Annotated in this window: 37 protein-coding genes (2 of these 37 cut by a window edge); 17 read left to right on the top strand and 20 right to left on the bottom strand. The window is 72.7% G+C overall.

What is annotated here, in order from left to right:
- Nucleotides 1–208, bottom strand: the 5' portion of a protein-coding gene (locus WMF39_RS20285) for a hypothetical protein (protein WP_437747134.1). Its footprint begins 527 nt before the window's first position; 208 of the gene's 735 nt are visible here — the first part of the coding sequence; it begins with the start codon at nucleotides 206–208; its stop codon lies beyond the left edge, outside the window.
- 356 nt (nucleotides 209–564) lie between these two features.
- Here WMF39_RS20285 and WMF39_RS20280 point away from each other — a divergent pair, with 356 nt between their 5' ends.
- From WMF39_RS20280 to WMF39_RS20270, 3 genes are all read left to right on the top strand, one after another.
- Nucleotides 565–2,058, top strand: coding sequence for a hypothetical protein (locus WMF39_RS20280; RefSeq protein ID WP_437747133.1), 1,494 nt, complete (start codon nucleotides 565–567; stop codon nucleotides 2,056–2,058).
- A 224-nt stretch (nucleotides 2,059–2,282) separates the two neighbouring features.
- On the top strand, nucleotides 2,283–6,197 hold the full coding sequence (locus WMF39_RS20275; protein ID WP_437747132.1) for a serine/threonine-protein kinase: 3,915 nt from the start codon (nucleotides 2,283–2,285) through the stop codon (nucleotides 6,195–6,197).
- Nucleotides 6,198–6,401: 204 nt separating this feature from the next.
- On the top strand, nucleotides 6,402–8,156 hold the full coding sequence (locus WMF39_RS20270) for a hypothetical protein (RefSeq protein WP_437747131.1): 1,755 nt from the start codon (nucleotides 6,402–6,404) through the stop codon (nucleotides 8,154–8,156).
- Between the two features lie 248 nt (nucleotides 8,157–8,404).
- Here the strand turns inward: WMF39_RS20270 and WMF39_RS20265 are convergent, their stop codons facing one another.
- From WMF39_RS20265 to WMF39_RS20225, 9 genes are all read right to left on the bottom strand, one after another.
- A complete protein-coding gene (locus WMF39_RS20265; protein WP_437747130.1) occupies nucleotides 8,405–12,160 on the bottom strand; it encodes a TIR domain-containing protein in 3,756 nt (1,251 codons plus the stop codon).
- Nucleotides 12,161–12,389: 229 nt separating this feature from the next.
- Nucleotides 12,390–14,057, bottom strand: coding sequence for a hypothetical protein (locus tag WMF39_RS20260; protein WP_437747129.1), 1,668 nt, complete (start codon nucleotides 14,055–14,057; stop codon nucleotides 12,390–12,392).
- A gap of 304 nt (nucleotides 14,058–14,361) precedes the next feature.
- Nucleotides 14,362–17,610 carry a TIR domain-containing protein gene (locus WMF39_RS20255; RefSeq protein WP_437747128.1) on the bottom strand — a complete coding sequence of 1,083 codons (3,249 nt, stop codon included), beginning with the start codon at nucleotides 17,608–17,610 and terminating at the stop codon, nucleotides 14,362–14,364.
- 95 nt (nucleotides 17,611–17,705) lie between these two features.
- Nucleotides 17,706–18,185, bottom strand: coding sequence for a DoxX family protein (locus tag WMF39_RS20250; protein WP_437747127.1), 480 nt, complete (start codon nucleotides 18,183–18,185; stop codon nucleotides 17,706–17,708).
- 24 nt (nucleotides 18,186–18,209) lie between these two features.
- Entirely contained in the window at nucleotides 18,210–19,004 is a 795-nt protein-coding gene (locus WMF39_RS20245) for a helix-turn-helix domain-containing protein (RefSeq protein ID WP_437747126.1), read from the bottom strand.
- Between the two features lie 108 nt (nucleotides 19,005–19,112).
- Entirely contained in the window at nucleotides 19,113–20,006 is an 894-nt protein-coding gene (locus WMF39_RS20240; RefSeq protein ID WP_437747125.1) for a hypothetical protein, read from the bottom strand.
- A 156-nt stretch (nucleotides 20,007–20,162) separates the two neighbouring features.
- Nucleotides 20,163–20,963, bottom strand: a complete 801-nt coding sequence (gene istB / locus WMF39_RS20235; RefSeq protein ID WP_437740573.1) for an IS21-like element helper ATPase IstB — start codon at nucleotides 20,961–20,963, stop codon at nucleotides 20,163–20,165.
- A complete protein-coding gene (gene istA, locus WMF39_RS20230) occupies nucleotides 20,950–22,449 on the bottom strand; it encodes an IS21 family transposase (protein ID WP_437740574.1) in 1,500 nt (499 codons plus the stop codon). The genes istB and istA overlap by 14 nt, the downstream gene beginning before the upstream one ends.
- Nucleotides 22,446–22,817: a hypothetical protein gene (locus WMF39_RS20225; RefSeq protein ID WP_437307435.1), complete on the bottom strand. Its 372-nt coding sequence runs from the start codon at nucleotides 22,815–22,817 to the stop codon at nucleotides 22,446–22,448. Before WMF39_RS20225 ends, istA begins: the two co-directional genes overlap by 4 nt.
- 737 nt (nucleotides 22,818–23,554) lie before the next feature.
- Between WMF39_RS20225 and WMF39_RS20220 the strand changes: the two genes are divergently transcribed.
- Nucleotides 23,555–24,181, top strand: coding sequence for a recombinase family protein (locus WMF39_RS20220; RefSeq protein ID WP_437747124.1), 627 nt, complete (start codon nucleotides 23,555–23,557; stop codon nucleotides 24,179–24,181).
- Nucleotides 24,182–24,212: 31 nt separating this feature from the next.
- Here WMF39_RS20220 and WMF39_RS20215 read toward each other — a convergent pair whose 3' ends face one another.
- The 3 genes from WMF39_RS20215 to WMF39_RS20205 form a co-directional block, all read right to left on the bottom strand.
- Entirely contained in the window at nucleotides 24,213–29,381 is a 5,169-nt protein-coding gene (locus WMF39_RS20215) for a pentapeptide repeat-containing protein (RefSeq protein ID WP_437747123.1), read from the bottom strand.
- Between the two features lie 161 nt (nucleotides 29,382–29,542).
- Nucleotides 29,543–30,136 carry a hypothetical protein gene (locus tag WMF39_RS20210; protein WP_437747122.1) on the bottom strand — a complete coding sequence of 198 codons (594 nt, stop codon included), beginning with the start codon at nucleotides 30,134–30,136 and terminating at the stop codon, nucleotides 29,543–29,545.
- Nucleotides 30,133–31,386: an AAA family ATPase gene (locus WMF39_RS20205; RefSeq protein WP_437747121.1), complete on the bottom strand. Its 1,254-nt coding sequence runs from the start codon at nucleotides 31,384–31,386 to the stop codon at nucleotides 30,133–30,135. The genes WMF39_RS20210 and WMF39_RS20205 overlap by 4 nt, the downstream gene beginning before the upstream one ends.
- Before the next feature lie 309 nt (nucleotides 31,387–31,695).
- On the opposite strand from WMF39_RS20205, the gene WMF39_RS20200 reads away from it, so the two are divergent.
- Nucleotides 31,696–34,401: a dynamin family protein gene (locus WMF39_RS20200; protein WP_437747120.1), complete on the top strand. Its 2,706-nt coding sequence runs from the start codon at nucleotides 31,696–31,698 to the stop codon at nucleotides 34,399–34,401.
- Nucleotides 34,402–34,412: 11 nt separating this feature from the next.
- Here WMF39_RS20200 and WMF39_RS20195 read toward each other — a convergent pair whose 3' ends face one another.
- The 3 genes from WMF39_RS20195 to WMF39_RS20185 form a co-directional block, all read right to left on the bottom strand.
- Complete coding sequence (locus WMF39_RS20195; RefSeq protein WP_437747119.1) at nucleotides 34,413–35,969, bottom strand: protein kinase domain-containing protein; 1,557 nt, start codon at nucleotides 35,967–35,969, stop codon at nucleotides 34,413–34,415.
- Between the two features lie 53 nt (nucleotides 35,970–36,022).
- Complete coding sequence (locus tag WMF39_RS20190) at nucleotides 36,023–37,612, bottom strand: 3,4-dehydroadipyl-CoA semialdehyde dehydrogenase (RefSeq protein WP_437747118.1); 1,590 nt, start codon at nucleotides 37,610–37,612, stop codon at nucleotides 36,023–36,025.
- Between the two features lie 116 nt (nucleotides 37,613–37,728).
- The gene (locus WMF39_RS20185) at nucleotides 37,729–39,195 is read right to left on the bottom strand and encodes a TolC family protein (protein ID WP_437747117.1); all 1,467 of its coding nucleotides are present in this window, start codon (nucleotides 39,193–39,195) and stop codon (nucleotides 37,729–37,731) included.
- A 162-nt stretch (nucleotides 39,196–39,357) separates the two neighbouring features.
- Between WMF39_RS20185 and WMF39_RS20180 the strand changes: the two genes are divergently transcribed.
- Complete coding sequence (locus WMF39_RS20180) at nucleotides 39,358–40,404, top strand: hypothetical protein (protein ID WP_437747116.1); 1,047 nt, start codon at nucleotides 39,358–39,360, stop codon at nucleotides 40,402–40,404.
- Nucleotides 40,405–40,452: 48 nt separating this feature from the next.
- Here the strand turns inward: WMF39_RS20180 and WMF39_RS20175 are convergent, their stop codons facing one another.
- Nucleotides 40,453–41,940 (bottom strand): hypothetical protein, encoded by a 1,488-nt coding sequence (locus tag WMF39_RS20175; RefSeq protein ID WP_437747115.1) that lies wholly within the window; start codon nucleotides 41,938–41,940, stop codon nucleotides 40,453–40,455.
- A 140-nt stretch (nucleotides 41,941–42,080) separates the two neighbouring features.
- On the opposite strand from WMF39_RS20175, the gene WMF39_RS20170 reads away from it, so the two are divergent.
- The 8 genes from WMF39_RS20170 (at nucleotide 42,081) to WMF39_RS20135 (ending at nucleotide 50,188) form a co-directional block, all read left to right on the top strand.
- Nucleotides 42,081–42,620, top strand: coding sequence for a hypothetical protein (locus WMF39_RS20170; RefSeq protein ID WP_437747114.1), 540 nt, complete (start codon nucleotides 42,081–42,083; stop codon nucleotides 42,618–42,620).
- Nucleotides 42,621–42,659: 39 nt separating this feature from the next.
- Entirely contained in the window at nucleotides 42,660–45,089 is a 2,430-nt protein-coding gene (locus WMF39_RS20165) for a DEAD/DEAH box helicase (RefSeq protein ID WP_437747113.1), read from the top strand.
- A 224-nt stretch (nucleotides 45,090–45,313) separates the two neighbouring features.
- Nucleotides 45,314–46,003, top strand: coding sequence for a hypothetical protein (locus tag WMF39_RS20160; protein ID WP_437747112.1), 690 nt, complete (start codon nucleotides 45,314–45,316; stop codon nucleotides 46,001–46,003).
- 593 nt (nucleotides 46,004–46,596) lie between these two features.
- Nucleotides 46,597–47,946 (top strand): STAS domain-containing protein, encoded by a 1,350-nt coding sequence (locus tag WMF39_RS20155; protein WP_437747111.1) that lies wholly within the window; start codon nucleotides 46,597–46,599, stop codon nucleotides 47,944–47,946.
- Nucleotides 47,947–47,969: 23 nt separating this feature from the next.
- On the top strand, nucleotides 47,970–48,365 hold the full coding sequence (locus WMF39_RS20150) for an STAS domain-containing protein (protein WP_157906757.1): 396 nt from the start codon (nucleotides 47,970–47,972) through the stop codon (nucleotides 48,363–48,365).
- Entirely contained in the window at nucleotides 48,346–49,131 is a 786-nt protein-coding gene (locus WMF39_RS20145) for an anti-sigma regulatory factor (protein ID WP_437747110.1), read from the top strand. The genes WMF39_RS20150 and WMF39_RS20145 overlap by 20 nt, the downstream gene beginning before the upstream one ends.
- On the top strand, nucleotides 49,128–49,712 hold the full coding sequence (locus tag WMF39_RS20140) for a SpoIIE family protein phosphatase (protein ID WP_437747109.1): 585 nt from the start codon (nucleotides 49,128–49,130) through the stop codon (nucleotides 49,710–49,712). The genes WMF39_RS20145 and WMF39_RS20140 overlap by 4 nt, the downstream gene beginning before the upstream one ends.
- A complete protein-coding gene (locus tag WMF39_RS20135; protein WP_437747108.1) occupies nucleotides 49,709–50,188 on the top strand; it encodes an ATP-binding protein in 480 nt (159 codons plus the stop codon). The genes WMF39_RS20140 and WMF39_RS20135 overlap by 4 nt, the downstream gene beginning before the upstream one ends.
- 58 nt (nucleotides 50,189–50,246) lie before the next feature.
- Here the strand turns inward: WMF39_RS20135 and WMF39_RS20130 are convergent, their stop codons facing one another.
- Nucleotides 50,247–51,272 carry a tetratricopeptide repeat protein gene (locus WMF39_RS20130; protein ID WP_437747107.1) on the bottom strand — a complete coding sequence of 342 codons (1,026 nt, stop codon included), beginning with the start codon at nucleotides 51,270–51,272 and terminating at the stop codon, nucleotides 50,247–50,249.
- A gap of 302 nt (nucleotides 51,273–51,574) precedes the next feature.
- Nucleotides 51,575–53,500, bottom strand: coding sequence for a L,D-transpeptidase (locus WMF39_RS20125; RefSeq protein ID WP_437747106.1), 1,926 nt, complete (start codon nucleotides 53,498–53,500; stop codon nucleotides 51,575–51,577).
- A 284-nt stretch (nucleotides 53,501–53,784) separates the two neighbouring features.
- Between WMF39_RS20125 and WMF39_RS20120 the strand changes: the two genes are divergently transcribed.
- The 3 genes from WMF39_RS20120 (at nucleotide 53,785) to WMF39_RS20110 (ending at nucleotide 56,865) form a co-directional block, all read left to right on the top strand.
- Entirely contained in the window at nucleotides 53,785–55,149 is a 1,365-nt protein-coding gene (locus tag WMF39_RS20120; protein ID WP_437747105.1) for a hypothetical protein, read from the top strand.
- Between the two features lie 142 nt (nucleotides 55,150–55,291).
- Nucleotides 55,292–56,563 (top strand): hypothetical protein, encoded by a 1,272-nt coding sequence (locus WMF39_RS20115; protein ID WP_437747104.1) that lies wholly within the window; start codon nucleotides 55,292–55,294, stop codon nucleotides 56,561–56,563.
- Between the two features lie 53 nt (nucleotides 56,564–56,616).
- Nucleotides 56,617–56,865, top strand: a complete 249-nt coding sequence (locus WMF39_RS20110) for a hypothetical protein (protein WP_437747103.1) — start codon at nucleotides 56,617–56,619, stop codon at nucleotides 56,863–56,865.
- Between the two features lie 17 nt (nucleotides 56,866–56,882).
- On the opposite strand, the gene WMF39_RS20105 is transcribed toward WMF39_RS20110, so the two are convergent.
- On the bottom strand, nucleotides 56,883–57,671 hold the 3' end of the coding sequence (locus WMF39_RS20105) for a hypothetical protein (protein WP_437747102.1). 927 nt of this gene lie beyond the right edge of the window; only the last 789 of its 1,716 coding nucleotides appear in the window; the start codon falls outside the window, past its right edge; it ends in the stop codon at nucleotides 56,883–56,885.

The raw sequence follows: 57,671 nt of genomic DNA, 5'->3' as shown, positions 1-57,671 counted from the left end.
CGAGCGCGTACGACGTCATGCCGAGGGGCAAGAGGCTCACGAGCGCCGCCGGGTGGAAGTTCAGGCAATCGCTGCAACAGACAGGCACCGTCGGCACGAGCGCCTGCGCCGGATCGATGCAGACCTGGACTTCCGATTCGCTGCGATAGCAGCCGGTAAAACACGAATGCCGCTCGACGGCGGCCAGGAGCGCGGCGGGAAGTGCCATGCGGGGAACTATACCGTCCACGAGGGCGCATGGCTGCCACGAGGCGCAGCGGCGCCGCCGTTGTCCGAGGCGTGCGCGCCGCGGCGAGCCCAGGTGTTCGCGACGTTCGCGCGCACGTGCCCGCGTGGTCGCGTCTCGCATCTCACCTGCTCGCACGATTGCGAGCAGACGAGCGCAATTGCGTCCTTCGTGCGCCTGTCACAGGATCGCTGCGTGCTGATCACCGTACACCCTGAGCGCTTGCTCTGCTGCCGGTGCGTCCTCGATGGAGAACGCGCGGAGCGGCGCGTGCTCCGGTGCAGCGCGGGCGTCAGCGCCTCGTGTCCATCGGAGTGCCGCGCGGACGCACGGACGGCGTGACGGGGCGAGAGCGTTCGCTGCTCGTTGCGCTCGCCGGCGCGCTCTCGGCGCTGCTCCCGGCGCTCGCGCTCTCGGGGTTCACGGTCGACGACGCCCTGATCACGGCGCGTTATGCGCACCACCTCGCCCGGGGACTGGGCTACCGCTTCAACGCGGCCGGGCCGGTGACCGACGGCGTGACGCCGCTCGGGTGGGCGTTCGTGCTGGCGCCGTTCGCGGCCGGCGGGCCGCTCGCCGCGCTCGCGGCCGCGAAGGCGCTCGGCGCCCTCGCGTGGACGCTCGCCGCCGGCGTCCTGGCGCTCGCGATCGATCGGGCGTCCGCTCGTCCCATCCGGTTCGCGGCGCTCGCGCTCGTGCCGGCGTCGGCGCCGCTCGCCGCCTGGAGCGTGGCGGGCATGGAGACGGGCGTCGTCGCGGCGCTCGGGGCGCTCGCCGTCGCGTTACCGGCGCTCGGCGGCGCCCTCGGCGGCGCGGCCTGCGCCGGGGCCGCGGCGGCGCTCCGGCCGGAGCTCCTGCCGTTCGCGCTCGTCGTCGCGCTCTCGGCCCAGGCGGCTCCGCGCCGCGACGCCGCAGCGGACGCGCCGCCGCGGCCCGCGTGGGCGCGAGCGCTCGCCGCGCTCGCGCTCGCGGGCCTCCCCTTCGTCGCCGTGGCCTTCGCGCGCCTCTCGATCTTCGGGCGGGCCGCGCCGCTCGCCGCGCTGGCGAAGTCGCCGGACGCGGCGCTCGGGGCCCGGTACGCGCTCGCGTGTCTCCTCCTGACCGGGCCTGCGGCGCTGATCGCGCCGGCCGCGTGGCGCGCGCTCCCCGCGTGGCCGCGCGGGCTGCTCGCGGCGGTCGCGGTGCACTTCCTCGCGGTCGCGGCGGCGGGCGGCGACTGGATGCCGCTGTCGCGGCTCGTCGTCCCGGCGCTGCCCGCCGTGGTGCTCGCGGCGGCCCACGTCGCCTCGGTGGCCGACGCGCGCGCCACGGCGCTCCGGCTCGCGCTCGCGCTCGCGGGGGAGCTCTTCGTGATGGTCCGGGTCGGGCCGACCGCCGCGCGGGTGGGCAGCGACCGGCTGCGCGTCGTCGAGGAGCTCCGCGGCGCGCTCGCCGGGGCGGAGGTCGTCGCGGCGCTCGACATCGGCTGGCTCGGGGCGGCGACGGGCGCGACCCTCGTCGATCTCGCGGGGGTCACGGATCCGGCGATCGCGGCGCTGCCCGGCGGGCACACAACGAAGCGGATCCCCGGGGCGCTGCTCGACGCGCGCCGGGTGGACGCGCTGGTGCTGCTGCTCGCCGAGGGCGAGGCGCCCGCGTCGCCGTGGCCCGCGTCGCGGTTCGCGCGCGGGGTGGAGCAGCGCGTCGCGCGCCTGCCCGGCGCTGGCGACGCGTTCGCTCCCGTGGCGGTGAGCGGCGTCCCGCACCTCCGCTATGTCGTGCTGCGGCGGCGCGCAGACGACGCGGACGCAGGCAAAGCGCCCCGTGACGCGGGCGCGCAGCGCGACAGGTAGGTGAGCCGGCGAGGCGCGCCGGTGCGCCAGCGTGTGCGCCGCGCCGACGCGAGCGCCTGCGCCGCGACATGCGTCCCTGGGAGGTGGCTCGGCCAGGGGATCGGCCGCGGTGAGCCGGCGCGCACGCCGCGCGGCGTCGAGCGAAGTGACAGTGGACGGACGGCGCGCGCCGCTGGCACGCTGTGCGATAGCGGCAGAGCGCCCGCCAGGAGCGCGTCAGCTCGATGCAGGCAGGAGAGGTCGTCGACGACCGGTTCGAGATCGAGGAGCACGCCGCCTCGGGCGCGACGGCGCGCGTGTACCGCGCGCGCGACCTCCGGTCCGGCGAGCTCGTCGCCCTCAAGCTCCTCCAGACAGCCGCGACCGCGTCGCTGAGCGCCCTCGCGCGCGAGCATCTCGCCCTCGCGACGCTCGCGATCCCCGGCGTCGCCCGTTACGTCGCGCACGGAGCGACGGGCGGGGGCCGGCTCTACCTCGCGATGGAGTGGCTCGATGGCGAGACCCTCTCGGAGCGGCTCGATCGCGGCCCGCTCACGCTCGCCGAGGGCCTCACGCTCGCCGCGCGCATCGCCGAGACGCTCGCCGCCGTCCACCAGCTGGGGTTCGTGCACTGCGACGTGAAGCCGGGCAACCTCATCCTCGAGGGCGGCGATCTCCAGCGCGTCCGGCTCATCGACTTCGGCGTCGCGCGCTTCTCCGGGGATGATGAGGAGGAGTTCCCGACGCTCGGCGACATCCGCGGCACGCCCCAGTACATGGCCCCGGAGCAGGCCCGCGGCGAGCCGCAGATCGACGCGCGCGCCGACGTGTTCGCGCTCGGCAGCGTGCTCTTCGAGTGCCTCACCGGGCGCGCCGCGTTCGGCGGCAGCGACCCGCTCTCGGTCCTCATGAAGGTCCTCCTCGAGGAGCCGCCGCGGCTCAGGGAGCTCCGCGACGACGTCCCGGCCTGGCTCGATCGGCTCGTCGCGCGGATGCTGTCGAAGGCGCGGGAGTCCCGGCCGCGCGACGCGGGCGTCGTCGCGGCGGCGCTCGCCTCGGAGGCGCTGGATTCACGCCTCGACGCGGGCCCGCCGTCGCTTCAGCCCCCGTCGTCCCACCCGCCGGCGCAGCGCGGCCGCGAGATCACGACCAGCGAACGGAAGGTCATGTGCCTCCTCCTCGCCCGGGAGGGCCAGGCCGACGCGGAGGCGACGCTCTCCGATGTCGAGGACGAGGCGAGGGCGCGGGCGATCCGCGAGATCGTCGAGCGCCACCGCGGCCGGATCGAGCTCCTGGAGGCGCGGTGGCTGCTCGTGACGCTCTCGGGATCGGCCGCGCCCACCGACCTCGCGGCGCAGGCGGCCCGCTGCGCCCTCTCGCTCAGGGAGCTGCTCGGCGGCGCCCGCCTCTCGCTCGTCATCGGCCGGGCCGAGGTCGCCGCGCGGCTGCCGGTCGGCGCGGTGATCGATCGCCTCGTGCAGCTCGTGCAGGGCAGCCGCGAGCCCCTCCATCCGGCGGCGATCCGCATCGACGACACGACCGCGGGCCTGCTCGGCGCGCGGTTCGACGCCACCCGGGACGCGTCGGGGTGCTGGCTCCACGGCGCGCGCGAGGAGCCCGAGACGCAGCCCTCGCTCCTCGGCCGGCCGGCGCCCTACGTCGGGCGCGAGCGCGAGCTCGGGCTGATCGAGGCCGAGATCGACGCCTGCTTCCGCGGGGTGGCCCCGGGCGCGGTGCTGGTGACGGGCGCGGTGGGGTCGGGCAAATCGCGCCTCTGCTACGAGCTCGTCCGCGCGCTCCGGTCGCGCAGCGAGCCCCTCGCGGTGTGGCTCGGCCAGGCGGACCCGATGAGCGCCGGCTCCGCCTTCGGCCTGCTCCAGCGCGCGCTCCGCCGCGGGCTCGGCCTGCGCGACGGCGAGCCGATCGAGTCGAAGCGGCGCAAGATCCGCGCGCGCGTCGAGCGCCGCTGCGGCGCCGCGGCGGCCGCGCGCGTCGCGCGCGTCGCGCCGTTCCTCGGCGAGCTCGCGGGCGCGCCGTTCCCGGACGACGACGACGTGCAGCTCAGGGCGGCGCGGCGGCACCCGCTCCTGATGAGCGACCAGCTGCGCCTCGCGTGGGAGGATTTCCTCGACGCCGAGTGCGCCGCGCAGCCGGTGCTCCTCGTCCTCGACGACCTGCACTGGGGCGATCTGCCGACCGTGACGCTGGTCGAAGCCGCGCTGCGCAACCTGAAGGGCAGGCGGTTCGCGGTGCTCGCGCTGGCGCGGCCCGGCGTGCACGAGCTCTTCCCGGGGCTCTGGGGGCCTCACCTCGTCCGGGAGGTCCGCCTCTCTCCGCTCGCGCCGTCGGGCGGAGAGCAGCTCGTGCGGGAGGCGCTCGGCGCCCGGGCGAGCGCGGAGCTCGTGAGGACGCTCGTCGAGCGCGCCGACGGCAACGTGTTCTACCTGGAGGAGCAGATCCGCGCCGCCGCCCGCGGCCGGACCGCGGCGCCGCCGGAGACGGTGCTCGCGATGGTGCAGGCCGGGCTCGACGCGCTCGACCCGGAGGCGCGCCGCGTGCTGCGCGCCGCGAGCGTCTTCGGCGAGGCGTTCTCCGAGGCGGGGGTCGCCGCGCTCGTGGGCCGGTCGGAGGTCGCGCGCGAGGTCGACGAGCTCGTGCGGCACGAGGCGATCGTGCGGATCGGTCCGCGGAGCGCGGCCGGCGACGCCGCGCTCCGGTTCCGCCACGCGCTCATCCGCGAGGCCGCCTACGGCATGCTGACCGAGGGCGATCGGCGGCTCGGCCACGCGCTCGCGGGCGGCTTCCTCGCGCAGCGCGGCGAGGCCGATCCCATGGCGCTCGCCGAGCACTTCGAGCGCGGCGGCGAGCCCGCGCGCGCGGCCACGGCGTACCTCGCGGCGGCGCGGCAGGCGCTGCGGGGCAACGACCTCGGCGCGGTGCTGGCGCGCGCCGCGCGCGGCGTCGCGTGTGATCCGGCGCCCGCCACCGTGGGCGAGCTCCGCCTGCTCGAGAGCCAGGCGCACTTCTGGCGCGGCGATCTCGCGCTCGCCGAGGAGCGCGCCGCGGCCTCCGCGGAGCACCTCGCGGAGGGATCCGCCGCCTGGTTCGCCGCGCTGACCCGGATCATCATCGCCGCGGGCGCCACGGGCGGCCTCGAGCGCGTCGAGCGCTGGGCCGCCGTCGCGCGCGACACGCCTGCGCCCCTCGAGGACGGGAGCTCCGCCAAGAGCGCCTGCCTGAGCTCCGCCGCGCTCATGCTGATCTTCGGCGGCCGCTATGCGCTGGCCGACGCGCTGCTCGAGGGCGCGGAGCGCGCGATCGAGGGCGCCCCGGCGCCGGATCTCGAGGCCGTGGCGAACCTCCACGAGGCGCGCGCGATCCGCGCGCACGCGGGCGGCGACCCCGGCGCGAGCCTCGCGGGCATCGCGGCGGCGCTCGCGGCGTTCGAGCAGGCCGGCGACGTGCGGCGGGCGTGCATGGCGCGCATGAACCTCGGCTACTCGTACGGCCAGGTGGGTCAGCTCGAGGAGGCCGAGGCGGCGCTGCGCCAGGCGCTCGCCGAGTCGGAGCGCATGGAGCTGCGCGGCACCACGGCGTACGTCCTCCAGAACCTCGGCCTGGTGCTCTCCTACCGCGGCCGGCTCGACGAGGCGAGGTCGGTCGAGGAGACCGCGTGCGCGATGCTGGAGCGCCACGGCGACGTGCGGATGGAGGGCTGCGCGCGCGTCTACCTCGCGAGCATCCTGCTCCTCGCGGGCGATCCCGAGGCGGCGGCGCGCGAGGCGCGGGCCGCGGACGCGATCCTCGAGCGGGCCCCGCCGATGCGCGCCTACGCCGTCGCGGTGCTCGGGCGCGCGCTGCTCCACCTCGGCAGCCCTGGCGACGCGCTCGCCGCCGCCGAGCGTGCGCGCGCGCTGCTCGAGGAGGTGGGCGTGGAGGAGGGCGAGTCGGTGGTGCGCCTGGTCTACGCCGAGGCGCTGTCGGTCTGCGGGCGTGGCGCCGACGCCGCGCAGGCGATCGCCGAGGCGCGCGATCGCCTGCTCGCGCGCGCCGAGAAGATCAGCGACGGCGCGTTCCGGGCGCACTTCCTGGAGCGGGCCGTGGACAACGCGCGCACGCTCGAGCTCGCGCGGGCGTGGCTGGGCGAGGCGGCGGAGTAGCCGAGCGCGCTCGTCGCTCCAGGCGAGGAGCGCTGCGCGGTCCGTGCGCTCGCCGCTGCGCCGCCGGGGTGGTCTGCGCCGTAGTTCTCCGGTCGATCCTACCGCGAGCGAGCGGGCGGCGCGACCTCCTGACCGCGAGCGAGCGGGCGGTGCTACGCCCCGTCGGAGGGCGGTCGGCCAGGTCGTTTACACTGGGAGGCGGCGATGAGGAGCCGCCCTTTCATCACGCTGCGCCTCCCCAGGGTCGTTCATCCGGGCGAGACGTTCGACGTCGGGCTCTCGCTCGAGAGCGCCGCGAAGACGCCCATCAACTTCGTGCGCGTGGCCCTGCGGCACACGCACGAGCGGCTGGTTCCGGTCGAGGGGACCTTCGAGGTTCGCGATCTGCTCCTCCTCAGCGAGGAGGTGGCCGGGGAGGGGCGGCTCGGCGAGGGGATTCACCGCTACCGGGTCTCGTTCGCGCTGCCTGGTGATCTCCCGCCGACGTTCGCCGGCGCCTTCCAGGCGTGCCGGTGCGAGGTCCGCGCGCACGTCTCCATTCCGTGGTGGCTCGACGCCCGGGAGAGCCAGGAGGTCCTCGTCCGGCCCAGGTCTGCTCGGCGGCCGGAGGACGAGCCGTTCATCGACGCGAGCCACCGGGGGCGCGGCGCCTTCGTCGAGGTGTCGCTGCCGGGCCGGACCCTCACCCCGGGCGCGATCGTGACCGGGGCCGTCGCCTTCGGGGGTCTCCCGGGGCGCTATCCCTTTGGGCTCCGCGTCGCGCTGGTCGGCAATGGGGTGGAGCAGGTGAACGCGCGCAGCGGTTCGTACGAGAGCTGCCCGAACGTGTTCTTCCAGGATGTCACAGGGATCGCCGAGGGAACGGAGGTGCCTTTCCGCATCTCTCTGCCGGGCGATCTCGCGCCGTCCTTCCGCCTCCGCGAGGTTGCCCTGGAGTACGCGCTGGAGGTGACGATCGAGCACCTGGCGGGCGGGGAGCTGGTGCGACATCGCGTGCCGGTGGTCGTCGGCCTGTTCGAGCCGCGGACCGGGCGCGATGGAAAGCGGCCCCGGATCGGCGCCGATCGCTGGCGCGCGGTCTGGGCGCGCGCGGGGCGGCGGGTGGGGCTCTCGCTGGAACGGGGGCTGCGGCTCCGCGGCGTGCGCGCGGGGTGCACCGTCGAGGTGGCCTCTGCCGTGAAGGGGTTGAGGGCCGGCCTGGGCGCGACGGTGCGGTTCGCGGAGCCCTGGGGGTTGCGCCTCGACGTGCAGTGGCGGCGCGTGCTGGAGCTCGATGGGCTGGAGACGGGGGACGAGGGATTCGATCGGCGCTTCCGGGCGGCGGGACGGGAGGAGGCGCAGGTGCTGGCCGTGCTCGGGCCTGCGCTCCGGCGTGCGCTGCGTGCTTTCCATCGGGCCGACGTGGACGACAGGGAGGCGTGGGTGTGGAGCGCCGCGGAGGCGTCGGACGAGCACGCGCTCGACGCGTTCCTGGCGCAGGTCAACGCGCTCGCGCAGGCGCTCGCGGAGGCCGGCGCGGCGCTGCCGCCGCCGGCGGCGATGGCGGCGTGGCTGCCCGCGTGGCACCGCTTCGCCGAGGAGAGCGACGGGGCGCTCCGGGTCGGTTCGATGCGGCTCTCGGGGACGCTCGAAGGGGCGCGGTTCGAGCTGGAGACGCTGTTCAAGGGGGCCGTTCCGGCGAGGACGCGGGTCTCGTTGCGGCTGGATCCGTCGATCGAGGGCGCGGCCCGGCCGAGGAACACGGCGGAGCAGGGGATCGCAGCGGCGATCCTGGAGCAGGCGGCGCGCCTCGGGGGGGTTGCGGATGCGGAGGAGGGGGTCGCGGTGGCGCCGGGCGCGATCGCGGTGGTGATCGGGGCGCCGCTCGCGGATCCGGCGGCGGCGCGGGAGGTGTTGCGGCCCATGCTGGCGCTCGCGCGGCAGATGCGGGGGGAGGGGCGGGGCGGGCCGTATCGGTGAGGGGGAGCGAGGGCGGTGACGAGACATGGCCGGGGGCTGGTCGGCAGGGCAGGCGAGGATGTCGGAGTTGGCCCGGCCTGGTCGGCGGAGCGGGCGAGATGTCGGGACATCGCCGGGACCTGGTCGGCAGGGCAGGCGGGTATGTCGGATATGCCCTGGGGCCTGGTCGGCAGGGCGGGCGGGTATGTCGGATACGCCCCGGGGTCTGGGCGGCAGGACGGGCGGGTATGTCGGATACGGCCCGGGAGCTATGCGGCGCGCCTTCGGAACGCTTCGATGGCGTGTCGGATGCCGAGGGTCACGTCGGTCCACGCTTCGTCGCGGTCCTGCCAGAGGGTGACCGGCCTGGCGTCCTTCGGCAGCGCTTGGAGCCTGGCAAACGGTGCGCTGCGCCAGTCGGTCTTCCGGAGAATCACCGGGATGACGCGCGCCTGGCCGGCGTCGTGGCGCGCGAGGGCGCGCTTCATCTCCATGTCAAAGCAGTAGTCGGAGGCAAGAAAATCCGCGCTGACGAGGAGGAGAATTACTTCGGCCTCGTCGAGATTCCTGTCGATCTGGCCGGCCCACGCGTCGCCGGCGCCGATGCGTCGATCGTGCCAGCTCTGGAGGAGCCCCTCGCGCTTGAGAAGGGCGAGATGGGCCTCCAGCTCGTCGCGGAGGCCCTCATCCCTGTGGGAGTAGCTGAAGAAGAGACGGATGGGCGCCTTCGCAGGAAGGCCCTTCTCTTGAGGTTCCGAGGCCGTGAAACAGAGATGCCAGAGATTGCCGTTTGCGTCGCCTGCGCAGATAAGCTGTTGGGACACAGCCACACTGCCGAATCGGCTCGCTCCGTGCACCGTATCCAGGCATTCCCCTGTCGAAACATCCCAGAGCTTGAGCGTGCTATCCATGGCGGTGGAGACGATGCGCTTGCCATCGGGGCTGACGGCGCAGGCAATGACCGAGCCAGAGTGGCCTTCGAGGGTGGATAGGAGCTTCCCGGTCGCAAGACCCCAGACCTTGAGCGTCCTGTCCTCGGAGGCAGACACGATGCGCCGGCCATCAGGGCTGATCGCGCAGGCATTGACCCAACCAGAGTGGCCTTCGAGGGTGGATAGGAGCTTCCCGGTCGCAAGATCCCAGACCTTGAGCGTCCTGTCGTCGGAGGCAGAGATGATGCGCTGGCCATCGGGACTGACCGCGCAGGCATTGATCGAGCCGGAGTGGCCTTCGAGGGTGAAGAGGAGCTTCCCGGTCGCAAGATCCCAAATTTTGAGCGTTTTGCCGCTGGATGCGGAGACGACGCACCGGCCATCGGGGCTGACCGCGCAGGACTTGACACGACTGGCGTGGCCTTCGAGAGTGGAAAGGATCTTCCCGGTAGCAAGGTCCCAGATCTTGAGCGTCCTATCGCTGGACGCTGAGACGACGCGCTGGTCATCGGGGCTGATCGCGCAGGATCTGACCCGATTGGAATGACCTTCGAGCGTGGAGAGGAGCTCGCCGGTAGCAAGGTCCCAAATCTTGAGCGTCCTGTCGCTGGATGCGGAGACGATGCGCTGGCCGTCGGAGCTGAACACGCATGCATTGACCGAACGAGAGTGGCCTTGGAGGGGGGAGAGGATCTTCCCGGCAGCAAGGTCCCAGATCTTGAGCGTCCTATCGCTGGACGCGGAGATGATGCGCCGGCCTTCGGGGCTTATCACACAGGAGTTGATCCGATTGGAGTGTCCTTCGAGCGTGGAGAGGAGCTCGCCGGTAGCAAGGTCCCAGATCTTGAGCGTCCTGTCGTCCGAGGCCGAAACAATACGCTGGCCGTCGGGGCTGATCGCACAGGAATTGATCCGATTGGGGTGGCCTTCGAGAGTGGAGAGGAGCTCCCTGGTCGCAAGGTCCCAGACCTTGAGCGTCCTGTCGCCGAAGGTTGAGACGATGCGCCGGCCATCGGGGCTGATCGCGCACGCGTTGACGGAACCGGAGCGAGCCTCGACGGTGGAGAGGAGATTTCCGGTCGCAAGGTCCCAGATCTTGAGAGTTCTATCGTTGGACGCGGAGACGATGCGCCGACCATCGGGGCTGACCGCGCAGGATTTGACACGATTGGAGTGGCCTTCGAGCGTGGAGAGGAGATTTCCGGTCGCAAGGTCCCAGATCTTGAGAGTTCTATCGCTGGACGCGGAGACGACGCGCTGGCCATCAGGGGCGATTGCGCAGCCATTGACCCCATAGGCGTGGCCGTGCAGGGTGGAGAGGAGCTGCCCGGTTGAGAGGTCCCAGACCTTGAGCATCGCATCGCCGGAACCGGAGACGATGCGCTGGCCGTCGGGACTGATATCGCAACATCTGATCTCCTTAGCGTGCCCCTCGAGGGTGGATAGGAGCTTCCCGGTCGGCAGATCCCAGACCTTGAGCGTTCCATCGCTGGAGCCGGAGACGATGCGCTGGCCGTCCGGGCTGATCGCGCATGCATTCACCCGGTCGGAGTGACCGAAAAGGCTGCGCTCCTCGCCAGTCCACATCCGCGCCGGATGCCGAAGCCGAAGCCTCGGCATGCCGCGCGGGAACAGCAGCGTTCGCGCGATTCGTTCAGCCTCCCACCCGGCCGAGCGCAGCCGGTTGTAGACCAGCTCTGGCAGCGCCTCCGGTGCCCCACGCAGCCAATGCGACTCGGCACGCACCGCTCGGTAGAGCAGGTCGATGTCGCCGTCCCCGAGCTCCTTCGCGCCGCGGTGCAGTGTCTCCTCGATCGCTGCAGGGCCATCCTCGCGGCAGAGCGCCTCCAAGAGGCCGAGATCTCGGCACAACCCCCGCGTCTTCTCTTTCTCGCCCGCCGCGAGGGCATGCGCGATCGCGTGGCGCGCTGCATACCGCCTCCGGAAGTCGCTCTCCCTCTCTATCACCGGCCACCGCGCCGCCGTCTCCAGCAGCCGCCGGTGCATCTCGGCCATGCGCTTCGGCCCGAGCTTGTCCGCGACGAACGCGCGAAACGCCTCGTGGAACGGCCGGTACGCCCGCGAGCCGCGCCACGACGCCGGCTCTTCCAGGAGCAGCGCCCGCGCTGCGCGAAGGAAGTCCTCGCCGGACTCGACGTCGTTCCACCCCCACGCCGCCTCGATCTCCTCGAGCGGCAGCGCCTCGCGCGCCGCGCAGACCAGCCCGAGCCCGCTCGCGACCAGCCCGAACTGCTCGCGCGGCAGGCTCCGGAGCTGTTGCCAGATCTGCTCCAGAAACCCGCTCAGCCCGCGAGGCAGGCGCTCCACGCGCCGATGCTCGATCGGCTGCTCCTCCAGCCATTCCCGCAGCTTCACCGCATAGAGCAGGTTCCCGTCTGCCCGTGCCACGGCCTCCTCGACGAGCCTCGGGTCGAGCTTCGGCGTGAACCGCGGCGCCTGATCGCCCCAGAACGCGCGGCAGGCATCCTCGTTCGAGCCCGCCCACGCGGGCGCGTCGAGATCGATGCGCCGCACGTTGCCACGGCTCTCCAGCCAATCGAGGTGCGGATACTGCGGGCGCGAGGCGCAGAGCGCGTGCAGGCGCGGCGGGAGCGCGTACGGCAGGAAGCCTGGAAGCGGGTTCTGCCCGGCGCCCTCGTTCCGCGCCTCGTCGAGGCCGTCCACGACGAGTACCAGGCGCTCTCCGCGAGGGACGAGCTCATGCTTCGACACCCTGGCGAGAAGCTCGATCAGCCGGTTCTCCGGCCGCGCCTCGGGGTCCTTCTGCGCCGGGTAGAGCGCCTCGATCTGCGCCGAGAGGGAGCGCGCGACCGCCTCGGGGCGATCCCAGTCCATGACGTCGCGCCGGAGGAAGTGGTGCGGCGCCCTGTGGCCGCGCTGCTCCTGCACGTCGAGCCATCGCGAGAGGATCGCGCTCTTGCCCATGCCGGGCCCGCCCGTGACGAGCACCCAGCGGCCTGACGTCGCCGCGCCGTCGAGGTGGCGATCGATGGCCGAGAGCACGTCCTCTCGACCGAAGAAGTGCTCGTGGCGGCTGCGCTCGATGCCGAAGTCGATGAGGTCTCTCGCCACGGCGCCAGTCTACCAGCGCGCATGCACCGCCCGGCGAGCGCCGTGCGACGCGGACCAGGGCTTCGAGCGGCGTGTCCGCGCTCCCGGCACCCGTCCACCGATGGCGCAGCACCCGCAGGATCCCCGAGCTGCGGCCCCTACCGTCCGATGCGCGCGCGGACGGTGGCGCGCGCCTTCGCCGAGAGCGTCTCGAGGGAGGGATTCGCGCGGATGTCCCGGTCCCCGCTCCTCAGTCCCAGCGGTCGAGCTTGTAGGTAACCCGCCCGTTCTTCGTGGTGACGCGGAAGAGGTAATCCCACTTGCCGGCGCTCTTCTGGAGCTTGATGCCGCAGGCTGACGCCTCCTTGGCTCCCGCGATGGTCGCGTTCTTCGCGTACGCCTCCATGGTGGCGCGGATGCCGTGGTACTCGCTTCGCAGGTCTTCCGGAAAGAAGCCGCCGCTGCGCTCGTGGTTCACGTCTCGCGCGCCATCGAGGAGGAAGAAGACCGACTGGCCCTGGTGCGGGTACTTGTCCGGGCCGTCCCACATCGTCGGCTGCAGCGCGATCGCCGTGACGTTCTGGAACTGCCCCGCCTTCAGGTTCCACGCGCTCGCCGGCGAGCCCTTGACGTACCTGTACCAGCTCACCTGGTTCCGCTTCTCTTCGCGATCCCACTGGAGGATCGGCGGCGAATCGGGGTTCGCGGCCGTCACCAGCGCTGCGTACGACGCGTTCTGCTCGGGCACGAAGAACTCGATGCGCTCCGCGTCCGCGAGCACGGTCCGCTGGAACTTCTCCCAGGTCATGACGACCGGCGGCTGCTCCACGGACGCTGCGGCCGTGGCGATCTTGGCCTTCAGGTGGCCGAAGACGCCGCCGCCCTGCTCCTGGGGCGCACCCGCCTTCGGCTTCCACAGCGCCTGGATGTCGTCCAGCCTGGCGAACCGGCGTTCCAGTGCGCCGGCCGAGCCGAGCTTCTGCACGATGGCCTCGGCCTGCGCGATGTTGCCGGCGCTCGGCGCCGCCTGGGGGCGCTGGTAGAGGAGCGGGTGCATCTTGGCGTCGAACTTCGCCTTGATGTCGGCGAAGCCGAGCCCAGCCTGGATATCCTCCAGGAGGGTGCCGATCATGCCGCTGCGCACGTGGCAGAACCCGGCCGGCGCGGTCGCCGCGGCGAGCCATGTGAGGTTGTCGCGGGCGACGGGGTTCTTCGTCGCCGCGCGCGCCTCATGCAGGTCGACCAGCCACTTGGCCACGCCGATGCACTTCTCCGATCGGTAGAGGTTCCCGGTGGTCAGGAGGGTGTGCGCCTGCCTCACGACCTCGAGCGGGAACTCGGCGAGCCCTCGGCAGAGGGTGCCGTAGTCCTGGAGCTTCTCGGCCACGACCTGCGAGGTGGTCTGCACGGCGGACGGCTTGAAGACGAGCTCCCGCCCGGGCGCGACGGCCATGTGATTCCAGGAGAAGGGCGGCTTCTGGCTCTTGTTCTTCGGCATCCCCCACGTGCGCTCGTCGGAGAGGAACACGCCGGTCACCTTCGCGCGCGCGACGAGGAGCGCCATGGCCTCGACGGACGTCCGGAAGAACGGCGGTGCTGCATCGGGGGCCCACGCGATTGACGTTGCGGTCCCATCGGGCGCGACCTTCACCAGCCCGCCGAAGCGCTCGACGAAGCGGCGGCACGCGCTGCATGTGTAGTGCTGGCGCCGATCCGCGCGGAGCCCATCGAGGAACGCGTCGAAGAGGCCGGCGGCGTCCGTGGTGAAGAGGCGCGCGCCGCTGGCGGTGACCTCGCCGAAGCGGGCGCGGATGGCTTCGAGCAAGGCCGGGTACCGTTCGTCGTCGATCGGCTCAGCCTGAGACGTCGTGATCGCGTCGGACATCGCGTGCTCCTTGAAGGGCGTCGATGCGCCCATCGTATCTCGGTCCGCTTCGTTTCGAGCGTCGTTCACGGCGTCGCTGCATCGAGCGGCCGCGTCGCCGCTGTCAGCTCCGCCTCGGCCTGAGCGATCCGCCCCCTGGCGCGCTCGTGAGCCACCGCGCCGCGTGGGCTCACCAGGGCGGCGCCTCCCGCGCCTCCACCATCCGGGCGCTCGCGCTGTTCCGCAGCGCCGAGGCGCGGCATCGGTTCAGGCTGACCTGGTAGCCCACGATGTCCGAGAGGACCTTGGCTTGCGGTGCTCGTGGTCGCCGTGTGCATCAGACGAACGTCCCGAAAAGCTACTCGGCGCGCGCTCGGAGCGCCTCGATCGCGCGCCGGATGCCGAGGGCTACGTCGGTCCAGGCTTCGTCGCGGTCCTGCCAGAGGGTGACCGGCCTTCCGTCCTTCGGCAGCGCCAGGAGCCTGGCAAACGGTGCGCTGTGCCAGTCGGTCTGCCGGAGGATGACCGGGATCACGCGGGCCTGGCCGGCGTCGTGGCGCGCGAGGGCGCGCTTCATCTCGTTGTCGAAGCAGTAGTCGGAGGCGAGGAAGTCGGCGCTGACGAGGAGGAGGATCACCTCGGCCTCGTCGAGGTTCCTGTCGATCTGGCCGGCCCACTCGTCGCCGGCGCCGATGCGTCGGTCATGCCAGCTCTGGAGGAGACCCTCGCGTTTGAGGAGGGCGAGATGGGTCTCCAGCTCGTCGCGGAGGGCTTCATCCTTGTGGGAGTAGCTGAAGAAGAGACGGGCGGGCGTCTTCGCAGGAAGGCCCTTCTCTCGAGGTTCCGAGGCCGTGAAATCGAGATGCCAGAGGTTGCCGTTTATATCCCCTGCATAGAGAAGTTGTTGCGATACAGCCACACTCAAGAATAGGCCGACTCCGAGCACGGTACCGAGGCATTCCCCTGTCGCAGTATCCCAGACTTTGAGTGTCCTGTCGGAGGCGGAGACGACGCGCTGGCCATCGGGGCTGATCGCGCAGGCCCTGACCCGATCGGAGAGGCCTTCGATGGTGGAGAGGAGCTTGCCGGTCGCCAGGTCCCAGACCTTGAGCGTCGTGTCGTAGGAGGCGGAGACGATGCGCTGGCCATCGGGGCTGATCGCCCAGGCCATGACCGCACCGGAGTGTCCTTTGAAAGAGGAGAGGAGCTTGCCGGTCGCGAGGTCCCAGACCTTGAGCGTCCTGTCGTGGGAAGCGGAGACGATGCGCTGGCCATCGGGGCTGATCGCGCAGGCATTGACCCCACTGTAGTGGCCTTCGAGGGAGGAGAGGAGCTTGCCGGTCGCGAGGTCCCAGATCTTGAGCGTGTTGTCGATGGAGGCGGAGACGATGCGCTGCCCATCGGGGCTGATTGCGCAGGCGTTGACCCCACTGGAGTGTCCTTCGAGGGTGGAGATGAGATTGCCAGTCTCGAGGTCCCAGATCTTGAGCGTCCTGTCGTCGGAAGCGGAGACGATGCGCTGCCCATCGGGGCTGATCGCGCAGGCATTGACCTCACTGGAGTGTCCTTCGAGGGTGGAGAGGAGCTTGCCGGTCGCGAGGTCCCAGACCTTGAGCGTTGTATCGGCGGAGGCGGAGACGATGCGCTGGCCATCGGGGCTGATCGCGCAGCCATTGACCCCCCAGGCGTGGCCTTTGAGGATGGAGAAGAGCACGCCGGTCGCGAGGTCCCGGACCTTGAGCGTCCTGTCGGCGGAGGCGGAGACGATGCGCTGGCCATCGGGGCTGATTGCGCAGGCATTGACCCCACTGGAGTGGCATTCGAGGGAGGAGAGGAGCTTGCCGGTCGCGAGGTCCCAGACCTTGAGCGTCCTGTCGGCGGAGGCGGAGACGATGCGCGGGCCATCGGGGCTGATCGCGCAGGCCATGACCCCATCGGAGTGTCCTTCGAGGGAGGAGAGGAGCTTGCCGGTCGCGAGGTCCCAGACCTTGAGCGTCTTGTCGTGGGAGGCGGAGACGATGCGCTGGCCATCAGGGCTGATCGCGCAGCCATTGACCCCCCAGGCGTGGCCGTGCAGCGTGCGCTCCTCTCCGGTCCACATCCGTACCGGATGCCGCAGGCGGATCTTCGGCAGGCCGTGCGGGAAGTGCAGCGTCCGCGCGATTCGCTCCGCCTCCCATCCGGCCGAGCGCAGCCGGTTATAGACCAGCTCCGGCAGCGCCTCCGGCGCGTCGCGGAGCCAGTGCGACTCGGCCCGCACCGCCCGGTGCAGCAGGTCGACCTCGCCGTCCCCGAGCTCCTTCGCGCCGAGGCGCAGCGTATCCTCGAGCGCAGCCGACCCATCCTCGCGGCAGAGCCTCTCCAGGAGTCCGAGATCCCGGCACAACCGCCGCACATTCTCCCGCTCGCCCGCCGCGAGCCCATGCGCGATCGCGTGGCGCGCCGCGTACCGCCTTCGAAAATCGCTCTCTCCCTCTGCCACCGGCCACCGCGCCGTCGTCTCCAGCAGCCTCCGGTGCAGCTCGGCCATGCGCTTCAGGCCGAGTTTCTCCGCGACGAACGCGCGAAATGCTTCGTGGTACGGCCGATACGCTCGCGCGCCGCGCCACGCCACCGGCTCCTCTAGGAGCAGCGCCCGCGCTGCGCGAAGGAAGTCCTCGCCGGCCTCCACGTCCTTCCACCCCGCCGCCGCCTCGACCTCCTCAAGCGGCAGCGCCTCGCGCGCCGCGCAGACCAGCCCCAGCCCGCTCGCGACCAGCCCGAACTGCTCGCCCGGCAGGCTCCGGAGCTGCTGCCAGATCTGCTCCAGAAACCCGCTCAGTCCGCGAGGCAGGCGCTCCACGCGCCGCAGCTCGACCGGCTGTTCTTCGAGCCATTCCCTGAGCTTCACCGCATAGAGCAGGTTCCCCTCCGCCCGTATGACCGCCTCCTCGACGAGCCTCGGGTCGAGCTTCGGCATGAAGCGAGGCGCCTGATCGCCCCAGAAAGCGCGGCAGGCCTGCTCGTTCGAGCCCGCCCACGCGGGCGCGTCGAGGTCGATGCGCCGCACGTTCCCGCGGCTCTCCAGCCACCCGAGGTGCGGGTACTGCGGGCGCGAGGCGCAGAGCGCATGCACGCGCGGCGGCAGCGCGTACGGCAGGAAGCTCGGCAGCGGGTTCTGCCCGGCGCCGTCGCTCCGCGCCTCGTCGAGGCCATCCACGACGAGCACCAAGCGCTCTCCGCGGGGGGCGAGCTCGTGCTTGGAGACCTTCGCCAGGAGCTCGAGCAACCGGCTCTCCGGCCGCGCTTCGGTGTCCTTCTGCGCCGGGTAGAGCGCCTCGATCTGCGCTGAGAGGGAGCGCGCGACCGCCTCGGGGCGATCCCAGTCCATGACGTCGCGCCGGAGGAAGTGGTGCGGCGCCCTGTGGCCGCGCTGCTCCTGCACGTCGAGCCATCGGGAGAGGATCGCGCTCTTGCCCATGCCAGGCCCGCCCGTGACGAGCACCCAGCGGCCTGACGTCGCCGCGCCGTCGAGGTGGCGATCGATGGCTGCGAGCACGTCCTCTCGACCGAAGAAGCGCTCGTGGCGGCTGCGCTCGATGCCGAAGTCGATGAGGTCTCTCGCCACGGCGGCAGTCTAACAGACGACCTCCTTGTGCCGCCGCGTGGTTGCCGCTGGCCGAAGATGGAGCAGGGACGTGGGGCAAAGCGCTCGACTGAGCGCTAGTTCGTCCGGTTCCGGTTCGTCCGCTCCCCACCACGGCTACTGGTCGCCACGGCGATCGTCGCGCCGACGAACACGATCTGCATCACCGTTCGCGGCCCGAGCGGCGTCACCGGGCTGCCGCCCAGGCTGAGCCCCGCGCGCGCCGCATACACGTTCGCAGGGAACATCGCCACGAGCAGCACCGTCAGCCCCGCAGCCGCCCACGGCGCGAGCCGCGGAACCAGGAGCGCCGCCGCGCCTGCGATCTCCAGGACCCCCGTCGCGGCCACGAGGAGCTCGGGGTAGGGCAGCGCCGGCGGCACCATCGCCACCAGCTCGGCGCGCCGGCTCCCGAAGTGGGCCGATCCGGTCAGCAGGAACATCGCCGCGAGGGCGTACCGCAAGCACGTCACCCAGCTCCCGAGGTGCCTGACGCCGAGGCGCCCGAGGACAACGAACAGCGCGAACGAGATCGAGAGAACGAGGAGAGGTGCCATGCCCTCAAGGTGGCGACCCGCTCCTCACCCGTCTTGAACGAGCTGGCTACGGCGTCTCAGATCGGATGGGCTCACCCCGAACATCCGTCGGAAGGTCCGGGTCATGTGCGCCGCGTCCGCGAAGCCGGCCGCGCTGGCGGCCTCCGAGAGCGCCGCGCCGCCGGCGATCGCCGCCCCGGCGCGCTCCAGCTTGAGCCACAGGAGGTACGGGCGCAGCGGCACGCCGACGCTCTCCGTGAAGGTGTGCATGAACCGCCCCGGCGAGAGCCGCGCGATGCCGGCCAGGGCTTCGAGCGACGTGTCCGCGTCTCCGCCGCTCGCCCGCAGATGGCGCAGCACCCGCTGGACCCCGGGGTGCCTCGGCCTCGGCGAGGACGCCGGAACCGCGATCCCCAGCGCCTCGAACACGCCGGGCAGCGCCGCCGAGAGCCCGGCCTTTCCGCGCTCGGCGATGCGCGACCGCAGCCGATCCGCCATCTCGCTGCCCACGACCTCGATGGGCGACGCCCCGAGCGCCTGGGTGAGCCCATCGCCAACGTCGCTCTCCGGCTCGATGAACACGATGAGCACACGGACGCCCGACGCGTCGATCGCGTGCGCGGTGTCCGGGGCCGTGAGGACGGCGCCTCCCGGCTGGAACGCGCCCCTGTCGGCCGTCTGGATCTGGAGCTCCCCGTCGAGCGCCAGCACGAGGTGCCAGCAATGGTGGGCGTGCAGCGTGCTCCGCTCTCCAGGGCCCCACGTCGCCAGCACGGAGGGCCACGGGCGCAGGGTGCCCACGGGCGCGGCGAGGCCTGTCGTTCTCGGCGGGAGGAGCATCGGTCCGGAGTCTACCCGGACGCAGCGAATGCCCGGCGAGGGCTCACCGCGCGAGAGCCGAGACTCTCCCAGTGTGCGCCTGCGCGCGCGGTCAGCCGAGCTGCCGCCCTACCGTCCGATGCGCGCGCGGATGGCGGCGCGCGTCTCCGCCGAGAGCGTGTCGAGGTAGGAGTCGGACAGGGCGTGGAGCACTTCGTCCGGCAACGCCAGCAACACCTGCTCGGGCGGCAGCCCCGCCACGCGCTGCTCGGGCGGCAGCCCGGCCATGCGCTGCTCGGGCGGCAGCCCGGCCATGCGCTGCTCGGGCGGCAGCCCGGCCATGCGCTGCTCCGGGGCGTACGCCGACAGCACCCGCTCGGGAGGGAGGGTGGCCAGGAGCTTGCGGACAACCTCGTCGAAGCCCTCCAATTCATGAATTTCCATGGCGATCTCCTCGGCTCCAAGCTGCTGCGAGAGCCACCTTCGGGCCTCGACGGTCCGGGCCTCGCCGTGCCCGAACAAGCGTAGCAGATCGTCGTCCTCTGCCTCCGCCGCTGCGTCGATCTCGACGATGAGCAGCGCGAATGCCCCGCCCTCGACCCGCCAGTAGCCGCCGCCGAGGTCGCCCCATTCCATGCCGAGCTCGGCCACATCCGCGTCGAGCGACCTGGTGCGCGACGGGACGAGCAGCACGCCGCACAGGTCGCTCCGCCGCTCGATCCGTTCCGGCTCGTCGGCGCAGTACAGGTGCAGGTAGCTGCACAGCCGGTCGAGGTTGCGCCTTCGGTAAGGCCGGCCGATGCTCTTGAACTCGACGATGGTGTCCCTGGGCAAGAGGTCCCAGAGCTTCTTCAGCGTGCCCGCGGGCTCGCTCGGCCCCGCGCTCCGGCGCAGCAACAGGTAATCGGCGCGGAGCGGCTCGTTCGAGAGCGGCACCTCGCTGCGCACCTCGAACCGGCGCGAGCCCCGTTGGTTGAGCAATGCGACGAGCAGCACGTGCCAGGCCGTCCGGGTCGAGCCCATCGTGCGCCGTCTACTGTAGATGGCCTCGGAGATCCGCAGGAATCTAACCACGCAGATCCGCGGAAACGTGCCGCGCGCGTCCGCAGAAAAATGACCGCGGCGCCCGCGGAAATCTGACCCCGGGCGCCGCGGAAATCTGACCTGGCGTCGGCCGGGTCAGCGCTTCTTCGCTGCCGCGGGCGGCTCGGGGGCCTCCGGCCCCGGCTTGGGTCGCGCCTCGCTCATGGCCAGCGACTCCTTCTGCCGCCACGAGTCGGCGTCGATGTCGAGGATGTGGCAGTGCTGGACGAAGCGGTCGATCAGCGCCGAGACGCACGCTGCGCCCGGAAAGACCGTGCTCCACTGCTTGAACGGCAGATTCGTCGTCAGCACGAGCGAGCGGCTCTCGTGCCTGCGGCTGATGATGTTGTAGAGCAGGTCGGCAGACTGACGGCTGCACGGCAGATAGCCGATCTCGTCCAGAATGAGCAGCGACGGGGCCGTGTATTTCCGCAGCCGTCGTTCGAGGGCCGGCAGCGACTCCTGCTTGAGCAGATCGGCGAGGGCGGCCGACAGCGTCGTGAAGCGCACGGTATAGCCGCGCTGGAGCGCGAGCATGCCGAGGTTCTGGGCGAGCATCGTCTTGCCGACGCCGCTCGGACCCCGGAGCAGGATGTTGTGCCCCTTGGCGATGAAGTCGAGCGTCATGAGCTCCTCGACGAGCTCACGCTGGATCGTGCGCGGGTGGTTCCAGTCGAAGCGATCGAGGGGCTTGAAGGTGCCGATGGTCGCCGCCTTGGCGCGCGCGGCGAGATTGCGCTCGGCGCGCTCGCGGTGGGCGATGGCGGCGAGCTCCTCGAACGTCTGCACCGGCGACAGGCGCGCCGTGGTGGCATGCGCGATGAGCGCGAGCAGCGCCTCGCGCGACACGCGTACGCCGAGGGAGCGAACCAGCTCAGCGACGTCATCGTTGGGCATCGTAGGACTCCAGGTCGTGGGGGATCACGTCGCGATCGGGGACGTGGGCTCCGAGAGCGATGTCGACGGGGACAGGGCCGTTGGCGGCGCGGCGGCGCTCCTCGCAGAGCACGGCGAGGGCACCGGGATCGTGGGTGCCGCGGGCGATGGCCTCGCGCGCCGCAGCGCCGAGGATCTCGACGCCGTACAGGTCGAGAAGGCGCAGGGCCTTGGCCGTCATGAAGCCGACGTTGCGACCGGCCTCCACCCAGCGCTCTTGCAGGATCTCGAAGCCGGGGATCGCGGCGCCGAGCCGATCGCGCCCCTTGGCCTCGCGCGCGGCGCGCTTGTGGTCGAGCAGCTCGGCACGGTGCTCGGGCGCCTCGATGCTCTGGTGTCGTCCCCAGCAGCGCACGTGCCGCGCGACCTCCGTGCCGCCGTCCGAGAGCCGCACGGTCGTGTCATTGGCGACGAGCATCAGCGTCTTGCCGTGGTGGATCGACGGCGCCGAGTAGCGGTTTCCGTCGAAGTGCACGAAGGCGGTTTTGTCGACGGGCACGGGCTCGACGAGGTCCGTCTCCGGCAGCGGATCGGGCAGCGCGAGCAGCCGCGTCCTCTCCTCCGCGAGCACCTGGTCGACGCGCCGCTCAGGCCATCGCGGGTGCGGGCGCACGTTGGCGATCTCGTCGAGGAAGACGAGCAGCTCGGCGTTGCCACGCTCGAGGTCACGAATCGTGCGCGCGGCGAAGAAGCGGTCGCGCAGGAAGCGAATCGCTCGCTCGACCTTGCCCTTTTGCTGCGGTTTGCGCACGGCGCAGAGCCGCGGCGCGACGCAGAGCTGACCGGCGAGCGCGAGCAGGTCCGGGTGGAAGCGCACGGCGTCGCCGTGGCGCTCGAGGACAACGGTCTTGGGATTGTCGAAGAGCCATTGTCTCGTCGCGCCGCCGAAGTAGCAGCACGCGCGCACGAGCGAGCGGCGAAGCGAGCTTGCGGACAGGTCGAGCACGAGCTCACCCCAGATCGCGCGCGAGTACGACAGGACCATGACGAAGGCCCAGAGTTGGCGCGTGCCGCCCGCGACGCGCAGCTTGCCGACGTAAGCCCAGTCGACCTGGGCCTGCTCGGCGATGAGCGGCTCGACGCGGAGGAAGGCCTCGCTCTTCGGCGCCGGGCGCACGAGCCGAACATGCCGTCGCACCGTGCGCACACTGCCCTCGTAGCCGCGCTCCACCAGCATGTCGTACAGGCGCGTGGCGCGGAGCCGAGGATACTGTGTCAGCGTCTCGATGACGAAGGCCTCGTAGCCGCGCAGCGGCAAAGGCACCTCGCTCACCGCGGCATCCGCGTCGCGAACGACGGGCCGCGAGCGCGCCCCCTTGCCGAGGCCGAGCACGCGCTCGACGGCGTCGTGGTGCAGGCCGAGCTGCGTCGCGATGGTGCCGATCTTCCAGTGCTCGGCGAAGTGCAGGCGGCGGATCTCCGCCTCCTTGGCCTCGTCGATCGTCATCGACCGAGGCTCCTGCGAAGGCGATGCTCGCCGCGGAAGTTACCGAGTCCCGGCAGGCGTTGCCCGCGGCGGGGCGGGGCGTCCATGAACAGAGGCTCGACGACGTAGTGCAGCGTCGCGCGCGCGACGCCGAGGCCGTCGCACAAACCCAGCGCGAACAAGATGTCCTCGGACTCCGCAGAAACGACAGCACGGACCCTCTGGTCGTGCCAGAGCGCCATTGACTCGCACAGCATCGGCCCGGCGAACCGATGCGCCGGCGTGGCCACTGACCGCAGCCGGGCCTTCATCACCTCGTCGGGCCCCTGCGTCAGCAGCACCCGCGTCTCCTGCGGCGTCGCGGAGATCGTCATCACCAACTCGTCCATCCCTCGACTCCTGCGGGCCGGCGACGGCCACGTCGTCCTTCGACGTCGGCGCGCCGATCCGCGGGCATACGCTGGCGGATGCGGGCAAGTTGTCGGAACCGATATCCATCACGCGCCGGCCCCGTCGGGCGCGGTAGACACGCTGGCGATCACGGTGATCGAGGCGCCCCTCGTGGGAGCTCTGGTGCCGCAGCCGAGCCGCGCGCTGCGCCCGCTGGCGAGCCGTGTCGCGGCAGCCGCTGCCGCAGTAGAGCTGCCCTCGATCACACCGGCCGCAGACGAAGAAGATCACGGCGCAGAGCCCGCAGCGGGCGAGCCGGAAGCTGTCTTGCACGAGTCCCCGGACCAGGGCGCCGGGAAGTTGCCCTCGGCGGCTGGGTCGTGCGAGACAGGCCGAACATCGGTCTGTCGCCGATCCCCGGAAGGCCCTGGTCGCTACCCAGGGCCTTCTTCTTTCCAGCGCACCGCTTGGGCTCGATCTCTACCGCCGCGCCTCGCGCTGGCGAACTTCCCGGCCGCCCGCGCTCGCCCCAGGCGTCACGAGGTGAGGGGCAGAAATCTGCGGATCGGGGGGACCATCAACAGTCTACAGGCCTGTCCAGATCGGGGCCAACAATCCGTGCTGCCAGCGCGGCGAATCTCTGCCACTGCCGCGCGCCGATCGGGGGCGAGCTATCCGCGACCACGGCCGGCTGGACGCTGGACAACCATCGCCGTCCAGGATTCTCTCATCCCGGATGACAGCTCGCCGGTTCAAGCGCGGCAGCCCCGGGCTCGCCGTCGCCTACGTCCGCATCTCCACGGACGCCACGTGCGCCTCCGCTGCGGAGCAGCGCGCAGCGATCGATGCCTGGTCCAGCCGGGAAGGCGTCGAGATCGCCGCCTGGCACGAGGATCGCGGGGAGGACATCGGCGACCGGCCCGGCTTCGCGGCGGCGATCGAAGCGCTCACCCTCGCCGGCGCCGGCCTGTTCGCGGTCGCGAGCGAGGACCGCGCCAGCATCGCGGGGATCAGCGGCCCGTACCGGTCCGCCGCGGGCGAGCGCGGCGCGCGCCTCGTGACCGCCGACGGGAGCGGGATGCCGGGTGGGACGCACGGCTGCCCGATCTGCGGCGATCCCTTGGACCTGTGGCCACGCCACCCGCGCGCGGTCTGCGGGCTCTGCAAGCATGAGGCCACGGACGAGGCCGGGCGGCCTCTCGAGTTCTTCAACACGTCGCTCGGCGGCGGCTTCGGGGCGCGCTACGCGGATACCGGCGAGCCTCGGGACAGCCACGCGTGCGTCATCCGGGGCGTGAGGTGCCGCGCCGACGAGGCCCGGTTCGGCGGGATCGTGATCGAGGCGATCGACAAGGTGCCGTAGTCGCTCGGCCTGGCAGCTCGACAACCCGCGCTCAGCCCCGTCCGAGCGCAGGCCGCAAGGGGAGCACCGGCTCGTCGTCCGGCATGCGCAGGCCAGGGAGCAGCGCATCGAGCTCGCCCGGCTCGAAGCGGCAGAGGCTGGCGGCGTGCCAGAAGCCGCCCGCGATGTCGCCGCCGAGCTTGTAGCGGCCGTCGGGCCGGAAGGCGACCCAGCCCTCGGGGAGCTTGAGGAGCACGGCGAGACAGGCGCCAGTCCGCACGTCCCAGAAGCGGATGGTGCCGTCGGTGGAGCTGGAGAGCAGCATCTCTCCATCCGGCATGAAGGCCACGCTCACGACCTCGCCGGTGTGCCCCTGGAGGACGCGCGCCATGTAATCGGCGGACACACGCCAGAGGAGAACGTTGCCGTCGTCGGACCCTGATGCGAGCCATGCACCGTCGGGGCTGAAGGTCAGGCACTTCACCTGGCCGGCGTGGCCGCCCAGCGCGCGCTGCTCGCCGCCATCGACGAGAGGCCAGAGGCGGACGGTCGTGTCGTCGGAGCCCGAGGCGAGCGTCGCACCATCAGGGCTGAACGCCACGCTCCTCACGACACGACCATGGCCTTCCAGCACGCGCGCTGCTCCTTCGCCGTCCACCTTCCAGAGCCGGATGGTTCGATCGAACGATCCCGAGGCCAGCGTCGTGCCGTCAGGGCTGAACGCCACGCTGCTGATTCCATCTTCGTGTTCTTCCATCACGCGAAGCGGCTCCGCTGTCTCGGTGCGCCAAAGTCGCACTGTCCCGTCGAGCGAGCCTGACGCGATCATGCTCCCGTCGTGGCGAAAGGCGATATCCATGATGCGATGATAATGCCCCTTCAACACGTGCGCCGTGCCGTCTTCGCCGAGACTTCTGAGCCGGACCGTGTGGTCGCGCTGTGCGAACGCCAGCGTTGTGCCGTCAGGGCTGAAGACCAGCTTCGCGGAGGAGATGACGCGATCCACGAGCGGCGGCACCGCAGTCCAAGTCGACATCCGCCAGATATGAATGCCAACGTCTTCGGAGCCGAGCGCGAGCGTCCCGCCATCGGTGCTCAACGCCATGGCCATGGACACGCTCGGCTGTCCTTCCAGCACGCGCACGGCGCCACCCGTCGACACATGCCACAGGCGCACCGTGCTGTCCTTCGAACCAGAGGCGAGCGTCGCGCCGTCGGGGCTGAACGCGACGCTCGTCACGGCGGCGGAGTGGCCCTCGAGCGCGTGCAACGCGACGCCTGATCGATTCCACAGCTGCACGGATCCGTCTCCCGCGCTGGAGGCGAGCGTCGCGCCGTCGGGGCTGAACGCGACGCTCCTCACGCTTCGCAAGTGGCCCTTCAGCGTGTGCCGCTGCTCGCCCGTCGTGACGTGCCAGAGGCCAATGTCGTAGTCCGCGGAGCCGGAGGCTAACGTGCCGCCGTCGGGGCTGAACGCGATGCTGAGCACGCCAGCCCGGTGGCCGCTCAATACGCGAAGCACGTCGCCTGTCGCGACCTTCCAGAGCCGGATGATGGTGTCGTGAGCGCCGGAGGCGAGCGTCGCGCCGTCGGGGCTGAACTTGACGGCCATCACTCCATCCAGATGGCCGTGGAGCACGGCGATTTGTCGGAAGGTGGCCACCTGCCAGAGCCGGACGGTACAGTCAGAAGATCCGGAAGCCAACGTCTCGCCGTCAGGGCTGAACGTCACGCTGTTCACATGACGAGAGTGCCCCTTGAGCACGCAGAGCACGTTGCCAGTCGATACGTCCCAGAGCCGGACGGTGCAATCGTCCGAGCCGGACGCGAGCGTATCCCCGTCAGCGCTGAAAGCGATGCTCGTGACCCAGTCGGAGTGGCCGTTCAGCCTGCGCAGCGCGCTCCCGGTCGCCATATCCCACAGCACAATCCCGTGGGAGTGACCCGATGCGAGCAAGGTCCCATCGGGGCTGATCGCTACAGCGTTGCACCGGCTTCCTTGCACCCACGTCGGCTCGAACCTCGCCGCATCCGGCATCGCCGCGCCGAACGTGTCGCACCCGTCGAGCTTCGCCCCCCGTGTCCCCACGAGCTTCGCCCCGCGCAGCCTCGTTGAGGCGAGCTTCGCCCCGGTCAGATCCGCGCCCACAATCCGCGCTCGCACCGCCGTCGCCCCGGTCAGGTCCGCCCCGCAGAGCGCCGCCCCGGAGAGGTCCGCCCCCTCGAGCAGCGCTCCCCCCATCTGCGCCCCGTTCAGGTTGGCCCCCACGAGCTTCGCCTCTCTCAGGTCCGCCCCCCGCAGATCGCACCCGCAGAAGTTCTTCCCCGACAGATCCTGCCCCCGCAGATCCGCCCCTGCGAGGTTCATCTGCTCGCACACCCCAAGCGCCGTCCGCCCGTCGATCCGAAGCGCGTTCGCCGTCGCCACCGTCCCCCACGCCCCGCCGAGCGCCTCCCGTACCCACGTCTCCGTCGCCTTCCGTCCCGCGAGCGCCCCGAAGAAATCCGCCATCAGGTCGCTCACGTCCCGCTGCGCGAGCGCCGCCGACTCCCCGGAGCGCTGCACCTCTTCGGCCGCCTCCCGCGCCACGAGCCACTCGAGCACCGACTGATGGATGAACCGGAAGTTCTCCTGGTCGTCCCACACGAGCAGCGTCCCCGACCCGATCTGGTGCACCGTCACCCCGAGATCGAGCTCGTGCCGCCCGAGCGCCTGCAATGCCGCGATGAGCTCCGCCGGCAGCTCGCGGATGTTCACGCTCTGCTCCGTCCGCTGCCACAGCCGCGTCGCGAGCTCCGTCACCGCACGCCACCGCTGCGCCACCGACAGCCCAGGCTGCGCGCCCTTCGGGTGCGCGCGCTCGTACTCCCAGACGAGCCACCGATCCAGGAGCAGCTTGTAGAGCCCCGCCGAGGTGATCTCGCCGTCTCCCGCCTTCGCTTGCCGTAGCTGCGCTGCCTCGATCTCGGCGATGAACCCCAGCATCCGCGGGTTCGCCGATAGGCCGAGCAGGTCCTTCACCTCTGCGAGCAACTGAATGCGCTCGTCAGCCGCCGCCTCGCTGTCGAGCCGGTTCACCAGAAACCTGCGGATCTGCGCCCCGGTGAACGGCTGCAGCCGCACGAGCCGATAACCGGGCAGCAAGGCGGCTCGCTCCGCGAGCGCCGACCTCACCTGCTGCTCCGAGATGAAGTGCTGGCTCCGGCTCGTGACCACCACTTTCGCCGCCTTGCCCTGCGCCGCCTGGATCAGCGTGTCGAAGTGCTCGACCGCGCGGTCGTACGTCACGCGGAAGGCGAGCTCGTCGAAGCCGTCGAACAGGAGCACGATCCGCCCCTCGGCCAGCATGTGCCGGAACGCGGGCAGATCGATCTTGCCGAGCCCCGCGAGCGCCAGGTGCTGCGCGATGAGCGCGTTCAGGTCGCGCGCCTTCTCCAGCGCGCGCATCTCGATGAGCACCGGCGTCAGCGGGCCGCCCGCCTTGCCCATCCGCCGCGCGAGCTCGTGCAGGAGGAACGTCTTGCCCGTACCGAAGTCGCCGAGCACCAGCACGAACCGGCTGTGCTCCGAGTCGAGCAGCTCTGCGATGGCGTCGAGCGCGCGCTCGCGCACCGCCTCCTCCTGGCCCGTCGTGAGCGCGACGCGCTGGTCGACGTAGAGATCCGGCGGATACGTGAGGTCCCGCTCGAGGCTCGCGTTCTGCCACGCCAGGTAGCCGCGGAAGTCGATGAGCCCCTGGTACTCGAGGAACCGCACGAGGCGCACGCGCCGCGCGCTCGCGTAACGCACGAGCTCCTCCGGCGCGGGCTCGCCGCCGTAGACCAGCGTGGACACGAGGCCGGGATCCTCGCGCCGGTACGAGGCGTCGATGCTCTCGATGAACGCGGAGACCGCCTCGGTCGAGATGCCGCTCTCGAGCGCCGCCAGCGGCGCGATCCGGACGATGCCGCCCTCGTTGACCGAGACGCGAAGGTAGACGCCGAAGGGGAGGGGCGCGTTGAACCACTCGATCTTCACCCCCTCGGGCTCGCGGAGCCTGCACACGCGCTCGACCCGCGAGAGGAAGTCGTCGCTGCGCCCTTCCCCTGGCAGGAGGATGTCGTCGCCGTGCGGACTCGCGTGGCCGCCCCGCGCGCTCGCCGGGAGGCGGCGCAGCCTCGGGCCCCGCCCGGCGTGCTCGGCGCGCGCAGGCGGAAGAAAGCGCCTCAGAAACGCGAGGAGGAACTCCGCCGAGGCGCGGCACGCGAACGCGCGGAAGCTGTCGTCCTTGTCGTGATCGGCGTGATCCGAGACGGCCTTCGCGATGATCGACCGCCGCCCGAGGCGCTCCGCGACGTAGCCGATCGCCGCGGCCTCCATCTCGACGCCGAGCACCTTCCGCCCGATCGGCTTCAGCCGCTCGAACAGCCCCGCGTCCTCCTGCACCGCCTTGCCCGTGGCGATCGGGCCGATGTGCACGCGGAACGGCCGGGCCGGCGGCGGGCCGTCCGGGTGGAGCAGGCGATCCCGGCGGACCTGCGCCACGCCCGCCTCCGTGAGCTCGAGGCCGCCGTCGCCGATGCGGAGCACGCCCGCCGCCTCCAGCTCGCCGATGCGCTCGGTCCAGCCCGGGCACCGCGCCGCGCGCTCCGGCCGCGAGACGGGCGGCGGTCCCCCCTCCACCTGGCTCTCGTAGAGCGCGTGCCGGAGCCACCACGCTTGCGACGGCTTCGACGGCGGGCGCTCGGCCGCGAACGCCGCCTGCCGCTCGAACTCGCGCGCGAAGAGCGCGGCATCCATGTTCCACGTGCGCTCGAGGTTGTACGTCTCGATGTCGTGGAAGAACGCGCCCTCGCCGCCGGGGTGGGCGACGCGCTTGCCCTCGTCGTAGCTGTAGACCCGGTCGGCGACGATGACGTCGCCGAGCGACACCTCGCCGCGCTTGCCGGCGCAGATGCCGCACATCGCGAGGCACCCCGGATCGAGCTCCTCGATGAGCCCCTGCGCCCTCGCCGCCGCCGCGCTCCCGCCCATCCGGCCCGACCACGCAGCGGCGACGCGGAGCGGCTCGCCGCGGTCGTTCGCGACGTCGCGGACGTAGTACGGGAACCCGCCCGGATCCCGCGCCTCCCGCCAGCCGTCTCGACCGCCCTCGCCGAGCGCGAGGACCGCCTCGAGCTCGTCCTGCAGCGCGGTGACGATCAGCGCGTCGACGCGCCCTGTAACGATGTCTGCCGGCACAGGTCCACTCTAACAATAAGCGCTCACGTTCCGGGCTCGGTCTGGGTCGAGGCCTGATCGAGCGCTCGTCGCCAGGACCTGAGCCGGGCCCCGGTCTGGCGATCCCGTCGTTTTCAAGGCTCGGTCCAGGTCGAGACCCGGCCGGCTTCGCCCGCCCCCGTTCAGGCGCTGACGTCGCCTCCGTGCACGAGCGCGGTGAGCGCCTTCACGATCTCCAGGATCGCCTCCACGCGCTGTCGGATGCAATCGCGCACAGCGCGATCCGGTTGCCACGAGATCCTGTTGAAGATCGCGTCGCGGGCGTTGACGTCCTTCTGGAGCGCCTGCGCCACGAGCGATCTCGCGAGGTCCTTGTCGCATTGCTCGGCTGCCTTGATGACGGTCTCCGTGTTCTCCTTCAGCAGGAAGACGTGGAGCCGCTCCGGAGCGTCGCACCTGTCCTTGATCGCACGCACCACCGCCGCGTCCTCGGCGCTCTCCGTGATTCCCTCATGCTTGAGCTGGTGGCGTATGGCGTCGTTGTCGACGAGCACAAAGACCTGCTGGCCCTTCGCGCTCAAGCGGCGGATGTCCTTCCGGCAGCTCCGCAGCAGGTTCTGCACGCCCTTCATCGGCCGGCCGTCGAGCTTCCTCCGGAGCGCGAAGCGGTCTTCCCCGGCGTCATCGGTCACGCACGCGACGACGAGGTTGTGAAGGCCGAACTCCTTCTCCGGGCCCCGCTGATCTTCGTACAGGATCACCGCGAGCGGGGTCACGCCCCCTCCCGCCGCGTCAGGATCGATGCCGCGTGGCCGGCTCCCCGCACGTCACCGAGCCCGCGGTAGTCCGTGAGCCAGTCTCGCAGCGCCTCGGGGTCGGGCCGCACGAGCCTCGTGGCGCGGCGCTCATCGAGCTCGCAGAGGACGACCGAACGGGCCGGGTCGGAGAGGCCGTCGAGCAGCCGGTCGGAGTGCGTCGCGAGCAGCACCGGCCGCTCCTTCGCCATGGCCTCGAAGAACCCGAGCACGCGCTGGAGCAGCTCGGGGTGCAGGTGCGTCTCTGGCTCGTCGAAGGCGATGAGGCTCTTCTTCGTGTTCAGCCGGTGGAGGGCCACGAACGCGAGGTACGCGAGCGTGCCGTCGGAGATCGCGAACGAGGGGATCTGCTCGTCGAGGCCGGCGTACTTGATCCGCAGGGCGATCGAGCCGCCGCCTGGATCCGCGCGCACGTTGACGGACTCGACGTCGGGACCGAGGCCCAGACGGACGTAGTCCATCGTCTCGCGCCAGTGCGCCTCGGAGAAATCGTTCTTGAGCGCGCTCCATGCGTTCGGGAGGTTGGCCCCGAAGCGCGAGAGCGCCTCCGCCGGCTCGATCGTCGCCGCGCCGCGCAAGGGCGAAGGCTGGCCGCGCGAGCGCTGCACCCAGCGCGCCGTGGTGTCGAAGGGGACGTGGACGTCGATCGCGCGGAGCACGGCCAGCGCTTCACGCACGAGCCAATGCGGTGGGAACTCGCCGAACGAAGAGAGCGCCAGCCGCCTGGGATCGATGGCCCTTTCGATGGGTGGAGTTTCTGTCTCATCGATCAGAAACCTGAAGGAGCTGCTCCTGGAGAGCCCCCCCTCGCGCGAGATGATACCGATACGTTGCTCCACGACAGCGTCGCTGTCATCGACTTCACCGCGGACCCAATCAAGGCGCTCGCGCAGGATGACTCCGCTCCTGTCGAGTGCGAAGGCGTACTCGTACCTAGTGTAGGAGTCACCGTCGGGCGCGAAGACCAGGCCGAGCTCCAGGTGCTCGGCGCCGACGCGGAGCAGGCTCCCGAGACCGCCGTGGATCTTGTTCAGATCCTCGAAGAAGCTCTCGCTGGCCGCGCGCTGTAGCAGCTCGCATGCCTCGATCAGGCTGCTCTTGCCGCTGCCGTTGTCCCCGATGAGGACGGTGAGACCGTCGAGCTGAAGCCGCACATCGGCGAGCGAGCGCAGCCCCTTTGCGAGAATCTCCGTGATGCGGTTGTCCGACATGACGATCGCTACCGGCCCGCGGTGCGGTCCGCGGCGCCCTCGTAAGTACCCCAAGCGTGTGGGCACGGCGTACCTTTTGTCCTTGCCGGTCCGTCCGTCGGTGGCGCATGCGGAGCATCAGCGAAGGCTAGCGCGCCGCTTGCGGTCACCCGGCCGGCTCCGCTGCCCGATGACCTCGCGCGCGCCCCGTAGCCCTTCCGGCGAAGTCCTGGCTGGCCCCCGGCCTGATCCCCCGCCGCGCGACGCCCGCCGCTCCGGCCTTCGCTTCTTCCTGGACGACCGCCCTCCCGGAAGGCTTTCATCCCGCCCATGGCGAGGCTCGTCGAGGCGCTGAACCGGTTCTTCGGGCGGGTCGAGATCCTCGCCCTCGGCCTCGAGAACGAGCGCAGCGCCGCCGAGGCCGCGCTCGCGAAGGGCATGCCCCTCGAGGCCCGCGAGCACGCCCGCACCATCCTCTCCGTGCTGCCCGACTCGGCGGTCGGGCTGGCGCTCTGGGCCGACGCCGCGGAGGACGCGTGGCTCGACCAGGAGGTCGTCGCCTCGCTCACGGATCTCGCGAAGCGCGTCCCGTGGCGCGCCGACGTGTGGCTCCGCCTCGGCCGCGCGGGGCAGCGCATCGGCTGGGACGGCGCGCGCGACGCGCTCGAGCGGGCCACGTCGGCGCCGGAGGAGCGCGACGCGGCGCGCCTCGCGCTGCTCGATCTCTCGGACCTCGACCTCGCCGCGGGCGACCCGGCCCGCGCGCAGCGCTGGCTCGACCGCATCCCGGCGCCGCTCACGACCGTGCCCGACCGCGACGTGGCCCTCCGCCGCGCCGAGTGCGCGCTCGCGTACGGCGATCTCGACGGCGCGCGCGCCGCCGCGGAGATCCTCGGCGAGCCCACCGCGATCGAGGGGCGCGCCGCCCTCGTGCTCGCCCGGCTCGCGCTGGCCGAGGCGAGCGCCGCGGCGGGGTTCCCCGCGGCGGGCTCCTCCGCGGCGGCCCTGCCGCCCGCCGTGGTGGGGCGGGCGCTCGACCTCGGGCTGCGGGCGCTCGTGCTCGACGTCCCCGGCGCGGCCGAGCTCTGCGCCGCCCTGGTCGCCGCCTCCCGCGACGTGCTCGTCGTCGACCGCGTGCGCCGCGTCGTCCGCGCCGCGGGCGCGCTCGACGAGCCGACCTGGGCCGCCGCGTTCGCCTTCGCCGAGGGGCGGCGCGACGACGCGCGGCAGGCGCTCGCGCGCGGGCTCTCCGCGGGCGACCGCGCCGCCGCGGCGGCGCTGCTCCGCATGGCCGTCGAGACCCGCGACCTCGGCGCGCTCGACGCGCTCGCCGCGCGTGGCAACGCCAAGGACGACGACAAGGAGCAGCGCGGCGCGGCCGCGCCCCCGCTCCCCCCCGACCTCGTCCGGCTGCGCGACGCCGCGGCGATGGCGTCCGCGGGGCAGGGGAGCGGCGCGCTCGACGCGCTCGACGCGGTGACCGGCGAGGGCGCCGCGTGGGCCGACGACATGCGCCGCGCGATCGCGCTGGCGTGGGTGCCCCCTGCGGGCGGCCCCGCCGGGGCCCGCGCCGCCGCCGCGTGGGGCGACGTGCTGCGCGAGCTCGCGCGCACGGCCAAGCTCCTCGACCGGCTCGACCTGCTCGCGGCGATCGAGGCCCTCGCGGTGGAGCGGGAGCGGCCGCTCCGCGCGGCCGTGGTGGGCGAGTTCAACGCGGGCAAGAGCACCTTCCTGAACGCGCTGCTCGGCGAGGACGTGGCGCCGACCGGCGTCCTGCCCACGACCGCGACGCTCCACTGGGTCGCCTGGGCGCCCGATCCGTTCGCGCGCATCGTCGTGCGCGGCGGCCAGGACCGCGTCGTGCCGCACGCGGCGCTGAAGGACACGCTGCGCGCGCTCGCGGCGGCCGGGGACAAGGTCGCGCGGGTGTTCATCTACGCGCCCATCGAGCGGCTCAAGCGCGTCGAGATCCTCGACACGCCCGGCTTCAACGCGCCCGACCCCGATCACATCGCCGAGGCGCGGCGGGCGTTCGACGAGGCCCACGTCGCCATCTGGCTGCTCGACGCGCCCCAGGCGATGAAGGAGTCGGAGCGGCGGGTGCTCTCCGAGATCAGCGCGCTCGGCGTGCCCGTGCAGATCCTCGCGAACAAGGCCGATCGGCTCAAGCCCGACGCCCTGGAGACGGTGCTCGCGCACGTGCGCGACAGCCTCGCGGCGAGCTCCATCGCCTCGCTCACGCCGCCGATCGCGTTCTCGGCGCGGCTCTCGCTGAAGGGGCGCCTCGGCGACGAGGCGGCGCTCGCGGCGTCGGGGTGGGCCGAGGTCGAGGCGCTCTTCGCCGAGCAGATCGTCGACGCGAGCGACGCGCTCCGCGAGCGCGCGCTCCGCCGCAAGGCGGGCCGCATCGCGGCCGAGCTGGCCCATGCGGCGTCGGCGCGCGCGGCCGAGGACCGCGAGGCCGGGCGGAGGGCGCGCGCCGAGGCGGATCGGCTCCGCGCGAGCGCGGCGTACCTGCGCCGCGACCGGCGCGCGCTCGCCGCGGCGATCGACAAGGCGCTCGAGCCGGCGCGCCGGGAGCTCGCGTCCGACCTGCGCCCGATCGCGGCGCTGCCCGAGGAGCGCAAGCGCACCGACGCGAGCGTCCGCGCCTACGTGCAGGAGCGGCTCGTGGCGCGGCTGAGCTGGCCGCTCTCCGCCGAGATCGCGAGGGCGGCGCGGGCCGGCGCGGAGCCGGGGGCGCGCGGCGCGCGCGGCGCGAGCGGCGCCGAAGAAGGGGGCGCCGCGCCGTCGCCGCGGGCGGCGGCCCACGTGCGCGCCGTCCTGATGGGCATGGTGGCGGTCCACGACGCCCCCGACGAGCTCGCGGCGCGCCCGATCGAGGGCGTCGTCGAGGCCGCGATCGACGCGTTCGCGATGGCGCTGTCGGCCGAGGCGGAGGCGCCGGTCCCGCCGCCCGCGTCGGCGGCGGTCGAGCTGCGCGCGCAGGCGCTCCGGGCCGCCTTCGAGGCGCCCGTCACGCCGGCCAGCGCCTGAGGCGCGAGGCGTCAGCGGCTCAGGAAGAAGGCGAGCACCCCGAGCGCCAGCCCGATCACCAGCGCCAGCGGCACCACGAGCTTGACCATCCACAGGTCCGTCGGGCGCGCGGGCGGGCGGCGGTCGCGCCGGACCGGCGCAGGCGCGATCTCGATGACGTTCTCGGCCGAGGACCGCGAGGGCGGCCGCGGCGGCGCGGCGGCGGCGGGCGCGCCGGCGCCTCGCCGCGCCTCCGGCCTCGGGGACGGCGCGCGGGCGCCCGCGGCGGGGAGGAGCGGCCCGAAGTCCTTGCGATCGTGGATCACGACGTCGCTCGCGGGCGGATCGCTCGTCGGCGCGACGAGCCGCCGCACCGCCGGGAGCGTGCGCGAGAGGTCGTCCGACGTCGGTCCGGCCGGCGCCTCGCGCGGGAGGGCAATGCCGGGGAGCGTCGCGGCGAGCGACAGGATCGCGCTCGACGGCGGCCCGTCCGTCAGCGACGCCTCGCGGAACACGGACTTCGCCAGCACCTCGCCCCGCTGCGCCGGCGGCGGCAGATCGCCCTCGCGCAGCGGCGGCGCGGCCGACATGGAGCTCCGGAGCGACGGCGGCATCGCCACTTCGAGGGTCGGCGCGTCCTCGGGCGCGCTCGTCCGGGCGGCAGGGAGCAGCGCGTCCGACAGGTGGGGGAGGAGCCGCTCGAGCTCGTCGCGCAGCTCGGCCGCGCTCTGCTGGCGCTGGTTCGGCCATTTCGCGAGCGCGGTGAGGATGATCGCCTCGAGGGCAGGGTGGATCTGCGGCAGGAACTGGCTCGGCGCGGGCGGCGGCTTCCGGAGGTGATCCATCGCCACCTCCCACGCGACGGCCGTGGGCGGGAAGGGGAGCCGGCCCGTGACGAGCAGGAACAGGAGCACCCCGCACGCGTACACGTCGCTGCGCCCGTCGATGACGTCGCCGCGGCACTGCTCCGGGGACATGTACGCGGGCGTGCCGACGACCACGCCGACCGTGGTGACCGAGCCCCAGACGCTGATGGGCGCGCTGTTCGGCCCGTCGTCGTCGCCGCGGGTGTTCCTCTCGACCATCTTCGCGATCCCGAAGTCGAGCACCTTCACGCGCTCGACCGCCGGATCCGCCGGATCCCGCATGACCATCACGTTCTCGGGCTTGAGATCGCGGTGCACGATGCCCCGCGCGTGGGCGGCGGCGAGGGCGTCCGTGATGCCGATCAGGAACCGCGCGGCGCGGGCCTCGGAGAAGCGGCGCTCGGCGAGCAGGACCTCGAACAGGTCCTGCCCGGCGACGAGCTCCATCACGATGTACGGCAGGTGCCCTTCCACGCCGGAGTCGAGGATCTGCACCGTGTTCGGGTGGTGGAGGCGCGACGCCGCCTTCGCCTCCCGGTAGAAGCGGGTGACGAACGTCTCGTCGCCGAGCAGCTGCGGGTGCATGATCTTGATGGCGACGTCGCGCGGCTCCGCGTCCTGCTCGCCGCGGTAGACCGCCGCCATCGCGCCTTCGCCGATGAACCCGGTGACGCGGAAGCGCCCTGCGATCGTCTTGCCGATGAGTTGCGGGCCCGCGCTCATGAGCGAGACTTCACCATAAAGTCCACGGAAAGAGCTACCCCGGCCTTCGCGATCTACGGCTTCGCCGGCGCGGGGCGGGGCTCGCCCTTCGCCCCGAGGATCGCCTCCAGGATCGGCCGCGACCCCTGCACGGCGGTGCGCTGCGAGTAGAAATGGAGCCCGCGCAGGCCGCCGAGCTCCTCGCCGCCGCCGGCGCGGCCCGGGCCGCCGTGGATCGTCTGAGGGAGGACGGTGCCCGGGCCGGGCGCCTGATCGGCGATCTTCTCGCTGCCGAGCAGGACGCGGCCGTGGTACGGCGCGACGCCGATCAGCACCTCCGCCGCGAAGGCGCGGTCGTCGCTGTAGACGGAGCAAACGAGGCTCCCGCGGCCCCGTCGCAGCAGCGCCACGGCGTGCGCCGCGCCGCCGTCGTACGGGAAGAGCGTGGCGACGGGGCCGAAGACCTCGTGCTCGTGCGCGGCGGGCGCGCCGTCGGGGCCGCTCGCGACGAGCAGCGTCGGCGGCACGAAGTACCCCTTGCCCGGGGGCACCCCGATCGCCTCGAAGGGCCCGGCGCCGCCGAGCGCCACCGCAGCACCCGCCGCGAGGCGCTCGATGCCCGCGCGCACGCCGCGGAGCTGATCGGACGTGGTCAGCGGACCTACCGTGACGCCGTCGTGCGCGGGATCGCCGACGCGCGCGTCGCGGAGGCGGTCGACGAGGTCGTCGCGCACGGCGTCGACGACGGCCGCGGGCGCGAAGACGCGGCGGATCGCCGTGCACTTCTGGCCGGCCTTCTGGGTGATGTCGCGCACGACGTCGCGCAGGAACATCGCGTACGTCTCGGAGCCGGGGACGGCGTCTGGGCCGAGGACGGCGCCGTTCAGGCTGTCGGCCTCGACGTTCACGCGGACGCCGTCGCGCACGAGGCCGGGCGAGAGCCGGAGCGCGGCGCCGGTGGCGCTCGATCCGGTGAAGGCGAGGACGTCCTCGCCGCCGAGGTGCGCGAGGAGATCGCCCGGCGGGCCGGCGACGAAGGAGAGCGCGCCGCGCGGCAGCGGGGCGCGCTCGGTGAAGATCTTCATCAGCCGGAGCGCGACGAGCGCGGTGCTGGTCGCGGGCTTCGTGATGACGGGCATGCCCGCGAGGAGCGCGCAGGCGGCCTTCTCCGCGAGCCCCCACGCGGGGAAGTTGAAGGCGTTGATGTGCACCGCGACGCCGGGGCGCGGGACGAGGATGTGCTGGCCGAAGAAGCGCGGCGAGCGCCCGAGCTGCACGCCGTCGCCGTCCGTGAGCAGCCGCGCGTCGCCGAGCTGGGCGCCGAGGTCGGCGTAGTAGGCGAGCGTGCCGATCGCGCCGTCGATGTCGAACTTGGCGTCGCCGCGGGTGTTGCCGCCATTCCGGATGGCGACGTCGATGAGCGCGTCGCGCTCGGCGTGCGCGGCGCGCGACATGGCGCGGAGCAGCTCGCCGCGCTCGGCGAACGTGAGCGCGCGCAGCGCGGGCCCGCCCTCGGCGCGCGCGAACGCCACCGCGGCCGCGAGGTCGAGGCCGTCCGTGCTCGTCTCGGCGAGCGGCTCCTCGGTCGCGGGGTTGACGAGCACGTGCGGCGCGCCCTGGCCGGCGCGCCACTGCCCTTCGACGTAGCTCTCGAGCCGCTCCATCGGGCGCGTAGCCTACTCGCGCGGTCGCTCGGCACAACCCCCGCGCGAGGTCGTGGCCGCGCTCGGCGCGCGCCGGGCCGCGGCCGCGCTCGGCGGGCGCACGTCCTGCGCGCACCTCATTTGCACGAGGCGGACGCGAGCAGCGCGGTGATCTTCGCCTTCACCACCTCGAACTCCCGCACCGCGAGATCGAGCTCGGCCTCGCGCTGCCTGCGGCCGGACTCGACAAGATCGAAGCTCGTCGTGGTGCCGGCCTCGAACGCGACCTGCGTGAGGCGCGCGGTCTCGCGCGCGAGGTCGCGCGACTGCTCGGCGACCGCGCGCGACTGCTCGGCGACGGCGACGCCCCGGACCGCCTGCGTCGTCTCGAGCCCGGCGGTGCGCTCCACCGCCCCGAGGCGAACCCGCTGCTGCTCGACCGCGGCCCTGCTGATCTGGAGATCGCCGTAGCGCGCCCCGCCGTCCCAGATGGGGACGGTGAGCACGGCGCTGATGGACCACCCCCAGGACCGCGCCCTTCGGGTGGACTCGTCCCCGATCGAAGTGCGGGCGCTCAGCGTGCTCGACAGATCGACGTACGGGGCGAACGCGAGCTTCGCGTCGGTGAGGTTGCGCTCCGCGATCTCGAGCTCGGCCCGGGCGGCGCGGACGTCCGCGCGCTGATCCGAGCGCGCCTCGGCGCACTCCGACTGCACCTCCGCCGCGATCGCGTTCAGCGAGAAGCCCTGCGGGACGCCGACCTCGCCGCGCTCGCCCAGCACGGCCCCGAGCGTCTCCCGCGCCTTGCGCAGCGCCTCGTCGCCGGACACGAGCGTCGCGCGGGCGAGGGCGACGTCCTGCTCCGCGCGGACGACATCGAGCTTCGTGCCGGTGCCGAGGCGCTCGCGCCGCCGGGTCAGCTCGAGCCGCTCGAGCGCGCTGCGCAGCCCGACCCGGTTGATCTCGCTGACCCGCTCGGCCGTGACGATCGAGACGACGGCGTCCGCCACCGCGCCGACGGTGACGCGGCGGCGATCCTCGAGGCTCAGCTTGGCGACGTCCACCGAGCGCCTCGCGGTGCCGATGCCGTACCAGGCGCGCGGGGCGAGGATGGGCTGGCGGAGCGTGAGCGACGCCGACGCGGTCGTCGGCGCATCCTCGATCGCCCCCGCGCCCGGCCCCCCTGGCGCGGGGAGCGAGGGGCTCACGCTGCTGCCGCCCGCCAGCTCGTGCGTCAGGTCGCCGCGCGCGTCGAGGCTCGGGAGCGCCGCGGCGAGCGCCCGCCGCGCGACCCCCTCGGCGCGGGCGACCTCCTGCACGGCGATGGCGAAGTCCACCGACCGCTGTTCGATCATCACGCGCGCGTCGTTCCAGCTCGCCAGCGTGCGCGCCGGCGGGGGGACCGGCGCGAGCGCCGGGTCGTTCACCTCGATGCGCTGCGGCATCGCCGCCGGCGCGGCGGCCGCCGTCGTCGGGGCCGCCGCGGGCGCCTGCTGGCCCGGTCGACCCTGGGGAGGCGCCGGCTGCGCGAGGGCGACGCCTTGGCACAGGGCGAGGACGGCGAGGTGGCTGACAGCGACCATGCGGAGCCGGCGATGGGGCATGCGCGACTCGATGCGCCGGACAGGGCGCGACGACAAGCCCGAAGCGGGCAGGGGCGCGCTCCCGCCCTGTGCGCGTGTGCGAAACCGTGCGCGCGGCGAGCCCGCGCCGTGGGTCACGGTCGTGGCGACGAACCGAGGATGCGCCACTATTCTGGACCACCGATGCCAAGCCGGTTGCCCCCGATCGACATCTGCCTCGGCTGCGGGACGCGGCGGCGATGTGGCCCCGCGGACCCCTGTGCTCGCTGCGGCGAGCCGCCCCACCGCGCCGTGTGGCGGCGGTCCGAGCCGCGCGGCGCGTCGCCGAAGATCGAGCTGTTCCTGAGCGCGATCACGAGCGGGTTGCTGCTCGCGTACACGGCGCTCTACGGGCTGCTCCTCTCGGGCCTGGCCGGGGCCGCGGACGACTCCCTCGCGGCCGCCGCGCTGTTCGCGGCGAGCGTTCTGCTCGGCGCGAGGCTCGCGCGGTGGATCGTGCGGTCGCTGTTCGATCTCTGGGGCACGACGTGGGCTTACTGCTCGGCCGACGGCGCCCGCCGGGGGACCGTGCGCACGCTCCTCCGGTGGTACGGCGCCGGCGAGGGCGTGAGCCTGACGGGGTTCCACCCGACGAGCCCGGGCTCGACGCTCTTCTGCTCCTCGGACGCGATCGAGGCGGGGCTCCCCGTCGTCGCCGCGAACCTCTCGCGCATCGCGGGGGCGAAGGGCGGCGACGCGTTCTCGCCGTTCGAGGTGCTGATGCTCAGCGCCTTCACGGGCCTCGTCGCGCGCGGCGAGGCGACCATCAGCAGGGCCACGGCGGTGCGCTGGCGGAAGGGCTGGCTCGGCGCCGCGCGGCGCGGCGCGCCGAAGCCGATCTTCACGATCGAGCGCTCCGGCGATCGCGAGGAGGGCAGCGCGATCGAGCGCGAGATCCTCGCGGCGCTGCAGGCCAAGGCGGACGGCCTCGCGCTCCTCGCGGAGCCCTCGCCGCCGGGGGGCTACCGCGACGCCGCGTGGCGGCCGCCGCCCGCGCGGCTCTGCATCGAGGAGGTGCTGTGCCCCCGCGCGCTCGCGCTGGCGGCGAGGGCGCTCCGGAAGGAGCCCCGCGGCGGCGCGCCGGTCGCGGTCGCCGCGGCGCTCGACGAGTTCGGCAAGCGCGACCCCGCCCGGATGAACCACCTCCGCGTGCTGCTCGCGGAGCAACTCCGCCGCGCGTCGTCGGCGTGAGCGGCGCGTGAGCGGCGCGTGAGCGGCGCGTGAGCGGCGCCGCGGCGCTCAGTGCCAGACGCCGATGCCGGCGCTCACGCTGTCATAGCGAGGCGCGAAATCCATCGACGCCTGCAGCGTCAAGGCGGTGTCTGGGATCAGGCCCCAGAAGGTCGTCGAGAGCACGCGGACGTCCGCGCCGAACGTGAAGTGCTGCCGGCCGACACGCCCGCTCCCCAGGCGGCTGAAGCGGTTCGGCTCGTAGTAGCTGCCGAATCGCGTGTGCACGCGGCCCGGGATCGGCTCCGTCTCGATCCCGAACCGCGGCGAGAAGCTCACGTGCGCGCCCGAGGTGCCCACCGCCGACGGGCCGTGCTCGCTCCCGGGCTGCTTCTGCGCCAGGAAGCGCTCCAGGCTCACCCCGTTCGACACCGGGCCCGTGACGAGGAGCTCCGCCGTGATGAGCAGGTGCTCGCGCGGCCAGTTCCAGTAGCGCGCGCGCCGCTCCGCCTCGAGGATGGCCGGCCCCGCGGCGAGCTCGCGCTCGTCGGCGGCGCGCTCGCGCGCCCTCTCTGTCGCGAAGACGCGCTCGCGCCGCGCGCGCTCCTCCGGGTCGTCGATGGCGCCGAGCTCGCGCTCCCTCCGCTCTTCCCGCGCGGCCTGCCTGCGCGCGACCGCCTCGCGGAGCTCCCGCTCCTGGACGTGCGGGTCGATCCACGCCGGGTTGAGCGGGCGCGGTCCGACCTGCACGGCGAGGCCGACCTCGAGCTCCCAGGGGAGGACGACCTCGTTCGGCAGGATCAGCCCGCCGGCGCGGCGGACCTGCCCGTCCATCACCACGCCCTCGCCGAGCAAGCCGCCTCCGTTCACCGGGAAGCGGAACGTCGCGCCGAGCCTGTAGGACGCCCAGTCGGGGCGCACGAGCACCCCGAGCTCCGGAGAGATGCCCGCGATGGTCAGGTCGGTCTGCTCGGCGCCGAGGTTGAGCGTCACCGCGCGCGCGCCGGCGCCCAGCACGAGCGCGTCGCCGAGCAGGCGGACGCCGCCGAGGAAATGGTACTTGCCGATCACGACCGTGGTCTCGGCGCCGGCCTCGTCCGTCAGGGAGTACCGTTGCAGCTCGGCGTTGACCCCGACGCCGAAGTCGCCCGCCTGGAGCTGGCCGCCGAGGGTCAGGTACACGAAATTCGAGTAATCGAGATCGATGTCGCCGCTGTTGTCGAAGTCGTTGTTCTCGAAGAGCTCGATGGGCAGCGAGATCGACGCGGCCACGTCCCACTCGAGCCAGCGCATGCTGAACGGCTCGCGGAGCGCGGGCGCCGCGGCGTTGGCGACCATGCCGGCGATCCCCTCGGCGTAGCCGGCGTAGGCGCCAGCGATCCCGGTCACGCGCAGCGGCGCCAGGATGGGCCCCTGGAAGAGGTCGATGGTGTAGGCGTTGTCCTGGAGCGGCTGAGCCAGCGCGGCCCCGGGCGGGCCCAGGACGAGGGCCAGCGCGGAGAGCGCCGCAGCGGATCGGCGGGCGATGATGCGGAGCGCCGCGGTCCTGTCGGTCACCTCGCGCTGCTCCCGTCCAACAGCATCTCGTCGCGCCCGCGGCGAGGTGATAGCACTGGCCCGCACGGAAGGGACCGTGGAAGCGGAGCCCGACCGTCGGCGGCCGCGCACCCCTGCCCGCCCTAGGAATCGCAGCTCCCATGCCCGCTCAAGCTCCCGCGCCCATCGCTCCCGCCCCGGCCGTGCCGGGGACCGAGGCGCGAGCGCGCCCTCTTGGAGCGCGGCGCCGCCCTGGCGGGCCTCGCGCCCGTGGCCGGCGCATCGCCCTGGTCGCGTACTACAGCTTCGCCGCGCTCATCATCGCCTCGTGCACCCTCCAGCTGATCCGGCAGGTCTTCTTTCTGCCGGCCGCGCCGTCGCCCTACGCGAGCTGCGAGGAGGGCCTCCTGGCGCTCGTCCGGGCCGTCGAGCACGCCAGGGAGGCCGCCCCCGGGACCGACGGGGAGGACGCCGCCCTCGCCCGCTTCAGGAGCACGCTCGCTCCGGCGTGGACCTACCGGGACGGAGTGGCCGCCTCGTGCCGGGGCTCGGAGGACAACGAGCGCGCTCTCGACGCCATCGAGCGGCTCCGCTATGCGGAGGAGCACGCAGCGCGGCGCGAGGCAGGCGATCTGGCTCCGCTGCGGCGGCGGGTCCGGGCGATCGTCGATGGCCAGCTTGGGCCCGCGTCCCCGAGATAATACCCCGACGCGGCGATCACGCAGGACGATATGACCGACATGACCGTTCCTTCTCCCCCTGCCGCAGTGGCGGGTGAAGCGCAGACCGGCGACAAGCCCCAGCCGCCGCCTACCTTCGATGTGCTCCCTCTGTCGTCCGAGCTGCGCGAGACCCTCGCGGAGATTGGCTACGTCCACCCGACGCCGGTGCAGCTCGCCGTCTGGGAGCCGGTGACGCGCGGGCGCGACGCGGTCGTGCAGGCGCGCACCGGCACCGGCAAGACGGCGGCCTTCGGGCTCCCGATCGTCGATCATGCCGTGAAGCGCTCGCTCGCGCAGGCGCAGGTGCTCGCGCTGTGCCCGACGCGGGAGCTCGCGCTCCAGGTCTCGGCGGAGGTCGAGCGCCTCGGCAAGCGCAAGGGCATCAAGGTGGTCGCCGTGTACGGCGGCGCGCCGATGCAGCGGCAGATCGACGCGCTCGCCGCGGGCGCGCAGGTCATCGTCGGCACGCCGGGCCGCGTGCTCGACCACCTGCGCCGCGGGACCATCGTCGCCAAGCACATCCGGCTGCTCGTGCTCGACGAGTGCGACGAGATGCTCTCGATGGGCTTCGAGCGCGAGCTCACCGCGATCCTCGCCGAGCTGCCGCCGGAGCGGCAGACGCTGCTGTTCTCGGCGACGCTCCCGCCCGACATCGAGCGCATCGCGCGCAGCAAGCTGCGCTCGCCCGAGTTCATCACCCTCTCGGGCGACGCCGTCGGCGCGCTCCAGATCCAGCACTACGTCTACCTGATCACGGGCGACAAGCTGACCTCCCTCGTCCGCATCATCGAGGTCGAGAACCCCGAGAACGCGGTCGTCTTCTGCAATACGAAGGACGAGACCGAGGCGGTCGCCGGGGCGCTGAAGCGCCAGGGCTACGACGCCGACTGGCTGAACGGCGATCTGCCGCAGTCCGATCGCGAGAAGGTGATGAGCGCGACGCGCGAGGGGCGCCTGCGCTTCCTCGTCGCCACCGACGTGGCCGCGCGCGGCATCGACATCTCGCACCTCACGCACGTCATCAACTACGATTTCCCGCAGGACGCCGAGGCGTACGTGCACCGCACCGGCCGCACCGGCCGCGCGGGCCGCACCGGCACGGCGATCGCGCTGATCACGCCGCAGGACGTCGGGCCGCTCTACATCCTCCGGCTGACGTACAAGATCCGCCCGCTCGAGAAGCAGCTCCCCACGGAGGGGGAGCTCAAGACGCGCGCCGAGGCCGATCTCGTCGCGATGCTCGCCGAGGCGTTCCTGTCGAAGGGCACGCACCGCGACGATCTCTCGCTCGCGCGCCGGCTGCTCACGCACGACCAGGCCGAGGCGATCGTGGCGGGCCTCCTGCGCGATCACCTCGGCGCGCGGCCGACGGCGCAGGAGGAGGCGAGCGCCGCGCGGCGCGCCCAGCAGCCGCAGCGCGCGGCGGCGCGCGAGAGCGAGGGGCGCGGCACGGATCCGTCGACGAAGCCCGAGCCCGCGGCGCGCGGGCGGGCGGCGCGGGAGGCGATCCCCCGCGCGGCCGACTCGGCCGAGCCGCGCTCGCCCGAGACGGAGCGCAGCGAGCGCGAGCGCGAGCTGGCGCGTGAGGGCGATCGGGATCGCGGGCGAGAGCGCGATCGGCGATCGCTGCGCCTCCGCCGGGACGAGGGGCGGCGAGGCCCTCGCGGCGCGGACGCGCCCGGGGGGGAAGAGCCGCGCCGGCCCGAGGGGGCGCGGGCGCGCGACGACGGCCCCGTCTCGGTCGAGCCGCTCACGCGGCCGGAGCCGCTGATGCGGATCGAGCCGCCGCGAGCCGAGGGCGGGTCGGGCCGCGGCCCGGCGGAGCGCCTGCGCGATCGACCCGCTGCGACGCTGCTATCGGCGCGCCGCGGCGCTGGCGCCGCTGGCGCCGCCGGCGCCGCGCCGGGCAGGCCTCAGGGCGGCGCGTCGGGACAGCCGTTCTCGCGCCACGCCGACTTCACCATGTGGCAGCCGCCCGAGGAGGAGGGCGACGACGAGCCGATCCTCGGCGAGCCTCCGTCTCCGGCGCCCGGCTCGCCGGTGTCGCGTGGCGGCGAGCGCGAGCGCACGAGCGGCGCCCTGCCGTCGGCCACCGGCGAGGCCGCGGTCGAGATCGAGAGCGGCGAGGCCGGCGAAGCGCCGCGCGCCGAGCCCTCGCGCGACGAGGCGGACGGAGAGTTCGTCGAGGTCTTCATCAACCTCGGCCGCCGCGACGGCGCGCGCGCGGCGGATTTCCAGCGCGCGCTCATCGAGCGGGGCGGGATGGCCAAGGGGGACATCCGGCGCATCCGGGTGCGCGAGCGCAACGCGTTCGTCAGCGTCCCGAAGGCCGAGCTCGCGCGGGTCGTGGCGACGCTGAACGGCGCGACGATCGCGGGCAAGGAGGCGCGCGCGGAGCAGGCTCGGGAGCGCACGTCAAGCGCCGAAGAGGTGGCGGAGGACGCCTGAGCGCGGGTCGCGCGGATCGACGCAAGAGCGTCTGTCCGCTGCCACATGGCGGCGGAGCGGGCTCCACGCGGGCGTTTCAAGCGGTTCCGCGCGGCGCACGACACCGCCTGGCGGCGCAGGTCGATGGTACGTCGGTGGGGGCTTGCGTGCGACGTCGTCCAGGCGTCGCCGCTCGGCGCGCAACGCGCTAGCCAAGCTCGCCCACTGGTCGTATCACGGAAGGGATGGGGCGCAGTGGAGCGGAGGACATCGACCGGCTTCGACGGGACATCGATCGAGCGCTTGCTGACAAGCTCGATGCGGACAGGGTGCTCCCGCTGCTCGCGCGCCTGGCCCGCGCGACGGCGCCCGGGAGCGAGCCGTGGCTCTACGCGCACCGCCACCTCGCGGAGATGGGTGTGGAGCACGATCCGTGGCGCGCCGCGCTCTTCGCGCGCCGCGTGCTGCAGTTCCACGAGGAGGACGACGGCGCCTGGGCGGTGCTGGGCCTGGCGCAGTCGCTGCTCGGCAACTACCGCTACGCCGCGCGCGCCTACGAGCGCGCGCTGGCCATCGCGCCCGAGAATCCGTGGTACGCGCACAACCTGGGGCACCTCTACGACGTCGCGCTGAACCGCCCGCACGACGCCTTGCCGCTCCTGGCGCAGGCCACCGAGGCGCAGACAGGCGAGGCCGACATCGCCGCGAGTTACGCGCACGCGCTCGCCCGATGCGGCAAGCTGGTGCTCGCCAAGAAGATCTTGAAGCGCGCCATCCGTCACGGGGCGACCGCGGACCAGATGGCGCTGTGGCGCTGGCTCGACGCGGGTGCCCCGACCACGGGCGAGAGCGGCCCAGACCCTCGGCGCCCGGCCGACTCGAAGCGCAAGGCCAAGCGACGGCGCGCTCGCGAGCGTCAGAGCCTCGGCGATTGAGGTTGAGCGACCCGCGCGCGGCTGTGATCACGCAATCCGCGCTGGTGACCGGCGCGCGTCGCATGGGGGGAATCTCACGTGAGCTCCGGCCCTCTCCATCCGCACATCCGAGGAGCGGAAGCAGGAGGTGCGCGCCAACCGAGCTCGGCTGCGCTGCGGCGCGGCATAAGCTGCTGCTGGCGTGCTCGATCGTGACGCGGGGCACGGGAGCGGTTGTGCGGGCACGGGCTACCTCGGCTGGGCGACGGTGGATGCCGTCGCCACAAGCGACACGCATGGCTGACGCGAAGCTTGACGGTGGGTTGCCCGGTTGGCGATAAGCTGTGTTTCTCGACTGGTGCTGGACACGGTCCCCGCTTGGGACAGGGCACCCTGCGAGGAGAAGAAATGAGCGTCACGAGCGTGCAAAGGACGGACAGGACGGCGAAGAGCCACGCGCTCTCCGCGGCCGTCTCGTTTCGCCCGCGCGGCTCATCCTCCCGGCGCGCGCATCTGGAGCAATCCTGCAAGGGGATGCTCCGCGCCGCGCACCGGAGGGACGCGCTGCCTGGCGCCACGCACGGCGCGCGCGGGCTTACGACGGGGAGTTCGCGATGAGCGAAGAAGCTCTGCGGCAAGAGATTGCGAGGCTCACGGAGCGCGTCGCGACGCTCGAGCAGCAGATCGAGGGGCACGAGCGCGCGGCGAAGGAGCAGGCCGCGCAGCTCGACCGGGCGGCGCGCGAGGCGCGCGAGCGCGGCGAGCAGCTGGCCCGAGCGGACGAGGAGCTGCGGCGACAGGCTGGCATCTTCAAGCTCGTGCTCGACAGCATGGCGGACGGCGTCGCCGTCGTTGACGACAGGGGCGAGCTCCTGATGCGCAACCCGGCCGCGGAGCACATGCTCGGCCGCGCGCCGCTCGACCTCACCTCGGGGGACGACGCGGGGCCCGGCGACGCCACGCTGTTCTTCCCCGATCGCGCGACCCCCTGGCCGATATCCGAGCACCCGCTGTCGCGCGCGCTGCGCGGCGAGACGGTCGATCAGATCGAGCTCTTCGCGAGGAAGTCCGCCGACCAGGACGTGCGGGTCGCCCGCCGATCCAACGGCATGGCGGGCGGCGCGATGCCGACGCTCGCGCCCACCGCGGGGCCGCAGGGGGACGACGTCGAGCCGCGGTCGGTCCGCGTGCCGTCGGTGTTCTCCGAGCCGCGCATCGAGACCGGCCCGGTGTCCGGCCTGTTCCTGACGGTCAGCGCCAGCCCGATGCGGGGCAAGGACGGGGCGATCTCCGGCGCCGTCGCCGTGTTCCGCGACGCGACCGAGAAGAAGCGCCTCATCGAGGATCTCGAGGCGAAGAACCGCGACCTCGTGGAGAGCGAGAGCGCCAAGAGCGAGCTCGTCGAGCGGCTCCGTTACGCGATCGACGAGATCTCGACGCCCATCCTCGAGCTGTGGGACGACGTCCTCGCGCTGCCGATCATCGGCGTCGTCGACTCGCGCAGGAGCGCCCAGATCATGGAGCGGCTGCTCGACGAGATCGTTCGCCGCCAGTCGCGCTACGTCATCATCGATGTGACGGGCGTCGAGGTGATCGACACGCGGACGGCCGACCATTTCATGAAGCTGATGAAGGCGGTCGAGCTGCTCGGCGCGCGGTGTCGGATCACCGGGGTCAGGCCCGCCGTCGCGCAGACGATGGTGGAGCTCGGCATCAACCTCGGCACCGTGCGCGCCGCGCGCAACCTCAAGCATGCGCTGCGCGAGAGCATGGCGCTCGCCGGCCAGAAGCCGACGCCCGCGTCCCTCATGGGGACCCGCCGCGGCGCGGCCAAAGATAACGAGAAGCAGACAGGACAACCGTTCACACCTGGCGGCCCGCGGGCCGCCTTCGATCCGTCGGGCAGCGGTGCAATGACCACGACACAGCTGCAGCTCAGCGCGAGGAAGGAGACGTCCACTTGATGCAAGCGGGTAGGGTCCCCATCGTGGGCCTCTTCGGGAACTTAATCGTCTCGGTGCAGGGCGGGCTCACCGACGGCCAGGTGGAGCAGCTGCGCGACGACGTGACCGGGTCGATCGAAGCGCGATCGCCCCGCGGCCTCATCGTCGACCTCTCCGGTGTCGAGATTCTCGATAGCTATCTCACCCGCGCCATCCGTGACATCGCGCTCACGGCCCGGCTGATGGGCGTCCGGACGGCGGTGTGCGGCTTGCGCCCCGCGGTCGCGATCGCGCTCGTGGAGATGGATCTCGAGATCCCTGGCGTGGTGACGGCGCTCAACCTGGAGCGCGCCGTCGAGATGCTCGCGCCGTCCGCGGAGGACGACATGATGCCGCCGGAGCTCACGAACGAGGTGTCGCATGAAGATCCCTCCTCGTGACGGACCGCCCTCCAGCGGCGGCGCCACGGGGCCGCCGTCGAGCCGGTCCAGCGGACCGGTGTCGACGCGCTTGCCGGGTACGCCGCAGTCGGCGCGCGGCCCCGTGCCGTCGTCTCCGCAGATCGTCGGCCGCTCGATCACCGATCAGATCGAGACGGTGCTGGCGCAGTTCCTCTCGCCTGCGGTGAGGAAGAGCGTCATCGACTGCGGGATCCGGCAGGCGAAGGTCGATCCGCTGGTCGCGCGCGAGGGTGATCTCCGGCGCCTCCTCGTCGAGGTCAAGCGCGGGGTGAAGCTGTTCGTCCGCGACCAGGCGCAGCTCGATCGGTGCATCTCCGAGCTCGGTGAGCTCGACCACGCTGCCCCTGCGCCGCGCGAGATCACCATCGATGTGCGCAACGAGGAGGACGTGCTGCGCGCGCGGTCAGCCGGCCGCGAGCTCTGCATCGAGCACCTCGTCAGCGACGTCCTGCAGACGAAGATCGTCACGGCGATCTCCGAGCTCGGGCGCAACATCGTCAGGTACGCGGGCAGCGGACAGGTCGTCGTCCGCTCGCTCACCTCGCCGATGCGCGCGATCGAGATCGTCGCGCAGGACAACGGGCCTGGGATCACGAACCTGCCGGAGATCCTGAGCGGCAAGTACCGCTCGCGTCACGGTATGGGCGCGGGCCTCCGCGGCACGAAGGCGCTCATGGATGCGTTCGACGTCAAGACGGCGCCAGGCGCGGGGACGACCGTGACGGTCAGGAAGTACCTCGGATGACGGTTGCCATCGGGACCGCGTGCTGCGTCGCCGCCGGCGAGGAGATCGCCGGCGACGAGGTGGTGGTGGTCCGACATTCCCCGTGGGTGCTGATCGGCCTCGCCGACGGGCTCGGTCACGGTCCCCACGCCGCGCAAGCGGCTTCCGCGTTCTGCCGCTACGTGGAGGACCACGCGTCGATGCCGATCGAGGATCTCTTGACCGGGGCAGGGGAGCAGCTCGCGTCGACGCGCGGGGCCGCGGCTGCGCTCCTGCGCATCGACGAGAGCGTGGGCGAGCTCGAGTTCTCGGGCGTCGGCAACATCGCGATGAAGGCGATCACGCGGACGGCCATGCCCAGCTTCTGCTCGGCGGGGATCCTCGGGCGGCGCGTGCGGCGGCTCCGCAGCTTTCGCTTCCCCATATCGCCTGGCGATGTCGTCCTGCTCCACTCCGACGGGATCTCCAGCGGCTTCGATCTCGGCGCGTTCCGCGACTTCGATCCCGAGGAGATGGCGCGCCGGATCGTCGACGCCCACAAGAAGTCGTTCGATGACGCCACGTGCGTCGTCGCCGTGGTCCGCGACAGGGGCGCGGCGTGACGCAGCGGTCCCCGCCCGCGTTCAGCATCCCCGTCACGCGCGAGGAGGATCGCTTCGCCTGCGCGGCCGAGGGCGCGCACATCGCGCGCTGGGCAGGGCTCTCGGAGCGCGCCCAGCACGAGCTCGCGATCGCGATCGCCGAGCTCGTGTCGAACGCGGTGCGCCACGGCGGCGGCGGGAGCATCAGCATCCGCGCGATCCGCGACGACACGCAGGCGGGCGGCGGTCGGTGGGGCGTCGAGGTGATCGTGCGCGACTCCGGCCCAGGCCTGGACCCGAAGCTGGCGCTGCTCGAGGACGTCGGGCCGAAGAGCGATCGCGGCCCGTCCTCGTCGAGCTCTGCGCGGCTGACGCCGAGGATGCCCGGTCAGGGGCTCGGCGTCGGGCTCGGCGCCGTGCATCGGCTGATGAGCTCCGTCATCATCCGTTCGTCACCCGGCATCAGCACAGAGATCATCGCCGTCAAGTGGAAGTAAGCGGCGCCCCGCGCGCGCACGCGGCGCGGCGGTCGCGGCGAGGAGCGCCCTCGCTCGATCAGTTGAGCTCTTTCTCGGTCCGCTCGTTCTGCTCGGCTTCGAGGAACGTCGCGGTGATCTCGCGCTCGAGCGCCAGGTTGATCTCGCGCTCCAGCGCCTCGATGCTGCCCGCGAGGCGGGCGACGTTGAGGGCGTAGACGAAGACCCGCGCGCACGGGTGGACCTCGGCGCTGCCGCGGAGGCCCCGCTCGCGCTCGTCGGCGTTGAGGCCGTCCAGGAGGACCAGCGCGCGGGGATCGACGCCTTCGGCCACGAGCTCCATCCCGGGCACGTCGGAGATGTAGAGCTCCGCGCCCTCGACGTAGCGCCGGAGCACGGGGTTGAGCGCGGCGACCGTCTTCTGGGCCAGCGTCACGAAGCCGTCGCGGCTCGGCGCCCAGGGGGGCATGCCGAGCTCGACGTCGAGCTCACGGGAGCGCAGGAAGGCCTGCGTCGCCCCGCGGACATCGCCCCGCTCGTCGCGGATGAGGCCGAGGTAGTAGTGGGCCTCGGCGTGCCGCGGGTCCTTGAGCGCTGCCTCCTCGATGAGGGCGGCGGCCTTGTCGGCCTGGCCGATCTCGTAGAACGCGCGGCCCACGAGGAAGGTGTGGTTCGGGTTGTCGTAGGGGCCCTCGGGGATCCTCGCCGCGACCTGGGCCGCCTCGTCGAGATCTCCCTTGCCGAGGAGCGCGTCGAACTTCAGGAGGAGCGCGTCGATGATCTCCTCGTCGACCTCGGCCAGATCGAGCGCCTGGTCGCACATCTCGATCGCCTGGTCGAAATCGCCGAGCGGGTGGATGTAGACCTCGGCGGCGTTGAGCATCGCCTCCAGGTAGGTGTCATCGAGGGCGATCGCCTGGCGGTACGCCTCGATGGCCTCCTCGCCCTCGCCCTCGAGGGCCGCGACGAAGCCGAGCAGGTTGTGAGCCTCCGGCGAGTTCGGATCTAGCTCGAGCGCCCGCCGGGCCGACGCCTCTGCTCCGCGCGTGTCCCCGCGCTGGACGAGATCCCACCCGCGGTCGAGGTGCGCCGAGAACTGGTCCATGGCGGCTCCACAAGTGTGCGAAGGGGAGCCCCGAGTCAAGAGGGAGCCCTGTCAAAGCGACCGTTCAAGCTGTTCCGAGCACGGCCCGCCCGGATTTCCAGCAACCGGCGGAGGCAGGGTGGCAGGCGGCAGGCCCGCTGGCGAGTCCAGGCGAGGCGAGGCGCGGCTCCGGCGCGCTCTCGTACCACGCGTCGCGGCGAGCCCGGTCCGGCCGCTCCCGGGCGGCCCGCTCGATGGGGAGCGCACGGTGTTGCTGCGTCCTCGTCGCGCGGCCGCGCGCGCCGAGCGGCCGCGCGGCCCGCTCACTCGTGGATGGACACGAGCGTGCCGCGGTTCTCCGGCGTGGCCCAGACCCCGTGCCAGCCGCGCGGGAGCCTGGGCTCGCTCCAGAAGAAGACCTTCTTCGCGTCGAGCGGCGAGAGGTTCACGCAGCCGTGGCTCATCTCCCGGCCGAAGTTTCCGTGCCAGAAGGCGCCGTGGAGGGCGTACGAGCCGTCGTAATACGCGACGAACGGCACGTCTTCGATGCTGTACGGCAGATCGCCCGCGACCGTGCCGTCGCCGTCCATCGTGGTCGCGACGTGCTTCTCGCGGATGCGGAACACCCCCGTGTGCGTGGGGTGGTCCTTCTTCTTGTCCTTCGAGCGCCTCCCCGGCGAGATGAGCGCCGCGAAGACGGGCTTGTCGCCCTCGATCGCGACCAGCGTCTTGCGCGACAGGTTCACGTCGATCCACTTCTCGCCCGGCGCGAGATCCGGCGGCGGGGCGCCGAGATCGGTGTACGTCCCGTCGGCGCCCTTCATCCACCAGCCCTCGGTGGTCTTCCGGTACACCGTCGACTTGTGGGTGTGGCTCTCGCCCGTGAGGCCGAACGCCGCGAAGCGATCGAGCGAGCCGGCCACGGAGACGGACTTCTTCTCGGCGTCGAACTGGTACTTGCTCGCCGACTTCGCGAGGATGAAGCCGACCGACTTCGCGCCCTCGGGGAAGTCGATGCCCTGCGAGGCCGGCGGCTTGATGATGTACATGCGGTCGCTCGGCGCGACGAGGCCCGCGGTCGTCTTGTACCAGCTGCGGCCGTTCCAGCCGAAGGTCTTGTCGACCGCGACGAAGAAGCCCTTGACCATCCGCTTCGCGACCGTCGAGTCGGCGTCCTTGTCGAGATCGGCGAGCGTGACGTTGAGCGGCCTGCCCTTCTCGTCGACGTTCTCCCACCAGGGCTTCTCGGGCTCCTCCTCGACCGGCGCCGGCGCGATGCCGAGCGACGCGGCCGCGGCGACGGCCGCCGCCTTGTCCTCGACTGCAGCCGGATCCGCGGCGACGGCGGCCACCGGCGCGGGGATCGCGGCGGCCTCGGCGCTCGCCGCGGCGCGAGCGGCGGCCGCCGCGGCGACCTCCTTCTCGGTCTCCTCGTACAGCGCCTCGGCGCGCTGCTTCTCCTCTTCCTTCCGCTTGCGCTTCGAGGACTCGAGGTACGGCTCGTAGCGCGTCATCTCGTCCTTCGAGGGGACGGAGCGGTAGAGCGGCGTGCCGTGGGTCGTGTTGAAGGCGTACTTGTACGGGAGGACGTCGTCGAGGTTCGGCGGCGTGATGCCGAGGCGGACCTGCGGGTTCGAGAGGTCCGTCGTGGCCGACCTCCCGCAGACGTAGCCGCCGTCGAGGAGGCGGTACCAGCCCTTGGCGCAGCTCCCGCCCTTGATCGGCTTCGGATCGACCGGCACCTTGCCGCCGAGCCGGATGTAGCCGAGCCGCTGCTTGGAGAACTCCATCGTCGGATAGACCGCCGCCTGCGGCACGATCGAGCCGAGCAGCGGCCCCGTGTACGGCTTGTCGGGCGCGGGCGGCTCCGGGGCCTCCGAGGGCGCGGCGGTCGGGGCCTCCTTGGGCGCCTCGGCGGACGCGGCGGCGCGCGCCGAGGGCGCGGGGCGGGGGAGGGACGACGTCCGCTCGGGCGGGGAGGCGCCTTCGGTGGAGGGGCCGGGAGGGGCCTCGCCCTGGCAGCCGCTCGCCCACGCCGCGGTGCCGGCGAAAGCCGCCGCGGCGATGAACCCGAGCGCGCTGGACACGAGCGAGGTGCGCGCGACGCCGCCTCCGCCGGCGCGTTCGGCGCGTCCGGCGCCCGGCGCCGGTTGCGGGTTCCGCAGGTCGTCGGTGCGGACGTTGCCGCTGCCGTGCGATCGTGCGGGGTCCTTCTGCCCGCGAGGGCGGGGCGCCTGAGAGCGGTTCATCGCATCCACAGCGTTGGGCGAGGACCGGCCTTCCCGATCCTCGCGGTCTGATGATCGACCCGTAGGGTCGGGTCGGCTCGGCGGTCTTAGTACCTGGTCACTCACGTGTCGATCCACTTCTCTGCGGAGCGCGCGCCCCTCGAGCTGACGACGGCGGACGCCGGGGCAGGCGGCATCGCATGACCATCGCTTGAGCGAACGACGTGCCACGAAGCCGCGACGCGCGGCGCGGGCGCGCTCCGGGGCATGGATGCCGTTCGGACGGCTGCTGCTAGGGTACCGCCGTGGCGGAACGGACCCCGGGGCGTGGCTTGAACAACACGACGGAGGTCCAGCGCGTGGGCCGTGGCACCGCGGTCGTCCCGCTCGTTCGCGCCGCATCCAGGCGGGCGCTCGTCACCGCGGCCGTCGTCGCGGTGCTCCTGCACCTGCCCCTGCTCCCGACCCCGCTGTTCGCGTGGCTCGACGCGATGTTCGCGCTCCGGGGCGAGCTGGCCGACTACGACGCCGGCGAGACGATCGTGCCGATCGATCTCGATCTCCTCGCGGACGACCCCAGCGCGGTCGCGGCGGCGCCCTCCGCGAGCGGCGGCGAGGGGGCGCCTTCCGGGGCGGGCGCCGCAGCGCCGGCGACGCCGTCGCCCGCGACGCCGCCCGCCGCGTCGGCGAGCGCCTCGCCGGAGGCGCCGGACGCGGGCGCGCCCGAACGGCCGCGCCGGAAGCCGCCGGGCGACGCAGGCCCGGACGCGTCTGGCGATGGGGGCACGGAGAACGACGGCGACCACCCGAACCTGCGGACCCCGCTGAGCGCGGCGGGCGCGCCGGGCAAGCTCGCGTCGAAGGACCCGAACGTCCAGGTGCTCATCGCCGGCGACCGGCTCCGCAACCACGAGCTCGGCGCGTGGTTCGGCCGGATCCTGACGACCATCCCCCAGTGGCAGTCCTTCTTCAGCGACACCGCCGTCGACCCGATCCGGGACATCGACCACCTCCTCATCGCCGGGCCGCAGCTCCGCGACTCCAGCAAGGTCGTCGCCGTCATGGACTACCGGGCGCCCGAGGAGACCATGCGCGCGGCCGTCGATGTCATCGTGCAGCGGTCGAACGGCTCGTGGATCGAAGACGCCCCCGTCCCCGCCGCCCGGGCCACCGCCGACCGCAGCAAGCGCATCTTCGCGATGGTCCCGGACCGGCGGCTGCTCGTGGTCCTTCCCGCTGCTGAAGAAGATCAGCTGTCCAAGTTGAAGTCCATGAAAGGATTCAACAAATCTTCAGCTGCGGGCATCGTCATCTCGATGCTCACGCCCGCGAACGCGTTCCGCGGGGTCCAGGCGGTCCCGCGCAGCCTCGCCTGGATGCGCCTCACCGTCACGCCGACCAAGGACGGGGGCGCGGACCTCGCCCTCACGGCGGGCGATGAATCCGCTGAAGATGCGCTGGTTCACGCGCAGGAGCTCACGAAGACCTTGAACGCGATCCGGACCATCGACCTGGGGATCACGAGGATCGATGTAGTGGATGAGATCGCCTTCAACACCGACGGGAAGGTCATCTGGTCGAAGCTCCACGTCACGAACCGGCAGCTCAAGCTGATCATGGGCTTCGTGGAGAAGGCGCTCCTGGAGCAGGGCGGCGCGCGGAAGCCGTAGCGCGCGGGGCGAGAGCGGCCGCGCCGGGGCGAAGGCGGCCGCGCCGGGGTCAGGGGGGCCGTGCCGGGGCGGAGCGCGGCCCGGGCCGCGCGGAACACTAGCCAAAGCGGCGGCGTTCAGTTAATCCGACCAGCCCGCGCCGATGACGCCCGAACACTCTCCGTACGCCGTGCTCGATGAGCTTGCCGGACACCCCCGCGGCGACGACCTCGCGCGGGTCGTCCACACCGCGGCCTTTGCCGCCGCGGACGAGCGGCGGACGACCCTGGAGGGCGGCCTCGCGGAGCTCGTCGACCGGGCGGGCCTGTCGGTCGCCGACGCGGAGACCCGGTTCGGCAACGTGGTCCGGGCGCTCGAGCGCGGCACGAGCGAGGGCGCGGGGAGCGCGACCCGTGTGCTCCTGGCCACGCTGCTCGCGCGCGGGGTCGCGCTCTCGCCGCCCGACGGGCCGGAGGCGGAGGGCCGCGTCGCCGAGGCGCTCGTCTGGCTGGCGACGTACACCTCCGTCGACGCGCTGACCGCGCTGGACGCCGCGCTGGGCGACCGCGCTGCGGGCCTCTGGCGGTCGATCGCCGCGCTGGTCCGGCGCGCTGACCAGGGCGCGCTGCCGCAGCTCGGCCGGGCGGGCGCGATCATCGCCGCGGCGGCGCTGCGGGGGAGCGCCTCGCCCGACGCGCGCGCCGAGGCCGCGGCGCTGGTGGACGACGTGCGCGATCCGATCGTGCGCTCGCTGCTGCGCGACGCGCTGTCGCCCGGCAGGCGGCCGAGCCGCGCGCCGAGCGCCAGCGGGGCCGCGCAGGAGGGCGCCGGGGCGACCGGGGACGAGAGATGGGCGCCGGAGCGCGACGGCGGGGTGACGGCGCGGCTCGCGGGCGAGCTGTCACCGCCGCCGCGCGGGCCGGTGGCGCTCGTGCTGCTGGCGGCGACGGGGATCCTGCTCGTGATGCACGTCCTCCGGCTCGCCGGGCGGTTCCTTCTGCGGTACCGCCGGCCCGCCGCGCTGGAGGTCGGCCCGAAGGGCGTGACCGTCCGGAGCCGGACCGAGCTGTTCGGCCGGACGCTGAAGGAGCGGGAGACGTACATCCCGGTCGAGGCGCTCCTCCGGGCGACGCGCGAGGTGCGCTACCCGCGGCTCGCCCTCTACACGGGGCTCGTCGCGCTGGGGCTGGGGACGTACCTGGGCGTGTCGCTGCTCGTCGACGGCGCGCGCGCGGGCTCCCCGGAGCTGCTCGGCATGGGCGCGCTCGTCTTCGCCTTCGGCGCGGCGCTCGACTTCGGGCTGTCGCACCTGGAGACGGCGACGCGCGGCCGCTGCCGCGTGGTGCTCGTCCCACGGAAGGGCCCTGGGGTCGCGCTCGCGGGGATCGAGCGCGACGCTGCGGACCTCGCGCTGGGCAAGCTGCCGCGCGTCTGAAACTTGGCCGGGTCGCGCCGCCTCCGCTAGCCCGATCGGGCGAGGTGATGGCGATGCGCTCGAAGACCGAAGCGATGGCGGGGCTCAGGCGGATGCTGCACGACATGCTGACCGCGCGGGAGGGCGGGGAGAGCGCTCCCCGCCTGGCGCGGGTGAAGGGCTGCGTCGACGGCGCGATGCGCGCGCTGCTCGACAGCGGGCAGGCGACCCGGCAAGAGCTCCTCGATCTCGTGGCCGCGGAGCGCGCGCGCGTGAGCGGCCCGGCGACGGCGGAGATCGGCGCGATGTCGCTGAGCGCCTGACGGCGCGGCGGCGCCGATCACGGCTGCGGGCAGCTCTGGTTCGTGGCGAAATCCCAGCAGGCGCCGCTCACCCCGGCCGCGCCGTCGCTTCCGGGGGAGCCACCGAGACCGGCGGAACCGCCGTTGCCAGCCGTGCCTCCAGTGAACGGCACCTCGGTGGCCGCGGGGCTCGGCGTGACCTGGTAGGCGATGCCCACCGCGTGGCCGCCTCGGCCGCCGCCGCCAGGGCCGCCATCGCCGCCCGCACCGCCCTTGCCACCCATGCAACCCGCGAGCGAGCCAGCGCCGGAGACGCGACTCCCCCCTTTGCCCCCCATGCCGCCCTCGCCGCCGGGGCTTCCACCTCCGCCCTCACCTCCATGGCCCGCCTTGCCGACGGCGATGGTCACATCGGTCAGCGCCAGCTTGGTCCCCAGGCTGAGGATCCCGATGCTCGACCCGCCGGCCTTGCCACCGCCGCCTCCCGTTCCACCGCAGCCGCCGGCCCCGCCGCCGCCGCCGCTGGCGCCCGCGCCGTCGATGTAGCTACCCCCGCTGGACATGCAGAAACGTCCTGCTTTCGCGCCGCCTCCTCCACCTCCGCCTTGACCGCGCGTCCCGCCGACGCCTGCGCCGCCGTCACCTCCGGTGATGCTGGCCAGCGTCAGCGTGGTGCCGTTGCCAGCTGTACCAGCGCCGCCAGAGGCGCCCCTCGCGCCGCTCGCGCCGTCCCTGCACTCCACCGTCTCTCCCGTCTCTCCCGTCTGCCCGTGTCCGATGCCGCCGATGCCGGATGCGGGCGGGGAGGCCGCACCAGGCGCGCCGTC

The organism is Sorangium sp. So ce1504, assembly GCF_051521635.1.
GTDB lineage: Bacteria > Myxococcota_A > Polyangia > Polyangiales > Polyangiaceae > Sorangium > Sorangium cellulosum_B.
The sequence above is the reverse complement of the archived record's forward strand: the minus strand, read 5'-3'. Positions and strand labels throughout refer to the sequence as shown.

Excerpts from the sequence above, each read along its gene's own strand:
- WMF39_RS20180 (WP_437747116.1), top strand. The coding sequence starts at position 39,358 with ATGCCAAGCCGGTTGCCCCCGATCGACATCTGCCTCGGCTGCGGGACG.
- WMF39_RS20125 (WP_437747106.1), bottom strand. The coding sequence starts at position 53,500 with ATGAACCGCTCTCAGGCGCCCCGCCCTCGCGGGCAGAAGGACCCCGCA.
- WMF39_RS20115 (WP_437747104.1), top strand. The coding sequence starts at position 55,292 with ATGACGCCCGAACACTCTCCGTACGCCGTGCTCGATGAGCTTGCCGGA.
- WMF39_RS20130 (WP_437747107.1), bottom strand. The coding sequence starts at position 51,272 with ATGGACCAGTTCTCGGCGCACCTCGACCGCGGGTGGGATCTCGTCCAG.
- WMF39_RS20240 (WP_437747125.1), bottom strand. The coding sequence starts at position 20,006 with ATGGGCTCGACCCGGACGGCCTGGCACGTGCTGCTCGTCGCATTGCTC.
- WMF39_RS20220 (WP_437747124.1), top strand. The coding sequence starts at position 23,555 with ATGACAGCTCGCCGGTTCAAGCGCGGCAGCCCCGGGCTCGCCGTCGCC.
- WMF39_RS20155 (WP_437747111.1), top strand. The coding sequence starts at position 46,597 with ATGAGCGAAGAAGCTCTGCGGCAAGAGATTGCGAGGCTCACGGAGCGC.
- istB (WP_437740573.1), bottom strand. The coding sequence starts at position 20,963 with ATGCCCAACGATGACGTCGCTGAGCTGGTTCGCTCCCTCGGCGTACGC.
- WMF39_RS20110 (WP_437747103.1), top strand. The coding sequence starts at position 56,617 with ATGCGCTCGAAGACCGAAGCGATGGCGGGGCTCAGGCGGATGCTGCAC.
- WMF39_RS20145 (WP_437747110.1), top strand. The coding sequence starts at position 48,346 with ATGAAGATCCCTCCTCGTGACGGACCGCCCTCCAGCGGCGGCGCCACG.
- WMF39_RS20140 (WP_437747109.1), top strand. The coding sequence starts at position 49,128 with ATGACGGTTGCCATCGGGACCGCGTGCTGCGTCGCCGCCGGCGAGGAG.
- WMF39_RS20170 (WP_437747114.1), top strand. The coding sequence starts at position 42,081 with ATGCCCGCTCAAGCTCCCGCGCCCATCGCTCCCGCCCCGGCCGTGCCG.
- WMF39_RS20200 (WP_437747120.1), top strand. The coding sequence starts at position 31,696 with ATGGCGAGGCTCGTCGAGGCGCTGAACCGGTTCTTCGGGCGGGTCGAG.
- WMF39_RS20160 (WP_437747112.1), top strand. The coding sequence starts at position 45,314 with ATGGGGCGCAGTGGAGCGGAGGACATCGACCGGCTTCGACGGGACATC.
- WMF39_RS20245 (WP_437747126.1), bottom strand. The coding sequence starts at position 19,004 with ATGCTCCTCCCGCCGAGAACGACAGGCCTCGCCGCGCCCGTGGGCACC.
- WMF39_RS20185 (WP_437747117.1), bottom strand. The coding sequence starts at position 39,195 with ATGCCCCATCGCCGGCTCCGCATGGTCGCTGTCAGCCACCTCGCCGTC.
- WMF39_RS20250 (WP_437747127.1), bottom strand. The coding sequence starts at position 18,185 with ATGGCACCTCTCCTCGTTCTCTCGATCTCGTTCGCGCTGTTCGTTGTC.
- WMF39_RS20165 (WP_437747113.1), top strand. The coding sequence starts at position 42,660 with ATGACCGTTCCTTCTCCCCCTGCCGCAGTGGCGGGTGAAGCGCAGACC.
- WMF39_RS20195 (WP_437747119.1), bottom strand. The coding sequence starts at position 35,969 with ATGAGCGCGGGCCCGCAACTCATCGGCAAGACGATCGCAGGGCGCTTC.
- WMF39_RS20275 (WP_437747132.1), top strand. The coding sequence starts at position 2,283 with ATGCAGGCAGGAGAGGTCGTCGACGACCGGTTCGAGATCGAGGAGCAC.
- istA (WP_437740574.1), bottom strand. The coding sequence starts at position 22,449 with ATGACGATCGACGAGGCCAAGGAGGCGGAGATCCGCCGCCTGCACTTC.
- WMF39_RS20190 (WP_437747118.1), bottom strand. The coding sequence starts at position 37,612 with ATGGAGCGGCTCGAGAGCTACGTCGAAGGGCAGTGGCGCGCCGGCCAG.
- WMF39_RS20205 (WP_437747121.1), bottom strand. The coding sequence starts at position 31,386 with ATGTCGGACAACCGCATCACGGAGATTCTCGCAAAGGGGCTGCGCTCG.
- WMF39_RS20225 (WP_437307435.1), bottom strand. The coding sequence starts at position 22,817 with ATGGACGAGTTGGTGATGACGATCTCCGCGACGCCGCAGGAGACGCGG.
- WMF39_RS20260 (WP_437747129.1), bottom strand. The coding sequence starts at position 14,057 with ATGGGCGCATCGACGCCCTTCAAGGAGCACGCGATGTCCGACGCGATC.
- WMF39_RS20270 (WP_437747131.1), top strand. The coding sequence starts at position 6,402 with ATGAGGAGCCGCCCTTTCATCACGCTGCGCCTCCCCAGGGTCGTTCAT.